Annotated in this window: 38 protein-coding genes; 18 read left to right on the top strand and 20 right to left on the bottom strand. The window is 73.9% G+C overall.

The window, feature by feature from the left end:
- The 3 genes from IN07_RS11935 to IN07_RS11925 all read left to right on the top strand — a co-directional run.
- The coding region (locus tag IN07_RS11935) for an FGGY-family carbohydrate kinase (RefSeq protein ID WP_036336069.1) at positions 1-1,103 on the top strand (1,103 nt) is incomplete at its 5' end.
- A gap of 55 nt (positions 1,104-1,158) precedes the next feature.
- A complete protein-coding gene (gene rhaD / locus IN07_RS11930) occupies positions 1,159-3,204 on the top strand; it encodes a bifunctional rhamnulose-1-phosphate aldolase/short-chain dehydrogenase (RefSeq protein ID WP_036336068.1) in 2,046 nt (681 codons plus the stop codon).
- 118 nt (positions 3,205-3,322) lie between these two features.
- The gene (locus tag IN07_RS11925) at positions 3,323-4,210 is read left to right on the top strand and encodes a sugar phosphate isomerase/epimerase family protein (protein WP_036336067.1); all 888 of its coding nucleotides are present in this window, start codon (positions 3,323-3,325) and stop codon (positions 4,208-4,210) included.
- Between the two features lie 75 nt (positions 4,211-4,285).
- On the opposite strand, the gene IN07_RS11920 is transcribed toward IN07_RS11925, so the two are convergent.
- From IN07_RS11920 to IN07_RS11905, 4 genes are all read right to left on the bottom strand, one after another.
- A complete protein-coding gene (locus tag IN07_RS11920; protein WP_231558205.1) occupies positions 4,286-5,737 on the bottom strand; it encodes a rhamnulokinase in 1,452 nt (483 codons plus the stop codon).
- A 61-nt stretch (positions 5,738-5,798) separates the two neighbouring features.
- The gene (locus IN07_RS11915) at positions 5,799-7,835 is read right to left on the bottom strand and encodes a bifunctional rhamnulose-1-phosphate aldolase/short-chain dehydrogenase (protein ID WP_036336064.1); all 2,037 of its coding nucleotides are present in this window, start codon (positions 7,833-7,835) and stop codon (positions 5,799-5,801) included.
- Positions 7,836-7,931: 96 nt separating this feature from the next.
- Positions 7,932-9,104: an L-rhamnose isomerase gene (gene rhaI / locus IN07_RS11910; RefSeq protein ID WP_036336063.1), complete on the bottom strand. Its 1,173-nt coding sequence runs from the start codon at positions 9,102-9,104 to the stop codon at positions 7,932-7,934.
- Entirely contained in the window at positions 9,101-9,460 is a 360-nt protein-coding gene (locus tag IN07_RS11905; RefSeq protein ID WP_036336061.1) for an L-rhamnose mutarotase, read from the bottom strand. Before IN07_RS11905 ends, rhaI begins: the two co-directional genes overlap by 4 nt.
- Before the next feature lie 99 nt (positions 9,461-9,559).
- Here IN07_RS11905 and IN07_RS11900 point away from each other — a divergent pair, with 99 nt between their 5' ends.
- The 4 genes from IN07_RS11900 to IN07_RS11885 are packed head-to-tail and all read left to right on the top strand — an operon-like array spanning position 9,560 to position 13,549.
- Positions 9,560-10,594, top strand: a complete 1,035-nt coding sequence (locus tag IN07_RS11900; protein ID WP_197058446.1) for a LacI family DNA-binding transcriptional regulator — start codon at positions 9,560-9,562, stop codon at positions 10,592-10,594.
- 15 nt (positions 10,595-10,609) lie between these two features.
- Entirely contained in the window at positions 10,610-11,383 is a 774-nt protein-coding gene (locus tag IN07_RS11895; RefSeq protein ID WP_036336058.1) for a (Fe-S)-binding protein, read from the top strand.
- Entirely contained in the window at positions 11,380-12,861 is a 1,482-nt protein-coding gene (locus IN07_RS11890; RefSeq protein ID WP_036336056.1) for a LutB/LldF family L-lactate oxidation iron-sulfur protein, read from the top strand. Before IN07_RS11895 ends, IN07_RS11890 begins: the two co-directional genes overlap by 4 nt.
- Before the next feature lie 55 nt (positions 12,862-12,916).
- Positions 12,917-13,549: a LutC/YkgG family protein gene (locus IN07_RS11885; RefSeq protein ID WP_036336054.1), complete on the top strand. Its 633-nt coding sequence runs from the start codon at positions 12,917-12,919 to the stop codon at positions 13,547-13,549.
- 5 nt (positions 13,550-13,554) lie between these two features.
- Here IN07_RS11885 and IN07_RS11880 read toward each other — a convergent pair whose 3' ends face one another.
- Complete coding sequence (locus IN07_RS11880) at positions 13,555-15,129, bottom strand: LCP family protein (protein WP_036336052.1); 1,575 nt, start codon at positions 15,127-15,129, stop codon at positions 13,555-13,557.
- Between the two features lie 244 nt (positions 15,130-15,373).
- Here IN07_RS11880 and IN07_RS11875 point away from each other — a divergent pair, with 244 nt between their 5' ends.
- Both IN07_RS11875 and IN07_RS11870 read left to right on the top strand, forming a co-directional pair.
- Entirely contained in the window at positions 15,374-16,336 is a 963-nt protein-coding gene (locus IN07_RS11875) for an acyl-ACP desaturase (RefSeq protein ID WP_036336051.1), read from the top strand.
- A 31-nt stretch (positions 16,337-16,367) separates the two neighbouring features.
- The gene (locus IN07_RS11870; protein ID WP_052091175.1) at positions 16,368-17,204 is read left to right on the top strand and encodes an exodeoxyribonuclease III; all 837 of its coding nucleotides are present in this window, start codon (positions 16,368-16,370) and stop codon (positions 17,202-17,204) included.
- A gap of 1 nt (position 17,205) precedes the next feature.
- On the opposite strand, the gene IN07_RS11865 is transcribed toward IN07_RS11870, so the two are convergent.
- From IN07_RS11865 to IN07_RS11850, 4 genes are all read right to left on the bottom strand, one after another.
- Entirely contained in the window at positions 17,206-17,985 is a 780-nt protein-coding gene (locus IN07_RS11865) for a sulfite exporter TauE/SafE family protein (RefSeq protein WP_231558197.1), read from the bottom strand.
- The gene (locus IN07_RS11860) at positions 17,982-18,599 is read right to left on the bottom strand and encodes a rhodanese-like domain-containing protein (RefSeq protein WP_052091174.1); all 618 of its coding nucleotides are present in this window, start codon (positions 18,597-18,599) and stop codon (positions 17,982-17,984) included. The genes IN07_RS11865 and IN07_RS11860 overlap by 4 nt, the downstream gene beginning before the upstream one ends.
- Before the next feature lie 255 nt (positions 18,600-18,854).
- On the bottom strand, positions 18,855-20,231 hold the full coding sequence (locus tag IN07_RS11855; RefSeq protein ID WP_052091173.1) for an MBL fold metallo-hydrolase: 1,377 nt from the start codon (positions 20,229-20,231) through the stop codon (positions 18,855-18,857).
- Positions 20,232-20,379: 148 nt separating this feature from the next.
- On the bottom strand, positions 20,380-20,646 hold the full coding sequence (locus IN07_RS11850; RefSeq protein ID WP_036336050.1) for a metal-sensitive transcriptional regulator: 267 nt from the start codon (positions 20,644-20,646) through the stop codon (positions 20,380-20,382).
- A 344-nt stretch (positions 20,647-20,990) separates the two neighbouring features.
- Between IN07_RS11850 and IN07_RS11845 the strand changes: the two genes are divergently transcribed.
- The 4 genes from IN07_RS11845 (at position 20,991) to IN07_RS26335 (ending at position 22,958) form a co-directional block, all read left to right on the top strand.
- Positions 20,991-21,266, top strand: coding sequence for a hypothetical protein (locus IN07_RS11845; protein ID WP_052091172.1), 276 nt, complete (start codon positions 20,991-20,993; stop codon positions 21,264-21,266).
- 105 nt (positions 21,267-21,371) lie between these two features.
- Complete coding sequence (locus tag IN07_RS25240; protein WP_052091171.1) at positions 21,372-21,911, top strand: hypothetical protein; 540 nt, start codon at positions 21,372-21,374, stop codon at positions 21,909-21,911.
- 97 nt (positions 21,912-22,008) lie between these two features.
- A complete protein-coding gene (locus IN07_RS26340; RefSeq protein WP_231558191.1) occupies positions 22,009-22,380 on the top strand; it encodes a hypothetical protein in 372 nt (123 codons plus the stop codon).
- A complete protein-coding gene (locus tag IN07_RS26335) occupies positions 22,362-22,958 on the top strand; it encodes an SPL family radical SAM protein (RefSeq protein ID WP_331437129.1) in 597 nt (198 codons plus the stop codon). Before IN07_RS26340 ends, IN07_RS26335 begins: the two co-directional genes overlap by 19 nt.
- Position 22,959: 1 nt before the next feature.
- Here IN07_RS26335 and IN07_RS11830 read toward each other — a convergent pair whose 3' ends face one another.
- Positions 22,960-23,811, bottom strand: a complete 852-nt coding sequence (locus IN07_RS11830) for a PP2C family protein-serine/threonine phosphatase (protein ID WP_052091170.1) — start codon at positions 23,809-23,811, stop codon at positions 22,960-22,962.
- Positions 23,812-23,940: 129 nt separating this feature from the next.
- Here IN07_RS11830 and yaaA point away from each other — a divergent pair, with 129 nt between their 5' ends.
- Both yaaA and IN07_RS11820 read left to right on the top strand, forming a co-directional pair.
- Positions 23,941-24,699, top strand: coding sequence for a peroxide stress protein YaaA (gene yaaA / locus IN07_RS11825; protein ID WP_036336049.1), 759 nt, complete (start codon positions 23,941-23,943; stop codon positions 24,697-24,699).
- Positions 24,700-24,741: 42 nt separating this feature from the next.
- The gene (locus tag IN07_RS11820) at positions 24,742-26,160 is read left to right on the top strand and encodes an amidase (protein WP_036336047.1); all 1,419 of its coding nucleotides are present in this window, start codon (positions 24,742-24,744) and stop codon (positions 26,158-26,160) included.
- Between the two features lie 69 nt (positions 26,161-26,229).
- Here the strand turns inward: IN07_RS11820 and IN07_RS11815 are convergent, their stop codons facing one another.
- The 3 genes from IN07_RS11815 to IN07_RS11805 form a co-directional block, all read right to left on the bottom strand.
- Complete coding sequence (locus IN07_RS11815) at positions 26,230-26,682, bottom strand: PGPGW domain-containing protein (RefSeq protein WP_052091177.1); 453 nt, start codon at positions 26,680-26,682, stop codon at positions 26,230-26,232.
- A gap of 68 nt (positions 26,683-26,750) precedes the next feature.
- Positions 26,751-31,634, bottom strand: coding sequence for an NAD-glutamate dehydrogenase (locus tag IN07_RS11810; RefSeq protein ID WP_036336073.1), 4,884 nt, complete (start codon positions 31,632-31,634; stop codon positions 26,751-26,753).
- A 146-nt stretch (positions 31,635-31,780) separates the two neighbouring features.
- Positions 31,781-32,170: a phage holin family protein gene (locus IN07_RS11805; RefSeq protein WP_231558187.1), complete on the bottom strand. Its 390-nt coding sequence runs from the start codon at positions 32,168-32,170 to the stop codon at positions 31,781-31,783.
- Positions 32,171-32,423: 253 nt separating this feature from the next.
- Here IN07_RS11805 and IN07_RS11800 point away from each other — a divergent pair, with 253 nt between their 5' ends.
- The 3 genes from IN07_RS11800 (at position 32,424) to IN07_RS11790 (ending at position 35,562) form a co-directional block, all read left to right on the top strand.
- Positions 32,424-33,158, top strand: coding sequence for a TVP38/TMEM64 family protein (locus IN07_RS11800; protein WP_036336045.1), 735 nt, complete (start codon positions 32,424-32,426; stop codon positions 33,156-33,158).
- 204 nt (positions 33,159-33,362) lie between these two features.
- Positions 33,363-34,553 (top strand): ATP-binding protein, encoded by a 1,191-nt coding sequence (locus IN07_RS11795; RefSeq protein WP_036336071.1) that lies wholly within the window; start codon positions 33,363-33,365, stop codon positions 34,551-34,553.
- Positions 34,554-34,626: 73 nt separating this feature from the next.
- Positions 34,627-35,562, top strand: coding sequence for an alpha/beta fold hydrolase (locus tag IN07_RS11790; RefSeq protein ID WP_036336043.1), 936 nt, complete (start codon positions 34,627-34,629; stop codon positions 35,560-35,562).
- A 91-nt stretch (positions 35,563-35,653) separates the two neighbouring features.
- On the opposite strand, the gene IN07_RS11785 is transcribed toward IN07_RS11790, so the two are convergent.
- The 7 genes from IN07_RS11785 to IN07_RS11755 form a co-directional block, all read right to left on the bottom strand.
- Complete coding sequence (locus tag IN07_RS11785) at positions 35,654-36,139, bottom strand: hypothetical protein (protein ID WP_036336041.1); 486 nt, start codon at positions 36,137-36,139, stop codon at positions 35,654-35,656.
- Positions 36,136-36,498, bottom strand: coding sequence for a response regulator (locus IN07_RS11780; protein WP_036336039.1), 363 nt, complete (start codon positions 36,496-36,498; stop codon positions 36,136-36,138). The genes IN07_RS11785 and IN07_RS11780 overlap by 4 nt, the downstream gene beginning before the upstream one ends.
- The gene (locus IN07_RS11775; RefSeq protein ID WP_036336037.1) at positions 36,495-36,995 is read right to left on the bottom strand and encodes a chemotaxis protein CheX; all 501 of its coding nucleotides are present in this window, start codon (positions 36,993-36,995) and stop codon (positions 36,495-36,497) included. Before IN07_RS11775 ends, IN07_RS11780 begins: the two co-directional genes overlap by 4 nt.
- A complete protein-coding gene (locus IN07_RS11770; RefSeq protein WP_036336035.1) occupies positions 36,992-37,387 on the bottom strand; it encodes a response regulator in 396 nt (131 codons plus the stop codon). The genes IN07_RS11775 and IN07_RS11770 overlap by 4 nt, the downstream gene beginning before the upstream one ends.
- 2 nt (positions 37,388-37,389) lie before the next feature.
- The gene (locus IN07_RS11765; protein ID WP_036336033.1) at positions 37,390-38,214 is read right to left on the bottom strand and encodes a CheR family methyltransferase; all 825 of its coding nucleotides are present in this window, start codon (positions 38,212-38,214) and stop codon (positions 37,390-37,392) included.
- Positions 38,211-39,350 carry a protein-glutamate methylesterase/protein-glutamine glutaminase gene (locus tag IN07_RS11760; RefSeq protein ID WP_081975353.1) on the bottom strand — a complete coding sequence of 380 codons (1,140 nt, stop codon included), beginning with the start codon at positions 39,348-39,350 and terminating at the stop codon, positions 38,211-38,213. The genes IN07_RS11765 and IN07_RS11760 overlap by 4 nt, the downstream gene beginning before the upstream one ends.
- A gap of 109 nt (positions 39,351-39,459) precedes the next feature.
- A complete protein-coding gene (locus IN07_RS11755) occupies positions 39,460-40,371 on the bottom strand; it encodes a hypothetical protein (RefSeq protein ID WP_036336030.1) in 912 nt (303 codons plus the stop codon).
- Positions 40,372-40,622: the final 251 nt, after the last annotated feature.

Here is a 40,622-nt window from a genome sequence, read left to right as displayed (position 1 = left end):
GCTCGGCCGGCACGGTCGGCCGGCTGCTGTGGCTCGCCGGCCAGCCGGACACAGCGCCCGCCCCGGGCCGGCACTACCTGCACAGCGCCGACGTCGTGGTCGCCGCGCTGACCGGGCAGCTGGTCAGCGACACCTCCCACGCCCTCAAGGCCGGCATCGACCCGGCCGCCGCCCGCTGGCCGGAGCTGCTCGCGGACGGCGGCGTCCCGGCCGGCACGCTGCCTCCCCTGGTCCACCCGGGAACGGTGGTCGGCACCGTGCTGCCCGACGTCGCCGCCGGGCTCGGGCTGCCCCCCGGGGGGGTCGTGGTCGCCGGCATGACCGACGGCTGCACCGCGCAGGTCGCCGCCGGTGCGGTGCGCCCCGGCCAGACGATGGGCGTGCTCGGCACCACCCTGGTGCTCAAGGGCGTCAGCGACCACCGGATCGACGCCGGCCCGGTCTACTCGCACCTGGCTCCCGGCGGCCGCTGGTGGCCCGGCGGCGCCTCCAACTCCGGCGCCGGGGTGCTGACCGCGACCGGTGACCTGCCCGCCCTGGACGCCGCCGCCCTCGCCACCGGCCCCTCCCCGCTGATCGCCTACCCGCTGCCCCCGCCGCCGCGCACCGGCGAGCGCTTCCCCTTCGCCGACCCCGACACGACCGGCTTCCTCGTCGACCCCCGGCGACCGCCGGGACCTCCGCCATCGCCCGCGCAGCGCCACCGCGCGGAGCTGGACGGGGTGGCCTTCGTCGAGCGGCTGGGCCTGGACCGGCTCGCCGAGCTGGGCGTGCCCTCGACCGACCACCGGGTGGCCGGCGGCGGCAGCCGCTCCCTCCCCTGGCTGCAGGTCCGCGCCAGCACCCTGGCCCGCCCGGTGGCCCGGCCCCGCGACCCCAGCAGCGGCGTCGGCGCCGCGCTGCTGGCCGCGACCGGCTGGACGGCGACCACGCGAATCGAGGACCTCGGTGACCTGCTGGCCGAGGTCGTCGCCCGCGCCGTCCACCCCGACCTGGTCGTCGACCCCGACCCGGCCGAGGTGCCGCAACTGGAGGAGGGCTACCAGCGGTTCCTGGCCGAGCTCCGCCGCCGCGCCCTCCTGCCCGCCGCCGGCGCGGCATGACCACCCCCGATCAGCACCAACGGCAGCCCGGCTGCCAGAACGGAGACCCCGTCCCATGAGCGACACCGACCTGCCCGAGGGCGTCCGCGAGCTGCTCGCCCGGTCGCACCGCTACGGCAGCGACCCCACCGTCACCAACTACGGCGGCGGCAACACGTCGGTCAAGGTCACGGTCCCCAGCCCGGCCACCGGCAAGGACGTCGAGCTGGTCTACGTGAAGGGCTCCGGCGGCGACCTGGGCACCCTGCGCGCGGAAGGGCTCGCCGTCCTGCAGCGGGAGCCCTTCCTGGCCCTGGACGACGTCTACCGCGGCGTCGAGCACGAGGACGAGATGGTCGGCCTCTTCCCGCACGCCGCGTTCGGCACCGGCGGGGCGACCCCGTCGATCGACACCCCCATGCACGGCCTGGTCGACTGCCCGCACGTCGACCACCTGCACCCGGACTCGGTGACCGCCCTGGCCTGCGCCGCGGACGGGCCCGCCCTGGTCCAGGAGCTGTGGGGCGGCGCCGTGGCCTGGGTGCCGTGGAAGCGGCCCGGGTGGGAGCTCGGCCGGCAGGTGTCGCAGCTCGCCCAGGACCCGACCGTGATCGGCGCCGTGCTCGGCGGGCACGGGCTGACCAGCTGGGGTGCCACCTCGGCAGAGGCGCAGGAGCGGGCGCTGCGGATCATCGACGAGGCGGCCGAGTTCCTGGCCCGCCGGTCAGTGCCCGAGCCGTTCGGCGCGGTGGTGGCCGACCGGGTCGCGCTGCCCGAGGCACAGCGGCGGGCCCGAGCCGCCGAGCTGTTCCCGTCCCTGCGCCGGGTCGCCTCGGCGAGCAGCCGGCAGGTGGGGCACTTCACCGACTCCGACGTCGTCCTGGACTTCCTGTCCCGGGAGAAGCTCGCCGAGCTGGTGGCGCTGGGCACCTCCTGCCCCGACCACTTCCTGCGCACCAAGATCCGGCCGATGGTGCTCGACGTCCCGGTCGACGCGCCGCTGGCGGACGTCGACGCCCGGCTGGCCGAGCTGCTGGCGGAGTACCAGGCGGAGTACAGCGCCTACTACTCCCGGCACGCGACCCCCGGGTCCCCGGCGATGCGGGGCTCGGCCCCGGCGATCGTGCTGGTGCCCGGCGTCGGCATGTTCTCCTTCGGCGCCGACCACCAGACCGCCCGGGTGGCGGGGGAGTACTACGTCAACGCGATCAACGTGATGCGCGGCGCGGAGGGCGTGTCCTCCTACGCCCCGATCAGCGAGGCGGAGAAGTTCGCCGTCGAGTACTGGCAGCTGGAGGAGGACAAGCTCAAGCGCCGGCCGAAGCCGAAGGCACTGTCCGGCCGGGTCGCGCTGGTGACCGGCGGCGCCTCCGGGATCGGCCTGGCCACCGCCCGGCTGCTGCACGAGCACGGTGCCGACGTCGTCATCGCCGACCTGGACCTGGCCAAGAGCCAGGAGGTCGCCACCGAGCTCGGCGGCCCGGACCGGGCCGTCGCGGTGCGGATGGACGTCTCCGACCCCGCTGCGGTCGCCGCGGCGGTGCAGGAGGCGGTGCTCCGGCTGGGCGGCCTCGACATCGTGGTGAACAACGCCGGGTTCGTGAAGCCGGGCTCCCTCGAGGACACCACCCTCGGCGACTGGGACGCCCAGTTCGCGGTGATGACCCGGGGGAGCTTCGTGGTCACCCAGGCCGCGGCCCGGGTGCTCCGCGGCCAGGGGCTGGGCGGCGACGTGGTCAACATCTGCTCGAAGAACGCGGTCTTCGCCGGACCGAACAACCTGGCGTACTCCTCGGCCAAGGCCGCGCAGGCGCACATGGTGCGGCTGCTGGCCACCGAGCTGGGCGAGGACGGCATCCGGGTCAACGGCATCAACCCCGACGGCGTGGTCCGCGGGTCGGGGATCTTCGCCGGCGGCTGGGGCGCCTCCCGGGCGAAGACCTACGGCGTCGAGGAGGAGGACCTGGGCAAGTACTACGCCCAGCGGACCGTGCTCAAGGAGGAGGTCCTCCCCGAGCACGTGGCCGGCGCCGTCCTCGCGCTCACCAACGGCACCCTCGCGGTGACCACCGGCCTGCTCATCCCGGTCGACTCCGGGGTGGCCGCCGCGTTCCTGCGCTGACCGTCAGGAGCCCGGCCCCCGGGCCGGGCTCCTGACCTCGCCTGACCTGACCTGACCTGGACGAGCTCACGCACCACCTGTCGCACGCCCCGGTCCCGGGGCACGAGGAAGGAGTCCCATGCCTGTCACCCACGGTGTCCACGCCCTGGTCTGGACCGGGGGCTGGTCCCCGGAGGAGGCCCGCCGGGCCGTCGCCGCCAGCGCCGAGGCCGGGTACGACCTGATCGAGATCGCCCCGATCGACCCGACCGGGTACGACGCCGACCTGACGGCGCGGCTGCTGCAAGAGCACGGCCTGCAGGTCAGCGCCTCCCTCGGGCTGGGCGCGGACACCGACGTGTCCAGCGAGGACCCCGACACGGTGGCCCGTGGCCGGGAGCGGCTGGCCACCGCCCTCGGAGTGCTGCGGGACAGCGGCGGGACGACGCTGTGCGGGGTGCTCTACTCCAAGCTGGGCAAGTACGACGCCCCGGCGACCGAGCGCGGCCGGGCGAACTCCCAGGAGGCGATCGCCTGGCTGGCGGACAAGGCCGCCGCGTCGGGGATCACCCTCGCGCTGGAGTTCTGCAACCGGTACGAGACCAACGTCCTCAACACCACGCAGCAGACGCTGGACTTCATCGCCGCGGTGGACCGGCCCAACGTCATGGCCCACCTCGACACGTACCACATGAACATCGAAGAGCACTCGTTCACCGAGGCGGTGCGGGCGGCCGCAGCGGCGGGGCGACTCGGCTACGTGCACGTCGGGGAGTCCCACCGCGGGGCCCTGGGCACCGGCTCGATCCCCTGGGCGGAGTTCTTCGGCGCCCTGGACGAGGTCGGCTACGACGGCATCGTGACGTTCGAGTCGTTCTCCTCGGAGGTCGTGCACCGCACGCTCTCCAACGACCTGGCGATCTGGCGCAACCTGTGGACGGACAACCACGCCCTGGCCCGCGACGCCCTGGCGTTCACCAAGGCCGGGCTGGCCGGGGCGGCGGCGCGGCGGGGCGCACCGGGCTGAGGCGCTGACCCCAGGGGAGCCCGGTCGCCGGGCCGGGCTCCCTGGCGGGGCTCCTGACGGGACTCCCGGCCGCGCTCAGCGGGTGCGCCGGACCCGGTCCTCCGCGGCCTGCCACGCGGCCTCCTGGCACGGGGTGGGGTCGTGCCGGACGACCTGCTGGGTGGCCCGCAGCAGCGTCCGGAGCTCGGCGAGCCCCCCGCTGAGCGCACCCCCGGCGCGGGCCTGGACCAGCACGTTGCCCAGCGCCGCCGCCTCGACCGGGCCGGCCAGCACCGGCAGTCCGCAGGCGTCGGCGGTGAGCTGGCAGAGCAGCGTGTTGCGAGCGCCACCGCCGACCAGGTGGACGACGTCCACCGACCGCCCGGAGAGCTCGGCCGCCTGGCGCACCGTGCGCCGGTAGGCCAGCGCCAGGCTGTCCAGGATGCAGCGGACGGTGGCGGCCTGGCTCTGCGGCGGCGTCTGCCCGGTCTCCCGGCAGACCTCCGCGATCCGGGCCGGCATGTCACCGGGCGGCAGGAAGCGGTCGTCGTCGCAGTCGACGACCGCGCCGAAGGCCGGCTCCCGGGCCGCGGCGTGCAGCAGTTCGGTGAGGTCGGCCGGCAGGCCGGCCGACTGCCAGGTGCGCAACGACTCCTGCAGCAGCCACAGCCCCATCACGTTGCGCAGGTAACGGACCGTTCCGTCCACCCCGAGCTCGTTGGTGAACCCCGCTTCCCGGCTGGCCTCGGTGAGCACCGGGTCGGGCAGCTCCACACCGACCAGCGACCAGGTGCCGCAGGAGACGTAGGCGAAGCGCTCGGACTCCGCCGGCACCCCGACCACCGCGGAGGCGGTGTCGTGCGAGCCCACCGCCGTCACCGGCACCGGCCCGGTCAGCCCGGTCTCGGCGAGCACGTCAGCGGTGAGCTCGCCGAGCCGGTCCCCGGGTTGCCGCAACGGCGGGAACAGCTCGTGCGGGAGGCGGAGCCGGTCGACGAGGTCGGTCGACCACTGCCGGGTGGTGGCGTCCAGCAGCCCGGTGGTGGACGCGTTGGTGAGCTCGGCCCCGACGGCCCCGGTGAGCCAGTACGCCAGCAGGTCGGGGACCAGCAGCGCGTGCCGGGCCAGTCCGAACCCGGCCAGCTGCCGCATCGCCGCGAGCTGGAAGACCGTGTTGAACGGCAGGTGCTGCAGGCCGTTGACCCGGTAGAGGTCGGCCGGTGACACCAGTTCGTGCACCCCGGGGACGGCGGTGGCGTGCCGGGCGTCCCGGTAGTGCACCGGGTTGCCCAGCAGCGCGCCGTCGGCGTCGAGCAGCCCGACGTCGACCGCCCAGCTGTCGATGCCGACGCCGTCCAGCGGCCCGACGTCCCGGCCGGCGGCCCGCAGGCCGTCGAGCACCCCGGCGTAGAGCGCCAGCACGTCCCAGTGCAGCGTGCCGGCGACCCGGACCGGCCGGTTGGCGAACCGGTTGACCTCGTGCAGCTCCAGTCGGCCCGGACCCACCCGCCCGACCATCACCCGCCCACTGGAGGCCCCCAGGTCCACCGCCGCCAGCCTCACTCCCGCCCCCCATGACCACCAAAATGGCCATTTTGGTGGTGCGGAGTCACCGGAGGAAGGCGGCGGCGACGCCGGAGTCGACCGGGACGTGCAGCCCGGTCGTCCGGGTGAGCTCGCCACCGGTCAGCGCGAAGACGGCGTCGGCGACGTGGTCGGGCAGCACCTCGCGCTTGAGCAGGGTGCGCTGGGCGTAGTACTTGCCCAGCTCCTCCTCCGGGACGCCGTAGACCGCGGCCCGCTTGGCGCCCCAGCCGCCGGCGAAGATCCCCGACCCGCGGACGACGCCGTCGGGGTTGATGCCGTTGACCCGGATCTGGTGCTCGCCGAGCTCGGCGGCCAGCAGCCGCACCTGGTGGGCCTGGTCGGCCTTGGTCGAGGAGTAGGCGATGTTGCTCGGGCCGGCGAAGACGGCGTTCTTGCTGGAGATGTAGACGACGTCGCCGCCCATCCCCTGCTCGATCATGATCCGGGCCGCCTCGCGGGAGACCAGGAACGAGCCCTTCGCCATCACGTCGTGCTGCAGGTCCCAGTCCTGCTCCGTGGTCTCCAGCAGCGGCTTGGAGATCGACAGCCCGGCGTTGTTGACCACCAGGTCGACCCCACCGAAGGCGAGCACGGCTGCCCGGAACGCCGCGGCCACCGCCTCGGCGTCGCTGACGTCGGCCGCCACGCCCACCGCGACGTCGGACGAGCCGATCTCCGCAGCGGCGTCGGAGGCCTTGGCCAGATCCAGGTCGGCGACGACGACACAGGCCCCCTCGGCGGCCAGCCGCTGGGCGATCGCCTTGCCGATCCCGCTCGCCGCGCCGGTCACCAGCGCGACCCGAGTGGCCAGCGGCTTGGGCTTCGGCATCCGAGCGAGCTTGGCCTCCTCCAGCGCCCAGTACTCGATCCGGAACTTCTCGCTCTCGTCGATCGGCGCGTAGGTGGAGACCGACTCGGCGCCGCGCATCACGTTGATCGCGTTGACGTAGAACTCACCGGCGACCCGGGCGGTCTGCTTGTTCGCCCCGAAGCTGAACATGCCGACGCCGGGCACCAGCACGATCGCCGGGTCCGCGCCGCGCATCGGCGGGGAGTCCGGGCTCGCGTGCCGCTCGTAGTAGGCGGCGTAGTCGGCGCGGTAGGCCTCGTGCAGCTCCTCGAGTCGGGCGACGACGTCCTCGACCGGGGCGGACACCGGCAGGTCGACCACCAGCGGGCGCACCTTGGTGCGCAGGAAGTGGTCGGGGCAGGAGGTGCCCAGTGCGGCCAGCCGCGGGTGCTCGGCCGACGCCAGGAAGTCCAGCACGACGTCGGAGTCGGTGTAGTGCCCGACCTGCGGCTTGTCGGTGCTCGCCAGCCCGCGGACGACGGGCAGCAGCGCGGCCGCCCTCGCCCGGCGCTCCGCCTCCGGCAGCGCCTCGTACCCGGGCAGCGGCGCACCGAAGGGCTGCGGGCGGCCGCGCTCGGCGAGGAACCGCTCCGCCGTCCGGATGATCTCCAGCGAGTTGGCCTCGCACTGCTCACTGGTGTCGGCCCAGGCGGTGATGCCGTGCCCGCCCAGGACGGCCCCGATGGCCTGCGGGTTCTTCTCCGCGATGTCGGCGATGTCGAGGCCGAGCTGGAACCCGGGACGGCGCCACGGCACCCAGACCACCCGGTCGCCGAAGCACTCGGCCGTCAGCCCCTCGCCGTCGGCCGCGGTGGCCAGCGCGATGCCGGAGTCCGGGTGCAGGTGGTCGACGTGCGCGGCGCGGACCAGGCCGTGCATCGCGGTGTCGATGGACGGCGCGGCGCCGCCCCGGCCGTGCAGGCAGTAGTCGAAGGCGGCGACCATCTCGTCCTCGCGGTCCACGCCGGGGTAGACGTCGACCAGCGAGCGCAGCCGGTCCAGCCGGAGGACGGCCAGGCCGCCCTCGGTCAGGGTGCCGAGGTCGCCGCCGGACCCCTTCACCCAGAGCAGCTCGACGGGCTGCCCGGTCACCGGGTCGGTCTCGGTGCCGGCTGCGGAGGTGTTGCCACCGGCGTAGTTGGTGTTGCGCGGGTCCTTGCCCAGCCGGTTGGAGCGGGCGAGCAGGTCACTGACCACGGGGTTCGTCATGAGGTGGGTCCTTTCGGCGCTGAGGGTCCTCGCGCGGCCCTGCTGCAGGGGCCCGCCGCGAGCGGAGCGAGTGGTGGGGGGCAGCAGGGTCCTTGCTCAGGCGCCCCAGGAGGCCTGCTGGCCGCCGACGCGCTCGGCGGCGGCCTTCTCGGCGTGGCCGGAGGCGGCGTAGGCCCGGTAGGGGTCGGCGGGCAGGCCCTTGGACTCGCGCAGCTCGGCGAGCAGCGGGCGGACGTCGGTGTTGTAGGCGTCCATCAGCGCGCCGTTCGCGCCGAGCACGTCACCGCTGCGCTGCGCGGCCCGCAGCGCCTCACGGTCGACCAGCAGCGCCTTGGCGGTGGCCTCCTGGACGTTCATCACCGAGCGGATCTGGCCGGGGATCTTCGGCTCGATGTTGTGGCACTGGTCGAGCATGAAGTTGACGCCGGAGTCCGGGCGGAGCGCGTCGGCCCGGACGATCTCGTTCATGATCCGGAACAGCTGGAACGGGTCGGCCGCGCCCACGATCAGGTCGTCGTCCCCGTAGAAGCGGGAGTTGAAGTCGAACGCACCGAGCCGGCCGACCCGCAGCAGCTGGGCGACGATGAACTCGATGTTGGTGTTCGGCGCGTGGTGGCCGGTGTCCAGCACGACCTTGGCCTGGTCGCCGAGGGCCAGGCAGTGCAGCAGCGAGGTGCCCCAGTCGGGGATGTCCATCGTGTAGAAGTACGGCTCGTAGAACTTGTACTCGAGGATCAGCCGGTGCTCGGGGTCCAGCTCGGCGTAGATCTGCTGCAGTGACTCCGCGAGCCGCTCCTGGCGGTCGGTGATGTCGTCCTGGCCCGGGTAGTTCGTACCGTCGGGCAGCCAGATCTTCAGGTCGGTGGAGCCGGTGGCCCGCATGACGTCGATGCACTGCACGTGGTGGGCCACGGCCTTGGCCCGCACGGCCGGGTCGGCGTGGGTGAGCGACCCGAGCTTGTACTCGTCGGCCTGGAACAGGTTCGAGTTGATCGCGCCGATGGAGACGCCCTCGTCGGTGGCGTGCTGGGCGAGCTTCCCGAAGTCGTCGACCAGGTCCCACGGGATGTGCAGCGAGACCCGCGGCGCGGCGCCGGTGTGCCGGTGCACCTGGGCGGCGTCGCTGATCTTCTCGAACGGGTCCCGCGGCACGCCGGGGGTGCTGAAGACCTTGAAGCGGGTGCCGGCGTTGCCGAACGCCCAGGAGGGCAGCTCGATCGTCTGCTCGGCGAGGGCGGCGAGCGCCTGGGCGCGCAAGTCGGTGGTCACGGGGTCTCTCCGTTCGTGGTGGTGTGCTCCCCGGCGGCCCGGAGCTGGGCGTCGAGGTCGAAGACGAGGTCGAGCGAGGACTTGCCGCGGCCGTCCCCGGTCTCGAAGAAGGGGGCCATCTCGGCCTCCCAGCGGGCGCTGACCTCCGCGGCGTCCACGGCGGCCTGGGCGGCGTCGAGGTCGTCGGTGACGACGGTGCCGACGAGCAGCCCGTCCTCGCGCAGGAAGAGCTGGTAGTCGCGCCAGCCGGCGTCCCGGAGCGCGCGGAGCATCTCCGGCCACACGGCGGCGTGCCGCTCGCGGTACTCCTCGAGCCGGTCGGGCCGGACCTGGAGGGTGAAGCAGACGCGGGGCACGGACCCTCCTCGCTGAAACGATTCACAAGGTGCTGTGGGCCACAGTAGGATGCTGCGTGCGAGCGGTCAACGGGCCGACCGGGAACCGAGGGGGCAGCGCTGACCGCCAGCATCAGGGACGTCGCCGTCCACGCCGGCGTCTCGGTCGGCACGGTCAGCAACGTCCTCAACCGGCCCGACACGGTCAGCCCCGGCACCCGGGAACGGGTGCTGGGCGCGATCACCGCGCTGGGCTTCGTGCGCAACGAGTCGGCCCGTCACCTCCGGGCCGGCCGCAGCCGCACCATCGGGCTGGTCGTGCTGGACATCGCCAACCCGTTCTTCACCGACGTCGCCCGCGGGGTCGAGGAGGTGGCCAACGCGCAGGGGCTCTCGGTGATCCTCTGCAACTCCGACGGCCGGCCGGCCAAGGAGGCCGCCCACCTGGAGGCGCTCACCGAGCAGCGGGTGCGGGGGGTCGTCCTCACCCCCACCGCGGAGCTCTCCCCGCAGATCGAGACGCTGCGGCAACGGGGCGTCCCGGTCGTGCTGCTCGATCGCCGGGCAGCCGGCCCCGACCAGTGCGCCGTGGCCGTCGACGACGTCCTCGGGGGCCGGCTGGCCGCCGACCACCTGCTCGAGCGCGGGCACCGCCGGATCGCCTTCATCGGCGGCCCCGAGGGGCTGCCCCAGCTGCAGGAGCGCTACCAGGGAGTCGTCGCCGCCGTCCGCGAGGGCACCGGGTCCGACGACGCGCTCGCCGTGATCACCCCCGGGACGCTCACCGTCGCCGGTGGCCGCGAGGCCGCGTCCCGCATCCTCGGCCTGCCGGCCGGGCTCCGCCCCACCGCCGCCGTCTGCGCGAACGACCTGCTGGCGATGGGGGTGCTCCAGGAGATGGTGCGCCACCAGGTCCGGGTGCCAGACGACTTCGCCATCGTCGGCTACGACGACATCGACTACGCCGCAGCCGCCGCCGTCCCGTTGACCTCGGTCCGCAAGCCCCGCCAGGAACTCGGCCGCCGCGCGGCGGAGCTGCTGCTGGACGAGGCTGCAGCCGAGGGCCACCAGCACGACCAACCCGTCTTCGAGCCGATGCTCGTCGTCCGCGAGTCCAGCGCGGTCCGGCGACTCCGCCCGACCGTCGCGAGCTGAGAGGAGGAGCCGCCCGTGAAGGTCGCGCTCTTCGCCACCTGCCTGGTGGACACCCTGACCCCCTCGGTGGCCCGGGCCACCGCCACGCTGCTGCAACGGCTGGGACACGAGGTCGTGGTCCCGCCGGGGCAGTCCTGCTGCGGGCAGATGCACGTCAACACCGGGTACCGCCGGGAGGCGGTCCCGATCGTCGCCAACCACGTGCGGGCCTTCGCCGGCGCCGAGGCGATCGTGGCGCCGTCGGGGTCCTGCGTGGCCTCGATCCACCACCAGCAGGCCGCCGTCGCCCGCCGGGCCGGGGAGCACCGGCTGGCCGACGAGGCGGAGGAGCTGGCCGGGCGCACCTACGAGCTGTCCCAGTTCCTGGTCGACGTGTTGGGGGTGACCGACGTCGGCGCCTACTACCCGCACCGGGTCACCTACCACCCGACCTGCCACTCGCTGCGGCTGCTCAAGGTGGGCGACCGGCCCTACCAGCTGCTGCGGGCGGTGCGCGGGCTGGAGCTGGTCGAGCTGCCCGGCGCGGAGCAGTGCTGCGGCTTCGGCGGCACGTTCGCGGTGAAGAACGCCGACACCTCGACCGCGATGCTCACCGACAAGATGGCCAACGTCCTCGGCACCCACGCCGAGGTCTGCACCGCCGGGGACGCCTCCTGCCTGATGCACATCGGCGGCGGCCTCTCCCGGCTCCGGGCCGGCACCCGCACGGTGCACCTGGCCGAGATCCTCGCCTCGACGGAGGAAGCAGTGACCCCCGACCAGCAGACCCGTCCGGCGGTGTCGGCATGACCGCCACCGTGCCGCCGAAGGCGCCCACGTTCCTCGGCCTCCCGACCGCCCCCCGCGGCGTGGGCCACCTGCGCGGCGACCAGTCCTTCCCGGACGCCGCCCGGGGCGCGCTGCGCGACGGGCAGCTGCGGGCCAACCTCGGCCACGCCACCAGCACGATCCGCGGCAAGCGGGCCAAGGTGGTCGACGAGCTGCCCGACTGGGCACAGCTGCGCGAGGCCGGCCGGGCACTGAAGGCCGCCACGATGGCCCGGCTCGACGAGCACCTCGAGGAGCTGGAGCGCCAGGTCACCGCCCGCGGCGGCGTCGTCCACTGGGCCCGGGACGCGAACGAGGCCAACGAGATCGTCACCCGGCTGGTGCAGGCCACCGGCACCACCGAGGTGGTCAAGGTCAAGTCGATGGCCACCCAGGAGATCGGCCTGAACGAGGCGCTGGAGGCCGCCGGGCTCGACGTCTTCGAGACCGACCTGGCCGAGCTGATCGTGCAGCTGGGGGAGGACAAGCCCTCGCACATCCTGGTGCCGGCGATCCACAAGAACCGCGCCGAGATCCGGGAGATCTTCGCCCGCACCATCCCCGGCGTCGACCCCGACCTCACCGACGACCCCCGCCAGCTGGCGATGGCCGCCCGCACCCACCTGCGCGAGCGGTTCCTGCGCGCCCGGGTGGCGGTGAGCGGCGCGAACTTCGCCGTCGCCGAGACCGGCACGCTCACCGTGGTGGAGAGCGAGGGCAACGGGCGGATGTGCCTGACCCTGCCGGAGACGCTGATCACCGTCATGGGCATCGAGAAGGTGGTGCCCACCTGGCGCGACCTCGAGGTCTTCCTGCAACTGCTGCCGCGCTCCTCCACCGGCGAGCGGATGAACCCCTACACCTCGACCTGGGCCGGCGTGACCCCCGGCGACGGGCCGCAGGAGTTCCACCTGGTGCTGCTGGACAACGGCCGCACCGCGGTGCTCGCCGACGAGGTGGGCCGCGAGGCGCTGCACTGCATCCGCTGCTCGGCCTGCCTGAACGTCTGCCCCGTCTACGAGCGGGCGGGCGGGCACTCCTACGGCTCCGTCTACCCCGGGCCGATCGGCGCGGTGCTCTCCCCGATGCTGACCGGGGTGGAGGACAACGCCTCGCTGCCGTACGCCTCCTCGCTCTGCGGCGCCTGCTACGACGTCTGCCCGGTGGCCATCGACATCCCGTCGATCCTGGTGCACCTGCGCGCCGAGCACGTCGAGGCCCAGGAACGGCCGACGGCGGAGGCGGTGGCCTTCCGCGGTCTGTCGAAGGTCATGTCGCACCCCCGGCTGTGGCACCTGGCCCAGCGGGCGTCCCGGCTGGGCCGGCTGATCGCCCGCGGGAGGCCCACGCTGCCCAACGCGCTGCCCCCGCCGGTCTCCGGCTGGACCCGCAGCCGCGACCTGCCCACCCCGCCGAAGGAGACGTTCGTGGAGTCCTGGGTCCGGGAGCACGGGTCATGAGCGGGCGGGCTCCCATGGGCAGACGTTCCACGTGCAACACCGCCGGCGGACGACGGTGAGCGCCCGCGACGAGGTGCTGTCCCGGGTGCGCCAGGCCCTGGGCGCGGACCGGACGACACCCGACGAGGTGGTCCGCGACTACCGACAGACCGACGGCCGCCCGGCCGGCGACCCGGAACTGCTGGAGCTGCTGGTCGACCGGGTGGAGGACTACCGGGCCACGGTGCTGCGCTGCTCCCCCGCCGAGGTGGGCGCCACCGTGCGGGCCGCCCTGTACCAGGGGCTGGGCGCCGGGTGGGCGGCCGGCGACGTCGTCGTCGCCCCCGGGCTGGCCGAGAACTGGCGGCCGGCCGGCTGCGACGTCGACGACGACCGCCCCGCGGTGCAGCTCGCCGACCGGGCCGCCTCGGTCACCGCGGTGGCCGTGGCGATCGCCGAGACCGGCACCCTGGTGCTCGACGGCTCACCGGCCTGCGGACGACGGGCGCTGTCGCTGCTGCCGGACTGCCTGGTCTGCGTGGTGACCGCCGACCAGGTGGTGGGCAGCGTGCCCGAGGGGCTGGCCCGGCTGGACCCGCTGCGCCCGCTCACGATGGTCAGCGGCCCCTCGGCCACCAGCGACATCGAGCTGCAGCGGGTCGAGGGCGTGCACGGCCCGCGCACCCTGCTGGTCGTGCTCGCCGGCTGACGGGGTCAGCCGCTGCGGGTCGGGGGCTCCCCCTCCGCGCGGGCGGCCCGCGCCTGCGCCGGGTCGTAGGCGCAGGCGTCGCCGACCTCGGCGGCCGGGTCCGGCTCCGCCGGCGCGGCACTGGTCGCGCCGGCCGACGACGTGGGGGACGGCGCCGCCCCGTCCTCGGTCGCGTCCTGCTCGGCCGGGGTGCTCGGGGCCGGTGAGGTGTCCGCGGACGGGGTGTCCGACGAGTTGCCCAGCGCCTGCTGCACCAGCGCCCGGATCCGGTCGTAGTCCGGGTAGGCCGGGTCGATCACCGTGTCGTCGAAGACGACGCTGCGGATCTCGGCGTCCTTCACCTTGAACGCCAAGTCCACGAGGTCGTCCAGCCGGGACTGCGGCACGTCGGTGGACACGATGTCCTGCGTGGTCGCGGCCAGCTGCTGGAACCGGCTGAGCAGGGTCATCGGGTCGGCGGCCTCGACGATCTCGCTGATCACGCACCGCTGGCGGTCCATCCGCTGGTAGTCGGTGAGGCCGAACCGGCCACGGGCGTAATCGAGTGCGCGCTGGCCGTCCATGTGCTGGTCCGGGCCCGGCTCGATGTAGTCGTCGGGCAGGATCCCGAGCGTGGGCTCGCCACCGATCGGCACGTAGTAGTTCACGTTCACGTCGATGCCGCCGAGCGCGTCGACCAGCCGGCTGAAGCCGTCCAGGTTGACCAGCACGTAGTAGTCGATCTGCAGGCCGAGCGCCTCGCCCACGCCGAGCTTCAGGAAGTCGGCGCCCGGGTCGTCGGTGGGGCCCAGGACGTCGGGGTACCAGGCCGGGCCGTTGCGGTAGACGGCGTTGAGCAGGCTCTCGCTCTCGCTCCCGGCGTAGAACCCGTCGGGGTACACCTCGGCCAGCGGGCTGTCCTCGGGGAACGGCAGTTCCTGCAGGTTGCGGGGCAGGCTGAACAGCGTGGTCTCGCCGGTGTCGGTCTGCACGTTCGCGACGATCACCGTGTCGGTGCGGACCCCGTCGCGGCCCTCGCCGCCGTCCCCGCCCAGCAGCAGGAAGTTGACCTCCTCCCGGTCGCCGAACGGATCGGCCCCGTCGGACGAGTCGGTGACGGTGGCGCTGTCCCGGTCGGCGAACACGCTGTCGAGCAGCTCGGCCTGGGCGTTGGCGATGCGGACCGCCCACACGGCGGGGACGACCACCGCCGCACAGAGGGCCAGCACGACGACCGCACCGACCACGTGCTGCCAGCCCCGGGTGCGGCGCGGCAGCAGCAGTGCGTAACCGATCAGGACGACGAGCAGCCACGCCAACGCGAGGGCGATGATGCCGCCGACCACCCACCGCAGGGCCGCGGAGTCGACGGCCACCTGGATCACGTCGCGCAGGCCCGTGGTGGCCAGGTAGGCCACGGCGCCGAGCAGCACCATGAAGACGACGACGACCGCCGCACCGAGGCGTCGCCGCCCGGTGGCCAGGAAGGCGGACCCGGGCACCAGGGCACCGACCACGGTGAGCAGCAGGGCCGGCCCAAAGCCGCGGACGGCGTGCCGGCCGCGCCGTCTGCCCTGCTGGGTCGCTGAGTCGTCGCTCACGCGGCAGCCCCACGCGTCCCGGATCCGGTCATCTGGCCATGATCGCACCGTTTCGGCCACCCATCACGGGGCTGCGGGACGGCCTCACCCCCCGGGAGAGCGGGGTCGTGAGGCCGGTCACACCCGGATGTCTGGTGTGGGCGTCCTCGGGTACGGAAGGGTCAGGTGTGATCGCGATCGGCTGCGCCGCCGTCACCGTCCCGCAGGTCACCCCAACGCAGGTACCAGACCGAGGAGGTCGATCGTGTCCCACACGTCCCGCGAGGCAGCACTGCTCACCGAGCTCGAGCCGGTGGTCGAGGAGAACCTGAACCGGCACATCGGACTGGCCCAGGAATGGCACCCGCACGACTACGTCCCGTGGTCGGAGGGTCGGGACTTCGCCTTCCTCGGCGGCGAGGACTGGTCGCCGGAGCAGTCCCGGCTGGACGAGACCGCCAAGGCGGCCATGTTCACCAACCTGCTCACCGAGGACAACCTCCCCAGCTACCACCGGGAGATCGCCACCCGCTTCGGCCGGGACGGCGCCTGGGGCACCTGGGTCGGCCGGTGGACGGCGGAGGAGAACCGGCACGGCATCGCACTGCGCGACTACCTCGTCGTCACCCGCGGCGTCGATCCCGTCGAGCTCGAGCGGGCCCGGATGGACTACATGACCTCCGGCTACGACTCCGGGGACAAGACCCCGCTCGAGGCGGTCGCCTACGTCTCCTTCCAGGAGCTGGCCACCCGGGTGAGCCACCGCAACACCGGCAAGGCCACCGGTGACCCGATCGCCGACAAGCTGCTCGCCCGGATCGCCAAGGACGAGAACCTGCACATGGTCTTCTACCGGAACATCGTCTCCGCGGCGTTCGAGATCGAGCCCGACAAGACCATGCGGGCGGTCGCCGACGAGGTCATGCGCTTCGAGATGCCCGGCGCCACCATGGCCGGCTTCCGGAAGAACTCCGTGCTCATCGCCAAGGCCGGCATCTACGACCTGCGGCTGCACCACGACGAGGTCATCCAGCCCGTGCTCCGTGCGTGGCAGGTGTTCGAGCGCACCAACCTGGGGCCGGAGGGCGAGCAGGCCCGCGAGGAGCTGGCCCAGTTCCTGGTCGGCCTGGACGCCCAGGCCACCAAGTTCGTGGAGAGCCGGGACCGGATGCGCACCCGCATGCAGGCCCGCCAGGACACCCAGCTCACCCCGCTCCCCCAAGCCTGAGGGAGACGGCGCTCGCCTAGGCTCGGCGTCCGTGCGCCTGGCCACCTGGAACGTCAACTCCATCCGCAGCCGAGTCGACCGGGTGGAGGCCTGGCTGCAGCGCAGTGACGTCGACGTCCTGGCGCTGCAGGAGACCAAGTGCAAGGACGAGCAGTTCCCGGAGGACCGGTTCCGGGCGCTGGGCTACGACGTCGCGCACGTCGGCCACTCGCAGTGGAACGGCGTCGCCCTGCTGTCCCGGGTCGGGCTCAGCGACGTCCAGGTCGGCTTCCCGGGGATGCCCTCGTGGTCGTCGAAGGAGGGCGTCGAGCCCGCCCAGGAGGCCCGGGCGCTCGGCGCCACGTGCGGCGGCGTGCGGGTGTGGAGCCTCTACGTGCCGAACGGCCGCACGCTCACCGACCCGCACCTGCAGTACAAGCTCGAGTGGCTGGAGGCGCTGCGGGTGCACGCCGGCGGGTGGCTCACCGAGGACGCCGAGGCGCAGGTCGCGCTGGTCGGCGACTGGAACATCGCCCCGCAGGACGACGACGTCTGGGACATCTCGGTGTTCAGCTCCTCCACGCACGTCTCCGAGCCCGAGCGGGCCGCCTTCCGGGGTGTGGTCGAGGCCGGGTTCACCGACGTCGTCCGGCCGTACACGCCGGGGCCCGGCGTCTACACGTACTGGGACTACACCCAGCTGCGCTTTCCTCGCCGCGAGGGCATGCGGATCGACTTCGTGCTCGGCTCGCCGGCGCTGGCCCGTCGGGTCACCGGCGCCCGGATCGACCGCGAGGAGCGCAAGGGCAAGGGCGCCAGCGACCACGCACCGGTCGTCGTCGACCTGGCCGACCAGCTGCTCTGCCGGGAGCCGGCTCTCGAGCCCTGAGTCAGGCCGATGCGGCGCTGATGCCGACCTGTCCGAGCACCAGGGCGGCGACGGCGAACACGAGCCAGGCGAACCAGCGCTTGAGCCGGCCGGTGTCCAGGTGCGCGCCCAGGCGCCCCGCCACGAGAGCGGCGACGACTGCCGCTGCGGTGAAGCCGGCGGTGATGGGCACGTCGATGGGGGCGTCGCCGGCGTGGGCGGCGAATCCGGCGGCGGAGTTGACGGCCACGATGACGAGCGAGGTGCCGATGGCTGTGGTCATCGGGAGGCCGAGTGCGACGACCAGCACGGGGATGATCAGGAACCCGCCGCCGACGCCGAGCATCCCGGTGAGGAAACCGACGACGAGTCCCCCGGCGATGGTCCGGGGCAGGCAGCGGCGCCAGTTGACGGTGCCGTGGCCAGTGGCGCAGGCGGCTCCGGTGGCGGGCCTGTCCTGCAGCATGCGGAGGCCGGCCGCGATCATCAGCAGCGCGAAGATCGCGAGCACGACGTCGCCGGGCAACAGTCGGTTGACCGCGGCCCCGGCGAAGGCCGTCGCCGCTCCGGCTGCGCCGAAGAGCAGGGCGATCCGCCAGGCGATCTGGCGGGCGCGCAGTCTGGGCAGGAGGGCGACGACGGCGGTGATGCCGACGACCAGCAGCGATGTGGCCACGGCCTGGGGGAGCGGCTGCCCGACGACGTAGACCAGGGCGGGCACGGCCAGGATCGACCCGCCGCCGCCGAGGAGCCCGACGAGGGCGCCGATGACCAGGCCGAGACCGATCGCTGCGGCGATCACGAGTTCGCGGTGGCGTTCGCCGTGGCGCGGGCGGGTCCGGTGGTGGCTGACCGCAGCACGTCCAGGACGTCGTCCAGGCGGACCGGCTGATCAGCCCGGTTGTAGGGCAGGGCCGAGAGGGCTGCACCCATGGCGCAGCTGTCGGTCACCGCAGCCAGGGTCAGACCCGCGCCGATGCCCCCGGCCAGGAAGCGGGCCTTGGGGAAGCGGATGGAGGCCAGGACGCTCCCGGCGACGATGCCGCCGGCGACCAGGCGGACCTGGCGCTCCAGTGCCCACCGCCGGCGGCCGCGGCGGACCGGATGCCCGGCGGCGGTGTGGGCGTTCATGCCGCCGTCCAGGACCGAGAGCTGTTCGGCACCGGCGGCGGCCAGCGCGTCGTGCGCGGTGCGGGCGCGGTTGCCGGCCTGGCAGATCAGCACGACCGGGCCGTCCAGGGCGGCAGCGAGGGTCTCGACGTGCTCGTGGACCAGGGGCAGGGGGACGTTGATCGAGCCGGGCACGTGCGCGGTCTCGTACTCAGCCGGTGTGCGGACGTCCAGGAGGGTGGGGGCGACCGGGTCGTCGAGCTGGGCGGCCACGGCGTCGGGAGCGATGCGGAGAGGGCTGGTCATCTGGTGGTGTCTTCTTCTCGAGGAGGGGCCGGTCGCCACCGAGCGGGGGCACCGGTGGCGACCGGGGTTCAGGAGCGGCGCAGCAGCCGGCGGAGCCGGCTGGCAGTGGTGGACGTGGCTGTGGGCGCGTGGCCGGGGCAGCGTTCCGCGGACGGGACGCCGGCGAGGACCCGGTCGACGTGCTGGCCACAGCCGGCCGAGGTGGTCAGACCGCAGGTCCGACAGGCAACTGCTCGACACATCGGAGCTCGCCCCTCAGGCCTGGACCGACGTGGTGTGCAGCCCGACAGCGGCGGAACCGGTGTCGGGGTCGCCGTAGCCGCCGTTGACCAGCACGGGACGACGGCCGGCGCAAGCCAGGATCGATGCGGCGATCGAGGCGCGGTAGCCCGAGCCGCAGTAGACCCAGACCTCCCCGGCCGGGACCTCGTCGATCCGCCCGGGCAGCTCGTGGATCGGGATGTGGATGGAACCCCGCACGCCGCCGGCGGAACGCTCGTCGTCGCGGCGGGCGTCCAGGACGACGGTGTCCTCGTGCTCGCCGAGCTGAGCGGCGAGGCCCGCGAAGTCCGTCACCGGGTGGGAACCCAGCTCCCGGCCCGCAGCCAGCGCCTCCGGGCTTCCGACAGCGGCACCGGCCAGGCGGTCGATGCCGATGCGGACCAGCTCGCGGCGGGCATCGACGACCTGCTGCTCGGACTCCCCGATGAGCGTCAGGGGGGCGCCCCAGTCGTAGAGCCAGCCCAGGTAGGTCACGAAGTTGGTGCTCAGCTCGAAGTTCAACGCCCCAGGCAGGTGGCCGGCGGCGAAGGCGGTGCGAGCCCGCAGGTCGACCACCCACTCACCCGCCGCCAGGCGGGTGGCCAGCTCCTCCGGATCGACCGCTCGCGGGAAGGACAGGTCGACCGGATCGGGGCCGGCCGCGTTGGTCGCGCCCATGTGGGCGTAGTAGGCCGGGTATGCGCCGAGACCGGCGATGAGCTGGTCGACGAATGCCTGCTCGTCCTGGGTGAGCGCGGGGTTGACCCTGCGCTGCTCCCCGACGGTGGAGGACGTCCCGCTGGTCGGGGTCGCGGCGCAGAAGCTGCCGAAGCCGTGACTGGGGAACACCGCAGTGCCGGCCGGGAGCTCGTCGGCCAGGCGCCGCACCGAGTGGAACTGGGCGTGGGTGAGCGTGTCGGTGTGCTCGGCGCCCAGCAGGTCGGTGCGGCCGGTCGCGCCGTAGAGCATCGAGCCGCCGGTGAAGACCGCTTGCACGGCGCCCTCCGTGTCGGCGAGCACGTAGGAGACGTGGTGGTGCGTGTGCCCGGGCGTGTGCAGCACTCGCAGCCGCATCGGCCCGGCGACCAGCACGTCGCCATCAGACGCTGGGACCCGCTCGTAGGACACGCTGTCCCCGGCAGGGACGACATAAGCCGCGCCGGTCACCCGGGCCAGCTCGAGCCCGCCGGTGACGTAGTCGTTGTGCACGTGGGTCTCGAGCACATGACTGATGGTGACGCCCCGGTCGGCAACCAAGGCCTGAACACGGTCGATGTCTCGCTGAGGGTCGACGACCACGCCCACCCCGGCGTCGCTGATCACGTAGCTGCGGTCCCCGAGACTGGTCGTCTCGATGATGTCGATCTGCATGGTGCGCTCCTTGTACCGTACGGGGTAGGGGTATGTGAGGGTCAGACAAGGGCGTCGGCGCTCCGGTCGCTCACACGGCCGACTCGCCCTCCCGGGCCCCGGCGACCCGGGTGGGTGCCATGGGCCTCTCCTCCGGGCGTCGTGGACATCAGGCGAGCGAGAGCAGCAAGCGCTCGAGCTCACGGAGGTCGACCTCGCGGGTCTCCTCCTCGGAGTTGATCGAGCAGTACCGCATCCCGGTGCTGACGACGGCGAAGCTCGCCTTGTTCAACGCCTTGGACGCGGCCGCCAACTGGGTGACCACCGCAGCGCAGTCGCGGCCGTCCTCGATCATCCGGACGATGCCGCCGATCTGGCCCTGGATGCGGTTGAGGCGCTTCACGACGTCGGCGAGCTCGCCCTGGGGGATGTCCACGCACTGCAGCGTACATACCCCCCCGGGTATACGCCAACGCACCTGTTCCGCCCGTGCGCCCCATGTGTCCGGCCAGATGCGCCCTTCGTGCGAGATCCGGGCCGGCCGAGATCTACTGCGCTCTCAAGTGGCGGGTGGACCGCAGGTGCCGTAGGAATGGCGCCGGGAGAGTTCCAGCAGTGCGGACTCCTGCATCCGTGCGTTGCCGGACCGGCGAGCGACGAGCACGTCACCACTCGCTCTCCAGTCATCCCCACGAGCCTCATGCCGGCGCGCCTCCTGTCATGGCTGCGACCGCGTGCGCTCTGCCACGCGCCCACTCGACACACCTCCAGGAGAACTCCGTGGCGAACACCGCCCAGCGCACCATCCGCGACCGTCGTCTCAGCACCGAGACCAAGGCGTCGACGAAGACCACCGAGCTGTACGCCTACGTCGCCGCAGTGGCGGCCGTGGTGATCACCGCCTTCGTCGTCGGGGACGGCGATGTCGGCGACGGTGACCCCTTCGGCGCCTCTGAGGCCATCCGTTACATCACCTTCCTCACCATCGGCTACATGGTGGCCCGCGGGCTGGCCAAGTCGGGCAGTCGCGACTTCTACGACGAGCACGGGAACTGACCCCTGCGGGGAACTCGACGAGCCGCGGACCACGGATCCGCTGGCTCGAGCGACCCCGGTCGCGTGCCACGAGCAACAGCGCCACAACGAATCGGAGCACCACCCATGTCCCGCAACCAGCGCCGGAAGAAGCGCGCCAAGGCAGCGAACAGCCAGAGGGCGAATCGCAACGGGAACCGCACCGACACCAGGGGCCCGTCTGCCGAGGCAGTCCACCTCCGCGCGAGCACCGAGACCAAGTCCGCGCTGAGGACGACCGAGTTCATCGCGTACGCGGCCGCCGTGCTCGGCGTCGTCATCACCGCGCTCGCCGTCGACGCGGACGGCCGTGGGGGCGACGACCCCTTCGGGGCCGAGTCCGCCCTCCGCTACATCGCGTTCCTGACGATCGGCTACCTGGTCGCCCGCGGCCTGGCGAAGTCCGGGAGCCACGAGAACCGCATCGAGCACGACACGGACACGGACACTGCGCGCACCGGCATCGTGCACGACGCGGACCCTCGCGACGACGAGCAGCTCGGCGACGACGACGAGCGGGTCGACGACGACCAGCGACTCGGCGACGACGACGCCGCGGAGACGGCCGTCGTGCCGTCCGACCGGGACCAGCGCCCGGCGGACCAGGACGTCGATGTACGGCCGTGAGACCACGGTCGTGAACCGGCTCCCCGGCGAGGGTGCTGGCGAGCGACACGCCGCCTGAGCAGGAAGGGCGACGCGCCGGTGGTCGTTGCACCAGGTGATGACCACCGCGCTCGTCGCCCCCGCCCCCACCCGCCTGTGGACGCCGTCCCGCGTCCTCGTCACCCGGTCGGCCGCTGAGCGCCCGCACGGCCGACGCGTCGTCGCCCGGCTCGAGGCGGCCGGGGTGTCCGACATCGAGCTGCTGCCCGGCGACCGGCTGCCCAACCTGCGCGGCGACGGTGACCGGGCGGCGTTCATGGCCGCCAAGCAGACGATGGCCGTGGTCGTCCCCCCGCCGTCCAAGCGCCGCCTGCAGCCGATCCCGCCGTCGGCCGCGGGGCGGTCACCTCCGGCACCGCCGCGCGCGGCGCGGAGGGGACGACGTTCGAGGCGTCCTGCTACACCGACCCGCTGGCCATCGAGTACCTGACCGGCGGCCTGGCCACCGCGATCGAGCACTTCGGCACCCGCTCCTGGGCCGGGCCGGTCCAGCTGCGAGCGACCACCAAGTTCGACGACGTCGCCGGCCTGCTCGACCTGCCGCACGGCGGCCGAACCCGGCTGCGCTTCTCGGTGAACGCCGCCTCGGTGGCCCGCCGCCTCGAGGGTGCGACCTCGCCCGTCGCCGGCCGCATCGCCGCCCTGGGCACGGTGGCCGCCGCCGGCTACCCGGTCGGGCTGACCATCGCACCGATCATGCCCACCGACGGCTGGCGCGAGGAGTACGGCCAACTGCTGGACGACGTCGCCGCGGCGCTCCCCACCGGCACCGACCTCACCGTCGAGTGCATCACCCACCGGTTCACGCCGGGCAGCAAGGCGACGCTGACCGACTGGTACCCGCGGACGAAGCTGGAGATGGACGAGGCCGCGCGGACCACCAAGCGCGGCAAGTACGGGGCCGTGAAGCACGTCTACCCGCGCGACACCATGGGGGAGCTGCGCAGCTGGTTCACCGGCGCCATCGCCGACCGGCTCCCCACCGCCCAGTTGCTCTACTGGACCTAGGTCAGCGGGGGCGGTGCTGGACCAGGCCGACCGGCACCGGGCCGGGCCAGACGGCCTCCAGCGCCTCGGCGGTCTCCTCCCGGAGCTCGGTGGCGGCGCCGAACGTGCACACCCGGACCGGCCCGCCGTCGGGCCCGGCCTCCAGGACGTCGGCGACGACGACGGTGATGTTGTCGGTGGGCGGCCCGGCCAGCGCGGCGTCCCGCAGCCGCGCGGCGGCCTGGGCGGGGGTGCCGTCAGCGGCCAGCAGGTCGCACAGCACGGCCGGCGGGACGACGTCGGACAGCCCGTCGGAGCAGACCATCACCCGGTCACCGGGGCGGGCGTCCAGCCGGAGCACGTCGACCGCGGCGACGTCGTCGTCCGCGCCGTGCAGTGCGGCGTAGACCGCCGAGCGCTGCGGGTGCACCTTCGCCTCTGCCGGGGTGAGCGAGCCGGCGTCGATCAGCGCCTGGACCAGCGTGTGGTCGGTGCTGACCTGCTGCAGCTCGCCGTCCTGCAGCAGGTAGCCGCGGGAGTCGCCGATGTGCAGCAGCGCCAGCCCCTGGGCGTCGACGTGCAGCGCCGTCATCGTGGTCGCCATCGTCCGCAGCCGGGGACGCTCGGTGTAGGCCGCCCGGATCCGCTCGTTCGCGCTCGCCACGATCCGCACCGGGTCGTCGGCGCCCTCGCCGGTGCTGCCGGTGGCCAGCGGGGCCAGCCAGTTGACCACCAGCGAGGAGGCGACCGCGCCGCCGACGTTGCCGCCCACCCCGTCGGCGATGGCGATCAGCTGGGGGCCGGCGACCGCGGAGTCCTGGTTGTCCGGGCGGGGCCCACGGGTGGAGACGGCAGCACTGTCGAGCACGAGCACCTGCCGTCACCCCCTGTCCTCACCGGCCCACCGACCTGCACTGCGAACGCAGCGGTCGCCGAACGGTAGATCACGCACCCTGGGACCGCCCACGAACACGGCGGGCGCGGTCACCTACCGTTCGTCCTCGTGCTCGTCCTGCTGCCACCGTCGGAGACCAAGCACCCGGGTGGGGGCGGCGCCCCGCTGGACCTGAGTGCCCTCGGCACCCCGGAGCTGAACCCCCTCCGGGAGCAGTTGGTGGCGGCGGTGGTGGGCCTCGCTGCCGACGTCCGCGCTGCCCGGGCCGCGCTCGGCCTCTCCCCCGCCCAGGACGGCGAGATCGCCCGCAACGCCGCGCTGCGCTGCAGCCCGACCATGCCGGCGATCGAGCGCTACACCGGCGTCCTCTACGACGCCCTGGACGTCCGGTCGCTCACCCGCGCGCAGCGCCGCCGGGCCGCCGGGCGGCTGGCGGTCGGGTCGGCGCTGTTCGGCCTGCTGCGCGCCGACGACGCCGTCCCCGCCTACCGACTCTCGGCGGGCAGCTCCCTGCCCGGGCTGCCGGCGCTGCGGTCGCTGTGGAAGCCGGTGCTCACCGACGTGCTGGCCGGCGTCGACGACCTGGTGGTCGACCTGCGGTCCGGGGCCTACGCCGAGCTGGCCCCCGTCCCGGGCGCGGTCACCGTGCAGGTGCTCAGCGAGCGCCCCGACGGCACCCGTGCGGTGGTCAGCCACTTCAACAAGGCGCACAAGGGCCGGCTGGCGCGGCTGCTGGCGACCACCACGGCCGAGCCGGACTCCGTCGTCCGGCTGCGGGCGCTGCTGCGCCGCGCGGGGTTGCACGTGGAACACGACGGCGGCACCGAGCTCACCCTCGTCGTCCCGGCGGCTGCCGTGACCCGCTGACCGAGGTTCCTCAGCGCTGAGACACCCAGTACGGTCGCTGGGATGAGTGACGTCGACGACCTGTGCACCCGTCCCGCGACCGAGCTGGCCGCGCTGGTGCGCGACCGGGAGGTCTCTGCCCGGGAGCTGATGGACGCCCACCTCGACCGGATCGAGCGGCTGAACCCGGAGCTCAACGCGATCGTCACCCTGGACGCCGAGGGCGCGCGAGCCGCGGCCGACGCCGCCGACGCCCGGCTCGCCGCGGGTGGGCCGGTCGGCCCGCTGCACGGGCTGCCGGTCGCGCACAAGGACACCCACGCCACCGGCGGCATGCGCACCACCTGGGGCTCGCCGCTGCACGCCGAGACGGTCCCGGCCCGCGACGAGCTGGTGGTCGCCCGGTTGCGGGCTGCCGGGGCGATCCGGGTCGGCAAGACGAACGTGCCGGAGTTCGCGGCCGGCTCGCACACCTTCAACACCCTCTTCGGGGCCACGCACAACCCCTACCGGCACGGGCTCACCGCCGGCGGCTCCTCCGGCGGTGCGGCCGCAGCGCTGGCCGCCGGCCTGGTGCCGATCGCCGAGGGCAGCGACATGGGCGGCTCGCTGCGCAACCCGGCGGCGTTCTGCAACGTCGTCGGCCTGCGCCCCACGCCCGGCCGGGTGCCCACCCACCCCGCCGCGATCGGCTGGTCGCAGCTGTCGGTGCAGGGGCCGATGGGCCGCACCGTCGCCGACGTCGCCCTGGGGCTGTCGGCGCTGGCCGGCCCGGACCCGCGGGTGCCGATCTCGCTGAGCGACCCCGGCGCCCCGTTCGCCGCGCCGCTGCCGACCGAGCTGACCGGCCTGCGCGTGGCCTGGGCCCCCGACCTGGGCGGTCAGGTGCCGGTCGACCCGGCGATCACCGCCGTGCTGATGGAGCAGCTCGGGGTGTTCCGCGACCTGGGCGCCACCGTCGAGGAGGACTGTCCCGACCTGGCCGGCGCCGACGAGGCGTTCGGCGTGCTGCGCGCCTGGTTGTTCGAGGCGAGCTTCGGTGACCTGGTGCGCGAGCACCCGGACCAGGTGAAGGAGACGATCCGCTGGAACGCCGCCCGCGGGGCCGCGCTGACCGGCGCGGACGTCGGCCGCGCGGAGGTGGCGCACACGGCGCTCTTCGAGCGGGTCGTGGCGTTCTTCGAGCGCTACGACGTGCTGCTGGCGCCGACCACCCAGGTGCTGCCGTTCCCGGTCGAGCAGGAGTACCCGACCGAGGTCGCCGGCGTCCCCCAGGACGACTACCTGGGCTGGATGCGCTCCTGCACGCTGATCTCGGCGACCGGGTGCCCCGCACTGTCGGTGCCCGGGGGGTTCACCCCCGACGGGCTGCCGGTGGGCCTGCAGGTCATCGGTGCACCCCGGGCCGACCGTCGGGTGCTGGAGGTCGGGCACGCGTTCGAGCAGGCCACCGGCTTCGGCCGGCGCCGTCCGGAGCTCTGACCCCGGCCGGGTCGAGCCGGGCGGCTGACGCTGGAGCGGTTCACCCCCCGGGCGAGACGCTGCCGGAGGTCAGTCCTGGGTGGACGGGGCGACGCGGTAGGCGCCGTCGGTGCCTGCCACCCCGGCCGGGCGGTGCGCCCGGGCCACCATGACCTTCTCGTGCCGGCGGGCGAAGACCACCGTGCCCACGAGGAACAGCCCGGAGAACACCAGGACGAGGGCGGTGAAGGCATTGGTGAACGGCAGTTCCACCCCGGCGAGCACCAGCGCCCCGACGGCGACCAGGGCGAGGGCGGCGAGGACGGCGCCGGCGGCCCGCCAGGGGCTGCGGCCGACCTCCTCGACGCCCGCCACGGCCTTGTCCTGGGCGTAGTCCAGCGGCTTCTTCGCCCAGGCGAAGCGGGTGGCCAGCACCGCCAGCCCGGCGGCGACGAGCACGAACCCCGGGCCGGGCAGCACCAGCAGCGCGATGCCGGCGAGGGTCAGCAGTCCGCCGAGGGCGGCGATCACAACGGTCTTCACGGGCCGGTTGTGCCCCACCGATCAGTGCTCCACTCACTCTTCTCGGCGTGTCGCGAGCAGGCGGGGCCTCAGCGGCGGCTGCGCAGCCCGCGCAGCGTGCGGACGGCGACCAGCAGCTCGGCCAGCTCGTGGTGGTCACCGGAGGCCAGGTCGGCCAGCTGCGCCGCGGCCCGCTGCTGGGCGACGTCCCAGGCGTCGACCCACCGCTCGACCAGCTCGGCCGCCTCCTCGCCGTCGGAGCTCCGCAGGCCGAGCACGTCGGCGGTCAGCGTCGCCTGCTCGGTGGCCAGGTCGTCCCGGAGGCTCGCCCGGGCCATCGACGGCCAGCGCCGGTCCCGGGGCAGCTCGATGACCAGCTCCCGCAGCGGCACCAGGCCCAGCCGCTCGGCCAGGCACTGCGACACCTGCGCGGCCAGCGCGATGGGCGCACCGGTGCCCTCGGCCACCACCGCCAGGTCCAGCGCCGTCGGCAGCAGCGGCGCCGCGGCGACCTCCGCGGCCAGCTCCGGCGAGACGCCGGCGGCCCGCAGCTCCGCGGCCCGCTCGGCGTAGGCCTCGGCGTCGGCACCCAGCAGCCAGCCGGGCAGGCCGGCGCGCACCTCGGCGACCGGCCCGGCGAACCGCTCGATCACCGGGGCCAGCGTGGCGGCCGGCTCCGCGGTGAGCTCGGGGATCCGCAACAGCCAGCGGGTGGTCCGCTCGGCCAGCCGGGTGGCCTCGGTGCGTAGGTGCACCTGGGTGGCGGCCGGCACCCGGTTGTCCAGGTCCCGGGGGGCGTCCCAGAGCCGGTCGACGTCGAACACCGCCCGGGCGACGGTGTGCGCCCGCACCACCGCGGCGACCGGGGCACCGGTCTCCTCACCCAACCGGAACAGCCCGGTGACACCGGCGGTGTTGACCGCCCGGTTGCTCAGCACCGTGGCCACGATCTCCCGGCGCAGTGGGTGACTGGCCAGGGCGGTGGGGAACCGGGCGCGCAGTGCGGTCGGGAAGTACTCCTCGAGCAGCTCGGCCAGCGCCGGGTCGTCGGGCAGGCCAGAGGCCAGGACCGCGTCGCCGGCCTCGATCTTGGCGTAGGCCAGCAGGACGGAGAGCTCGGGGCCGGTCAGGGCCTGACCGTCGCGGCGACGCTCGGCGATCGCCCGGTCGTCGGGCAGGTGCTCCACCGCGCGGTCGAGCCGGCCGGAGCGCTCCAGGGCACGCAGGTACCGCTGGTGGGCGTCGAGCAGCCCGCGGGAGGCGGCGCACTCGGTGGCCAGGGCCGCGTTCTGCGCGTAGTTGTCCCCGAGCACGGCCGCGGCGACCTCGTCGGACATCTCCTCCAGCAGCCGGGCCCGGCCGTCGGGGTCCAGCCGGCCGTCGTCCACCACCCGGTTCAGCGCGATCTTGATGTTGACCTCGTGGTCGGAGGTGTCGACGCCCGCGGAGTTGTCGATCGCGTCGGTGTTCACCCGCCCCCCGGCCAGCGCGTACTCGATCCGCCCCCGCTGGGTCAGGCCGAGGTTGCCCCCCTCCCCGACCACCCGGACCCGCAGCTGGCCGCCGTCGACCCGCACCGCGTCGTTGGCCTTGTCCCCCACGTCCAGCGCGCTCTCCCCGGCGGCCTTCACGTAGGTGCCGATCCCGCCGTTGAACAACAGGTCGACCGGGGCCAGCAGCACCGCGCGCACCAGCTCGGGCGGGCTCAGGGCCTCCACGTCGTCGGCCAGGCCCAGCGCCGCGCGCATCGGCGCGGACACCGGCACCGACTTCGCCGTCCGGGGCCACACCCCGCCGCCGGCGCTGATCAGCGAGCGGTCGTAGTCGGCCCAGGAGGAACGCGGCAGCTCGAACAGCCGCCGGCGCTCGGCGAAGGAGACGGCGGCGTCCGGGGTCGGGTCGACGAAGACGTGCCGGTGGTCGAAGGCGGCCACCAGCCGCAGCTGCTCGGACAGCAGCATGCCGTTGCCGAACACGTCGCCGGACATGTCGCCGATGCCGACGACGGTCACCTCCTGGGCCTGCACGTCGACGCCGAGCTCGCGGAAGTGCCGGGTGACCGACTCCCAGGCGCCGCGGGCGGTGATGCCCATCGCCTTGTGGTCGTAGCCGACCGAGCCACCGGAGGCGAACGCGTCGCCCAGCCAGAACCCGCGCTCGATCGCCACCGAGTTGGCCAGGTCGGAGAAGGTCGCCGTCCCCTTGTCGGCGGCGACCACCAGGTAGGTGTCGTCGCCGTCGTGCCGGACGACCCGTTGCGGCGGGACGACCTCTCCGTCGACCAGGTTGTCGGTGAGGGCCAGCAACGCGCCGATGAACTGGGTGTAGCAGGCCTTGCCCTCGGCGAGCACCTCGTCGCGGGAGGCGCCCTCCCCCGGGCCCCGCAGCACCACGAAGCCGCCCTTGGCCCCGGTCGGCACGATCACGGTGTTCTTCACCGTCTGCGCCTTGACCAGGCCGAGCACCTCGGTGCGCAGGTCCTCCCGCCGGTCGCTCCAGCGCAGCCCGCCGCGGGCCACCGCACCGAAGCGCAGGTGCACCCCGAGCACCTGCGGCGAGCTGACCCACACCTCCCGCGCCGGGCGGGGCTCGGGCAGGTCCGGGACGGCGGAGGGGTCCAGCTTGAGCGCCAGCGGGGCGCCCTCGGTGAAGACGCCGGCCGTGTACGCCGTCGTCCGCAGGGTCGCCCGGACGGCGGCCAGCAGCGAGGACAGCACCCGGTCGGCGTCCAGCGAGGCCACCTCGCCGATCGCCGTGGTCAGCGACTCGACCAGGGCGGTGGTGCGCGCCTCGCGGCCCGCCGAGCGGTCGGGGTGGAACCGGGTCTCGAACAGCGCGACCAGCCGGGCCACGATCCCCGGGTGCGCGGCGAGGGTCTCCTGCACGTAGGACTGGCCGAAGGGCAGCCCACCCTGGCGCAGCCACTGCACGTAGGCACGCAGCACGGCCACCTGCCGCCAGGTCAGCCCGGCCAGCAGCACCAGGGAGTTCAGGGCGTCGTCCTCCGCGCGGCCGGCCCAGACGGCGGTGATCGTGTCGGTGAAGCGCTCGGGCAGCGTGCCGGCGAAGGGCACCTCGACGGTCGGCGACGCCAGGCCGAAGTCGTACACCCAGGCCAGCGGGGCGCCGATCCGGTCGACCTCGTAGGGCCGCTCGTCGAGCACGTCCACGCCCATGTGCTGCAGCACCGGCAGCACGTCGGACAGCAGCAGCCGCTCCCCCACCCGGTACACGGTCAGCCGGCGCTCGCCCTCCGGGCCGACCGGCGCCCGCAGCCGCAGGTCCAGCCCACCGGGGGCCAGCCGGTCCAGCCGCGCGAGGTCCTCCACGGCGACCTCCGCCGGGAAGTCCTCCTGGTAGGCCGCGGGGAAGGCGTCGGCGACCCGGGCCAGCAGCCGGGGTGCGTCACTCCCGTGCCGGGCGACCAGGGCGTCGGCCAGGTCGTCGGTCCAGCTGCGGGCGGCCGCCGCCAGCGCCTCCTCCAGCGCCGGGACGTCGACGTCAGGCAGCGACGGGCCACCCCGCCGGCTCACCGGCACCCGGACGACGAAGTGCAGGCGGGTGAGCACCGACTCGCTGGACCGGACCGTGAACTCCACGTGGGTGCCGCCCAGGTGCTCCAGCAGCAGCCGCTGCATGGTCAGCCGGACCTGCGTCGTGTACCGGTCGCGGGGGAGGTAGACGAGGGCGGAGAAGAACCGGCCGAACGGGTCGCGGCGCAGGAACAACCGGGTCTGCCGGCGCTCGCGCAGGTGCAGCACGGCCAGCGCCACCGGCAGCAGTTCGTCCACGTCGACCTGCAGCAGCTCGTCGCGCGGGTAGGTCTCCAGGACGTCGAGCAGCTGCTTGCCCGAGTGGCTGTCGGCGGGCACCCCCGAGCGCGCCAGGACGGCGGCGGCGGTCCGCCGGACCAGCGGCACGTCCCGGACGCTGCTGGTGTACGCCTCGTTCGGGAACAGGCCCACCAGCAGGTGCAGGCGGCCGCGGCTGCCCGGCGAGTCGCTGGGCAGGTCGACGACGACGAGGTCCAGCCAGGCCGGGCGCTGGACCGTGGAGCGGGCGTCGCCCTTGGTGATCCGGACCCGGCGAGCGGCCCCCGCACCCGGCGCGGCCAGCGCCGCCGGCGCCACCGAGGTGGCGCGGTCCGGGGAGCTGCGCAGCACGCCGAGCTCGGAGCCGGCGACCACGTCGACCGCCGGCTCGGCGGAGTCACCGACCAGCTCGACGGCGCGGGCGCCGAGGAAGAGGAAGTTGCCCCGGGCCAGCCAGCGGAGCAGCGCCGCGGCCTCGGCCGGGTCGTCGGCAGGGTGGCCGGCGTCCTCGGGGGCGGGCAGTCGGTCCAGGACGTCGGCGATCTCCCCGGCCCGACCGGCCAGCGCGGCGGCGTCCGTGTGCGCGCGGCGGACGTCGTCGAGCACCGCACGGATGCCGGCCAGCAGGTCGGTGGCGGCCTCCTCGTCGACCTGCCCGGAGAGGACGACGGACATCCAGGACTCGGCGATCGCGTCGGCACCGCAGGTGGCGGCGTCGGCGCTGTCGCAGAAGGCGACCAGCGTGCCGTCGGCGTCCCGCCGGACGACCACGACCGGGTGCACGACGTGGTCGGGGGCGATGCCCTGCCGGGTCACCTCGGCGGTCACGGAGTCGACGAGGAACGGCATGTCGTCGACGACGACGCGGAGCACGGCCCGTCCGCCGTCGGTGCGGTGGACGTCGACGACCGGGGTGCCCGGCCGGCGGGAGGCCGCCAGCCGGAGGTGCCCCAGCGCGAGGGCGGCCAGGTCGGCGGGGTCGTGGCCGACCACCTCGGCGGCCGGCTCACCGGCGTAGAAGCGGTGTACCAGGACCGGGGTGTCGGCCGACTGGACGCCGGCCGGGAGGGCCCCCTGGCCGGTCAGCAGCCCGCGTGCCGCGGTGGCCGCCCGGTCCAGCAGCCGGCGCTTCTCCTCCTGCGCTGCCTCCAGCGAGGCCATGTCGACGGGACTGTCGACGAGGCCGTCGACGGGCGCGTCACCGGTCCCGTCACCCGAGGGGACGTGGGCACGGTCACCCCCCGGACCGGTCGGGATGCGTGTGGACCGTTCCGACTCCGAACCCAGACGAGCCATGCTCACCGACGCTAGTGGCCGCGCACCTTCAACGGCAGCACCAGCTCGGCGATCCAGCTGAAGAGGGCGATGAGGAACCCGCCGAACAGAGCGGCCAGGAAGCCGTCGACGGTGAACCGGTCGGACAGCGCTGCGGTGAGGCCGAGCATCGCCGCGTTGATCACCAGCAGGAACAGGCCGAGGGTGAGGATCACGAACGGCAGCGCCAGCAGCCGGACGATCGGCCCGATGATGGAGTTGACCAGCGCGAACAGCAGCGCGACCCAGAGGTAGGTGCCGGTCTCGCCGAAGAAGCCGGTCGGGTTGCCGATCACCTCGATCCCCTCGACGAGCCGGGTCACGGCGAAGATGATCGCCGCCAGCACGACGACGCGGACGGCGAACTTGCCGATCGTGGCCACGGCGGCACGGTAACGCGCATTGATCACGATCGGCGGGACTCCCCCCGTCTAACCGATTCTCGCGTCGCCGCTAGACGTCGGCAGATGGCCCGACAGAGCTGCATGTCACACGATCCGGTGGGGAACAACCGAGGTCGCCGCTCGTTGTCCTGGGTGCCGGTCCGGTCGCCGCGAGGCGCCCGCCCGGACCGGTCATCGCGCGCCTCGCCGGGAGTCGCCCCCCGGCGGGGCGCTGCGCTGGGAGACTGGGCCGGTGAGCGCGCCGCCGCAAGACCCAGCCGCGGCGCCACTTTCCCGTCGGCCGGTCGCCCGGCTGCGCCGGCTGCCCGCCCGGACGCTGTGCCGTGCCCTGCTGCTGGTCGCCCTGGTCGTGGCCGGTGGCGCCGTCGCGCTCACGGCCGACCTCCCCGACGTCGCCACCCTGCGCGACTGGCTCGCCGACGTCGGCCTCCTCGGCTGGGCGGCCCTCGTCGCCGGCCTGGCGTTGGCCACGCTCGCGCCGGTGCCCCGTACCGCGCTCTCCCTGCTCGCCGGCGTCCTCGCCGGGTTCTGGGGCGGCCTCGCCCTGGCGCTGACCAGCGGCGTCCTCGGCGCCGCCGCCGGGTTCCTGCTCGCCCGCCGGCTCGGCCGGGAGGTGGTCACCCGGCTGGCCGGGCCGCGGCTGGCCCGGGCCGACGCCCGACTGTCCGAGCGCGGGCTCCTCGCCGTGCTGATCGGCCGGCTGACGCCGATCGTGCCGTTCACCGTGGTCAGCTACGCCGCCGGACTGTCCGGCATGCGGTGGCGCGACTTCCTGGCCGGCAGTGCACTCGGCCTGGTGCCGGGCACCGTGCTGCACGTGTCGATCGGGGCGACGGTGGGCGCGTCCGGGCTCGGCGGGGTCCCACTGCTGGCGAGCCTGGCCCCGCTCACCGTGGCCCTCGTGGTCCTGGGCGTGGCCACCCAGCGTCGTCGGCGGACGGCCGACGCCGGCGGGCCGGGAGTCTGACGAGGAGATGCTCGTTCGAACGCTTGTTCGAACACCGTGGTAGCGTCATCGCCGTCGCCGCGACCCTTAGAGGGCCCTCTGACGCCGTATCGGCCTGTCTAGCGCCGTCGCTAGAGACGGTCAGACGGTGGTCGAGACGGCGGTCGATGCCGTCGTCTAACGGTCTCTACCCCGACAGCAAGACACCGGCATAGGGTGCTCGACATGGACCCCGTCCGGAACCCGTACGCCCCCGGCGCCGGCCAGCGCCCGCCCGAGCTGGCCGGCCGGGACACCGAGCTGTCGGCCTTCGACGTCGTCCTGGAACGGATCGCACGCGGACGGCCGGAGCGCTCACTGGTGCTCACCGGGCTGCGCGGTGTCGGCAAGACCGTGCTGCTCAACCAGCTGCGCTCCGCGGCGATCACCCGCGGCTGGGGCACCGGGAAGATCGAGGCCCGCCCGGACCAGTCGCTGCGCCGGCCGCTGTCGGCCGCGCTGCACATGGCGCTGCGCGAGCTGCGCCACCCCGACCAGGAGTCCACCGACGCCGTCCTGGGCACGCTCAAGGCCTTCGCTCAGCGTCAGGCACCTGCTGATGCGAAGGTGCGCGACCGCTGGCAGCCCGGCATCGACGTGCCGGCCACCACCGGCCGTGCCGACTCCGGCGACATGGAGATCGACCTGGTCGAGCTGCTCAGCGACGTGGCCGGCCTCGCCGCCGACGTGGGCAAGGGCGTCGCGCTGTTCATCGACGAGATGCAGGACGTGCAGACCGACGACGTCTCGGCAATCTGCGCCGCCTGCCACGAGCTCTCCCAGCAGGGCTCGCCGCTGATCGTCGTCGGCGCCGGGCTCCCCCACCTGCCCGCCGTCCTGAGCGCCTCGAAGAGCTACTCCGAACGGCTCTTCCGCTACCTGCGGATCGACCGGCTGGACCGGTCCGCCGCCGACCGGGCGCTGCTGGCGCCGGCCGAGCGGGAGGACGTCGAGTTCGACACCGCCGCGCTGGACGCCCTCTACGCCGCCGCCGACGGCTACCCCTACTTCGTGCAGGCCTACGGCAAGGTCACCTGGGACGTCGCCGCGGCCTCGCCGATCACCGCCGACGACGTGTCGATGGCCGCACCGGCCGCCGAGGCCGAGCTCGCGGTGGGCTTCTTCGGCTCCCGCTACGACCGGGCCACCCCGGCCGAGCGGGAGTACATGCACGCGATGGCCGAGCTCGGCGGGCCGACCGGCGCCGCGGTGGGCACCTCCGACGTCGCGGTCACCCTCGGTCGCAAGCCCGCCTCCCTCTCCCCCGCCCGCGACTCACTGATCAAGAAGGGCCTGGTCTACTCCGCCGAGCGCGGCCAGATCGCCTTCACCGTCCCGCACTTCGGCCGCTACCTGCTCCGGCACGCCCCCGAGTAGCCGGGCGCCCCGTCGTCGGGGTCCGGTGGTGTTCCACGTGCGACCTCGGGGCCGGGACGGCAGGGTGGCTCGGGTGAGCACCCCTCCCGACGTCCGCTCCCCCGAGGAGATCACCGTCCCGGTCGAGGGCGGTGACCTCGCCGCCCTGTACTGGGCGGCCGACGCCCCGGGAGCCCCGCTGGTGGTGCTGGTGCACGGCATCACCGGGAACGCCGCGGTCTGGGGCCCGGTCGCGGCGGCCCTGGCCGGTGAGTGCGAGGTGGTCGCCCCCGACCTGCGGGGACGGGCCGGCAGCGCCGGGCTCCCCGGCCCCTACGGCCTGTCCGTGCACGCCGCGGACCTCGCCGCGCTGCTCGACCGGTTCGGCGCCGACGCCCAGGCCGGGGCGGACGCGACCGTGCTCGTCGGCCACTCGATGGGCGGGTTCGTCGCCGCGCTGGCCACCGCCGGGGTGGCCCGGGACATGGTGCACGGGCTGGTGCTGGTCGACGGCGGCCTCCCCTTCGCCGTCCCGCCGGCCGCGGACACCGACGCGATGCTGGGCGCCTTCCTCGGGCCGACCCTGGACCGGCTGGACCGCACGTTCCCCGACCTCCCCGCCGTCCGGGACTTCTGGTCCGGGCACCCGACGGTGGGCCGCTGGGTCGACGACCCGCCGGTGTCCGCGTTCTTCGTCCGCGACCTCACCGGCACGCCCCCGGAGCTGCGCAGCGCGGTGGTGCACGAGGCGGTCCGGGTCGACGGCGCGGACATGCTCCGCAACCAGGCGGTGCTAGAGGCCACCACCGACCTCCCGGTGCCGGCGACCCTGCTCTGGGCCACCCGCGGCATGCAGGGCGAGGTGCCCGGCCTCTACGACGAGGTGCGGCTGGAGCCGATGCAGCTCGGCGAGACCCACGTGACCGCCCGCGAGGTCCCCGGCACCGACCACGACTCCCTGCTCTGGACGACGGAGGGCATCCGGGCGATCACCGACGCGGTGCGCGAGGCGGCCGCCCGCGGTCGCTGACCACGGACGGACGACCAGGGGAGCGGGTCCGGTGCTCGCGCACCGGTCCCGCTCCCCTGGTCGTTCGGGTCCTGCTCGTGGGACGTGGAGCTCAGTGCGCCATCACGATGGACATGTTGCCCGAGCCGTAGCCGGCCACGTCGACCTTGAGGTCGAGCCGGTTGAACGCCGCAGCCAGGCCGGCGATGTCCCCCGGGATCGACTCCCCCGGTGCGTGCAGCTTGTACAGCTTCGAGTGGTTGACGCCCCCGCCGTTGAAGAGCGCGGCGGCCACGTTCACCACCTCGTAGACGACCTCCAGGTGCATCTCCGAGAGCTCGCCCTCGTCGATGGCGTCCTCGAGCCCGCCCTTGGGCAGCAGGGCCAGCGCCCCGGCCAGCCAGGCGGCGAGGCGGATGTCGACCAGGCAGAGGGCCGTGGTGGCCATCGTCGGGTCGACGTAGACGGCGACGGCCGGCTTGTCGTTGAGCGACACCGGGTCGCCCGGGGCGACGGTGACGTCCTTGCCGAACAGCCCCTCGAGCAGGTCGCGGACGTGCTTGGGGTTGGGCAGGAGCGCCGGTGCGGGCGCGGTCATGCGATCACCCCGTCCAGTGCGTCCTTGAACGTGTCCTCGTTGAACGGCTTGGCGATGAGGAAGAGGGCGCCGGCGTTGGCCGCCTTCTCGCGCATCTCCGGCGAGCCCTCCGACGTCACGAAGCCGAAGGGCACCTGCGAGCCGGAGGCGCGCAGCGCCTCCAGGCACTCGATGCCGGTCATCTCGGGCATGTTCCAGTCCGAGAGGACCAGGTCGGGCTTCTCCGTACCGACCTTGTCGAACGCGTCGCGTCCGTCGACGGCCTCGACGATGTCGTGGTCGTCGTAGCCCGCCTGTCGGAGGGTGCGGATCACGATCTGCCGCATGACACGGCTGTCGTCGGTCACCAGGATCTTCACTGCGGCACCTCAGTTCCGCTCGGGTGCAGCGCCGGGGTGGCGCCCTGCACGGTGATGGTCAGGCTCTGTCCGCGCCACTGACCGTTGACGCGGCAGACGTCGTCCAGCCGCCCGGTGGTGGGCGCGGAACCGATCTGGGGGAGGCCGAGGCTCGAGGGCCCCGGCAGGACGGACTTGATGTTGCCGCCGAGCACGTTGGCGAGTTCGCCGAGCGCGTCGGCGACGTCCTCGTCGTCCACGACCGTGGGCGGCCGGGTCATCAGGACGCTCTCGGCGAGCGCCTCGGCGGTGGCCGGCGCACAGGTGAGGACGACGGCGCCGTCCCACGGGCCGCTGATCGTCACCCACGCGCTGACGACCTCGGCCGGCGGTGCGACCGGGACGGGCACGAACGCCTCGCCGTCACCGACCAGCGCCGGCCAGATCTCGTCGGCGATGCTCTGCACCGTCTCCTGGTCCAGCAGCGCGGTGATCGACTGGGCTTCCTGCAGGGTCACGCGGACACCTCCTCGGGGAGCAGGCCGAGCAGCGCCAGCTTGTCGCGGAGCGCGTCGGCGGTGAACGGCTTGATCAGGTACTCGTGGGCACCGGCGGCCAGCGCCTTGACGATCTGGCCGGTCTCGCTCTCCGTGGTGACCATCATCAGCGTCACCTGGCGGAAGTGGGGGTTGGCGCGGACGGCCATGACGAACTGCAGCCCGTCCATCACCGGCATGTTCCAGTCGATGCAGCACAGGTCGGGGACCCAGCCCTCGGCCTTTCCCTCCCGCAGCGCGTCGAGGGCCTGCTGGCCGTCTCCGGCCTCACGCACCTCGTATCCGAAGTCCTTGAGGATGTTGCCGACGATGCGCCGCATGGCGCGGGAATCGTCGATCACCAGAGCTCGCACGGTCAGGCTCCCTTTCGCGGGCGGTAGGCGGAGCCGCGGCCGAGGACGACCCGCTCCCAGTTCTCGTCGACCCCGAGCGTGGTCTCCGCAGCTCCGAGGAACAGCCACCCGTCAGGGCGCATGAGCTGGCGGACTCGGGTGAGGATCGCCTGCTTGGTGGGCAGGTCGAAGTAGATGAGGACGTTGCGCAGGTAGACCACGTCGAAGGGGCCCATCCGGGGCAGCGGGGCGGCCAGGTTGCACTCGGTCGCGGTGATCATCCGGCGCAGCGCCGGGGCGATCTCCCACTCGTTCCCGCTGCGGGTGAAGTGCCGCACCAGCATGGTGGCGGGCAGCCCCCGGTTGACCTCCAGCTGGCTGAACCGGCCGGCGCGGGTGCGCTCCACCATCTTCTGGGACAGGTCGGTCGCGGTGATCGACACCCGGGTGGCGGCGTTGGGCATCGCGTCGGCCAGCAGCATGGCGATCGTGTACGCCTCCTGCCCGCTGGAGCAGGCCGCCGACCAGATCTGCAGCCGCTCGTCGGGCCGGCGCGCGGCCAGCAGCTGCGGCAGCACCGTGCTGGTCAGCGAGGTGAACGGGTCGCCGTCGCGGAACCAGGACGTCTCGTTCGTGGTGAGCGCCTCGACGATCCGCCGGGTGGTCGCCGGGTCCGGCCGGTTGCGGACGGACTCGACGAGCTCGCTGACCCCGGACAGGCCGCGCTGCTGGGCCATCGGCAGCAGCCGGGCCTCGACCAGGTACTCCTTGCCGGGCTGCAGGACGATCGCGCTCTCGCGGTGCACCAGCTGGCGCACCCAGTCGAAGCTCGTGGCGGTGAGGGTCATCGCCGGCCTCCCATCGGGGCAGCGGCCCGGGCAGCGGCGAAGCTGGCGGCCGGGCGGGGGGTCGGGAGCAGTCGGACGATCGCCTCGGCGATCCGGCCCAGCGGCAGCACCTCGTCGGCGAAGCCGGCCTGGGTGACCGCACCGGGCATGCCCCAGACCACGGAGGTGGCCTGGTCCTGGGCGACGACGGTGCCGCCGGCGTCCCGGATCTGGCCGGCGCCGACGCGCCCGTCGGAGCCCATGCCGGTCAGCACGACGCCGAGCACGGCGCCGTCGTAGGCGGCCACGACCGACCGGAAGAGGACGTCGACGGCCGGACGGCAGAAGTTCTCCGGCGGCGCCTGGTTCAGCGCGGTGCGCTTGCTGGCCCCGCTCGTGCCCACGGTCAGGTGGAAGTCGCCGGGGGCGATGTGCACGGTGCCGGGCGCCAGCGGGGTGCCGTCGCCGGCCTCGACCACGGTGAGCGGGCAGAGCCGGTCGAGCCGCTGGGCGAACTGGCGGGTGAAGACGGGGGGCATGTGCTGCACCAGCAACACCGGCACCGGCAGCGAGGCCGGCAGCAGCGGCAGCACCTTGGTCAGCGCCTCGGGGCCACCGGTGGAGGAGCCGATCACCAGTACTGCCGGCTCCTTGGGGGCGCGGGTGCGCGCCACCGGGGGGCGGACGGCGACCGGCGCCGCGACCGCGGCGGCCGCGGGGCCACTGGTCTGCGGGCGGCCGGTGAGGGCCTTGATCTTCGGGATGAGCTGCTGACGCACGCTCTCCATCGACTGCGCGACGCTGCCGACGTTGGCCGGCTTGGTCACGTACTCGTTGGCGCCGGCGGACAGCGCGTCCAGGGTCGCGGAGGCCCCGCGCTCGGTCAGCGTGCTGAACATGATGATCGGCACCCGGCTGTACGTCTGGCCGCCCGCACGACTGCGGATGGCGCGCACCGCCTCGATGCCGTTCATCTCCGGCATCTCGATGTCCATCGTGACCAGGTCGGGCTTGAGCTGCTCGAGCTTGGCCACGGCCAGCCGACCGTTCGGCGCTGTGCCGACGACGGTGATCATCGGGTCCTCGGACAGCACGTCCGTCACGATCTTGCGGACGACGACGGAGTCGTCGACGACCATCACCCTGATCTGTTCCACGCGTTCCCCCGCAGCCGATGTGCCGGCCGGTGGGCCGCTCTAGAGCTGTATCGGCATCGGGGGCCGGGCCTTGAGCGGATTCAGGCGTGTACTACGGATCGATCGGGATTCACCCCGCGAGGGGGAGGGATCGCCCGGTCACCGTGGTCCACGGGCCACCCAGCACGGCGAGGGACTCCTCGTCGAGCAGGTCGGCCATGGCCAGCCCCTGCACGCAGCCGGCCAGCGCGTTCCAGACGCCCTCGGCGCCGTCCCGCGGGGAGAAGCCGGCCTCGGCGAAGACCCCGACGGTCATCAGCTGGACAGCGGCGAGGGTGCGGGTGCGCCCGGAGACGTGCGCGGCCCACGCGGCGCCGTGCATCGCCGCGGCCCAGGGACGGCGCTGCGCGCGCCCGGCGTCGACGGCCAGCCGCCACCGCCGGCGGCCGGCCTCGTCCAGGTCGCGCAGCTCCGCGAAGAACGCAGTGACACCGGGGGCAGCCGGGCCCAGGTCGGGCCGCGGGCCGGGCTCCCAGGCGGTCGCGGTGGCGAACGGGCCGGTCAGCTCCTGCCGCGTGGGGGCGTCGAGTGCGTCCGAGGCCCACCAGCCGGTGGCGGCGTCGGCCAGCACGTCGGCGGCCTGGGCGGCCACGGCCGGGTCGAGGTCGGCCACGACGGGGTGCTCCGGGCCGAGGACGTCGTCGCGCACCAGCCGCTCCAGGGCCGGGGTGTTGCCGATCGTGCCCCGCTCGAGCAGGGCGACGAGGCGGGCGGACCGGTCCCCGCCACCACCCGGGTCGGTCAGGTCGCGCAGCTGGGGGACGCCACCGGCGGCGAGCTCGTGGGCCCGGCGGGCGCGGACGGCGAGGGCCGCGCGCTCGTCGTCGGGGCGGCCGGCGGCGGGGTGCGCGGCAGCGATCCGGTGCAGGGTGGCGGCGTCGGCACCGATGCCGGTCACCAGGACGTCGGCGACCTGGCCACCGGCGGGCAGTCGGACGAGGTCGAAGCCGAGCGTCGCAGCGCTGACCAGGGAGTAGGGCACGTCGCCTCCAAGGAAGTGGTCAGGCCATCGTGCTGGGGGCCCGGGCGGCAACGCCATGCGGAGGTCACCCGCTCGCGGGACGGCGAGCGGGTGACCTCCGCGCGTTGCAGCCGGACGGTCAGTGCCCCGTCACGGATTGTTCAAACTGCTCGCTCAATAGGTGAAGCGGGCCACACTCCCCCGCAGGTCGCTGGCCATCCGGGACAGCTCGTCGACGGCCTGCCGGGTCTGCCCCAGCGCCTGCGTCGTCG

Origin of the sequence: Modestobacter caceresii, assembly GCF_000761485.1 — a bacterium.
Lineage (GTDB): Bacteria > Actinomycetota > Actinomycetes > Mycobacteriales > Geodermatophilaceae > Modestobacter > Modestobacter caceresii.
Note: the sequence above shows the minus strand (reverse complement) of the source record. Positions and strands in the feature narration are given on the sequence as shown.

Excerpts from the sequence above, each read along its gene's own strand:
- IN07_RS11890 (WP_036336056.1), top strand. The coding sequence starts at position 11,380 with ATGACCGCCACCGTGCCGCCGAAGGCGCCCACGTTCCTCGGCCTCCCG.
- IN07_RS11820 (WP_036336047.1), top strand. The coding sequence starts at position 24,742 with ATGAGTGACGTCGACGACCTGTGCACCCGTCCCGCGACCGAGCTGGCC.
- IN07_RS11915 (WP_036336064.1), bottom strand. The coding sequence starts at position 7,835 with ATGACGAACCCCGTGGTCAGTGACCTGCTCGCCCGCTCCAACCGGCTG.
- IN07_RS11785 (WP_036336041.1), bottom strand. The coding sequence starts at position 36,139 with ATGACCGCGCCCGCACCGGCGCTCCTGCCCAACCCCAAGCACGTCCGC.
- IN07_RS11860 (WP_052091174.1), bottom strand. The coding sequence starts at position 18,599 with ATGACCAGCCCTCTCCGCATCGCTCCCGACGCCGTGGCCGCCCAGCTC.
- rhaD (WP_036336068.1), top strand. The coding sequence starts at position 1,159 with ATGAGCGACACCGACCTGCCCGAGGGCGTCCGCGAGCTGCTCGCCCGG.
- IN07_RS11925 (WP_036336067.1), top strand. The coding sequence starts at position 3,323 with ATGCCTGTCACCCACGGTGTCCACGCCCTGGTCTGGACCGGGGGCTGG.
- IN07_RS11765 (WP_036336033.1), bottom strand. The coding sequence starts at position 38,214 with ATGACCCTCACCGCCACGAGCTTCGACTGGGTGCGCCAGCTGGTGCAC.
- IN07_RS11855 (WP_052091173.1), bottom strand. The coding sequence starts at position 20,231 with ATGCAGATCGACATCATCGAGACGACCAGTCTCGGGGACCGCAGCTAC.
- IN07_RS25240 (WP_052091171.1), top strand. The coding sequence starts at position 21,372 with ATGTCCCGCAACCAGCGCCGGAAGAAGCGCGCCAAGGCAGCGAACAGC.
- IN07_RS26340 (WP_231558191.1), top strand. The coding sequence starts at position 22,009 with ATGACCACCGCGCTCGTCGCCCCCGCCCCCACCCGCCTGTGGACGCCG.
- IN07_RS11795 (WP_036336071.1), top strand. The coding sequence starts at position 33,363 with ATGGACCCCGTCCGGAACCCGTACGCCCCCGGCGCCGGCCAGCGCCCG.
- IN07_RS11810 (WP_036336073.1), bottom strand. The coding sequence starts at position 31,634 with ATGGCCTCGCTGGAGGCAGCGCAGGAGGAGAAGCGCCGGCTGCTGGAC.